The organism is Vibrio neptunius, assembly GCA_019339365.1.
Taxonomy (GTDB): Bacteria; Pseudomonadota; Gammaproteobacteria; order Enterobacterales; family Vibrionaceae; genus Vibrio; species Vibrio neptunius.
In genome coordinates this window covers 1,960,833-2,018,503 of the sequence record CP079859.1, presented here as the reverse complement: position 1 = coordinate 2,018,503, position 57,671 = coordinate 1,960,833, and the positions used below count along the sequence as shown (strand labels likewise).

The 57,671-nt window shown below is 44.0% G+C and carries 44 protein-coding genes and 7 pseudogenes; 14 read left to right on the top strand and 37 right to left on the bottom strand.

What is annotated here, in order from left to right; translation table 11 throughout:
- Nucleotides 1-44: 44 nt before the first annotated feature.
- The 7 genes and pseudogenes from KW548_09620 to KW548_09590 form a co-directional block, all read right to left on the bottom strand.
- Entirely contained in the window at nt 45-821 is a 777-nt protein-coding gene (locus KW548_09620) for a MipA/OmpV family protein (protein QXX05503.1), read from the bottom strand.
- Nucleotides 822-903: 82 nt separating this feature from the next.
- Nucleotides 904-2,211: a HAMP domain-containing protein gene (locus tag KW548_09615; protein QXX05502.1), complete on the bottom strand. Its 1,308-nt coding sequence runs from the start codon at nt 2,209-2,211 to the stop codon at nt 904-906.
- Nucleotides 2,212-2,230: 19 nt separating this feature from the next.
- Nucleotides 2,231-2,947, bottom strand: coding sequence for a response regulator (locus tag KW548_09610; GenBank protein ID QXX05501.1), 717 nt, complete (start codon nt 2,945-2,947; stop codon nt 2,231-2,233).
- A 124-nt stretch (nt 2,948-3,071) separates the two neighbouring features.
- Nucleotides 3,072-4,317: pseudogene (locus KW548_09605) on the bottom strand (aromatic amino acid transporter).
- Between the two features lie 631 nt (nt 4,318-4,948).
- Nucleotides 4,949-5,569 (bottom strand): ParB N-terminal domain-containing protein, encoded by a 621-nt coding sequence (locus tag KW548_09600; GenBank protein QXX05500.1) that lies wholly within the window; start codon nt 5,567-5,569, stop codon nt 4,949-4,951.
- Between the two features lie 14 nt (nt 5,570-5,583).
- Nucleotides 5,584-6,813, bottom strand: coding sequence for a DUF3440 domain-containing protein (locus tag KW548_09595; GenBank protein QXX05499.1), 1,230 nt, complete (start codon nt 6,811-6,813; stop codon nt 5,584-5,586).
- A gap of 334 nt (nt 6,814-7,147) precedes the next feature.
- Nucleotides 7,148-7,897: a DUF1566 domain-containing protein gene (locus KW548_09590; protein ID QXX05498.1), complete on the bottom strand. Its 750-nt coding sequence runs from the start codon at nt 7,895-7,897 to the stop codon at nt 7,148-7,150.
- A gap of 1,128 nt (nt 7,898-9,025) precedes the next feature.
- On the opposite strand from KW548_09590, the gene KW548_09585 reads away from it, so the two are divergent.
- Both KW548_09585 and KW548_09580 read left to right on the top strand, forming a co-directional pair.
- On the top strand, nt 9,026-9,940 hold the full coding sequence (locus tag KW548_09585) for an omptin family outer membrane protease (GenBank protein ID QXX05497.1): 915 nt from the start codon (nt 9,026-9,028) through the stop codon (nt 9,938-9,940).
- A gap of 82 nt (nt 9,941-10,022) precedes the next feature.
- Nucleotides 10,023-10,828, top strand: a pseudogene (locus tag KW548_09580) (phytochelatin synthase family protein).
- Nucleotides 10,829-10,884: 56 nt separating this feature from the next.
- Here the strand turns inward: KW548_09580 and msrQ are convergent.
- Nucleotides 10,885-11,484, bottom strand: a complete 600-nt coding sequence (msrQ, locus tag KW548_09575) for a protein-methionine-sulfoxide reductase heme-binding subunit MsrQ (protein ID QXX05496.1) — start codon at nt 11,482-11,484, stop codon at nt 10,885-10,887.
- Nucleotides 11,484-12,490: pseudogene (gene msrP, locus KW548_09570) on the bottom strand (protein-methionine-sulfoxide reductase catalytic subunit MsrP). Before msrP ends, msrQ begins: the two are co-directional and overlap by 1 nt.
- 177 nt (nt 12,491-12,667) lie before the next feature.
- Here msrP and KW548_09565 point away from each other — a divergent pair.
- A complete protein-coding gene (locus tag KW548_09565) occupies nt 12,668-12,865 on the top strand; it encodes a DUF2986 domain-containing protein (protein ID QXX08026.1) in 198 nt (65 codons plus the stop codon).
- Here the strand turns inward: KW548_09565 and KW548_09560 are convergent.
- Nucleotides 12,845-13,327 (bottom strand): NYN domain-containing protein, encoded by a 483-nt coding sequence (locus tag KW548_09560; GenBank protein QXX05495.1) that lies wholly within the window; start codon nt 13,325-13,327, stop codon nt 12,845-12,847. The two genes, KW548_09565 and KW548_09560, sit on opposite strands and share 21 nt — an antisense overlap.
- Before the next feature lie 671 nt (nt 13,328-13,998).
- Between KW548_09560 and KW548_09555 the strand changes: the two genes are divergently transcribed.
- Nucleotides 13,999-15,042 (top strand): GGDEF domain-containing protein, encoded by a 1,044-nt coding sequence (locus KW548_09555; protein QXX05494.1) that lies wholly within the window; start codon nt 13,999-14,001, stop codon nt 15,040-15,042.
- Nucleotides 15,043-15,062: 20 nt separating this feature from the next.
- Here KW548_09555 and KW548_09550 read toward each other — a convergent pair.
- From KW548_09550 to KW548_09480, 15 genes and pseudogenes are all read right to left on the bottom strand, one after another.
- Nucleotides 15,063-15,730, bottom strand: a pseudogene (locus KW548_09550) (DUF2726 domain-containing protein).
- Between the two features lie 101 nt (nt 15,731-15,831).
- Nucleotides 15,832-16,635: a hypothetical protein gene (locus tag KW548_09545; GenBank protein ID QXX08025.1), complete on the bottom strand. Its 804-nt coding sequence runs from the start codon at nt 16,633-16,635 to the stop codon at nt 15,832-15,834.
- 36 nt (nt 16,636-16,671) lie between these two features.
- Nucleotides 16,672-17,433: an ABC transporter substrate-binding protein gene (locus tag KW548_09540; GenBank protein ID QXX05493.1), complete on the bottom strand. Its 762-nt coding sequence runs from the start codon at nt 17,431-17,433 to the stop codon at nt 16,672-16,674.
- A 106-nt stretch (nt 17,434-17,539) separates the two neighbouring features.
- On the bottom strand, nt 17,540-18,220 hold the full coding sequence (locus KW548_09535; protein QXX05492.1) for a response regulator: 681 nt from the start codon (nt 18,218-18,220) through the stop codon (nt 17,540-17,542).
- The gene (locus KW548_09530) at nt 18,217-19,836 is read right to left on the bottom strand and encodes a sensor histidine kinase (GenBank protein QXX05491.1); all 1,620 of its coding nucleotides are present in this window, start codon (nt 19,834-19,836) and stop codon (nt 18,217-18,219) included. Before KW548_09530 ends, KW548_09535 begins: the two co-directional genes overlap by 4 nt.
- A 603-nt stretch (nt 19,837-20,439) precedes the next feature.
- Nucleotides 20,440-21,609 carry a hypothetical protein gene (locus KW548_09525; GenBank protein ID QXX05490.1) on the bottom strand — a complete coding sequence of 390 codons (1,170 nt, stop codon included), beginning with the start codon at nt 21,607-21,609 and terminating at the stop codon, nt 20,440-20,442.
- The gene (locus KW548_09520) at nt 21,606-22,223 is read right to left on the bottom strand and encodes an energy transducer TonB (protein QXX05489.1); all 618 of its coding nucleotides are present in this window, start codon (nt 22,221-22,223) and stop codon (nt 21,606-21,608) included. The genes KW548_09525 and KW548_09520 overlap by 4 nt, the downstream gene beginning before the upstream one ends.
- Entirely contained in the window at nt 22,223-22,627 is a 405-nt protein-coding gene (locus KW548_09515; GenBank protein ID QXX05488.1) for a biopolymer transporter ExbD, read from the bottom strand. Before KW548_09515 ends, KW548_09520 begins: the two co-directional genes overlap by 1 nt.
- Entirely contained in the window at nt 22,624-23,181 is a 558-nt protein-coding gene (locus KW548_09510) for a MotA/TolQ/ExbB proton channel family protein (GenBank protein QXX05487.1), read from the bottom strand. Before KW548_09510 ends, KW548_09515 begins: the two co-directional genes overlap by 4 nt.
- A complete protein-coding gene (locus KW548_09505; GenBank protein ID QXX05486.1) occupies nt 23,181-24,539 on the bottom strand; it encodes a MotA/TolQ/ExbB proton channel family protein in 1,359 nt (452 codons plus the stop codon). Before KW548_09505 ends, KW548_09510 begins: the two co-directional genes overlap by 1 nt.
- A gap of 1 nt (nt 24,540) precedes the next feature.
- Entirely contained in the window at nt 24,541-25,305 is a 765-nt protein-coding gene (locus KW548_09500; GenBank protein QXX05485.1) for a DUF3450 domain-containing protein, read from the bottom strand.
- 664 nt (nt 25,306-25,969) lie between these two features.
- Nucleotides 25,970-27,359, bottom strand: a pseudogene (locus tag KW548_09495) (histidine kinase sensor domain-containing protein).
- Nucleotides 27,360-27,361: 2 nt separating this feature from the next.
- Nucleotides 27,362-28,027, bottom strand: coding sequence for a response regulator transcription factor (locus KW548_09490; protein QXX05484.1), 666 nt, complete (start codon nt 28,025-28,027; stop codon nt 27,362-27,364).
- A gap of 116 nt (nt 28,028-28,143) precedes the next feature.
- Entirely contained in the window at nt 28,144-28,920 is a 777-nt protein-coding gene (locus KW548_09485) for an MBL fold metallo-hydrolase (protein QXX05483.1), read from the bottom strand.
- A gap of 114 nt (nt 28,921-29,034) precedes the next feature.
- The gene (locus KW548_09480; protein QXX05482.1) at nt 29,035-29,907 is read right to left on the bottom strand and encodes a DMT family transporter; all 873 of its coding nucleotides are present in this window, start codon (nt 29,905-29,907) and stop codon (nt 29,035-29,037) included.
- 460 nt (nt 29,908-30,367) lie between these two features.
- Here KW548_09480 and KW548_09475 point away from each other — a divergent pair, with 460 nt between their 5' ends.
- The gene (locus tag KW548_09475; GenBank protein QXX05481.1) at nt 30,368-30,763 is read left to right on the top strand and encodes a hypothetical protein; all 396 of its coding nucleotides are present in this window, start codon (nt 30,368-30,370) and stop codon (nt 30,761-30,763) included.
- Between the two features lie 191 nt (nt 30,764-30,954).
- The gene (locus tag KW548_09470) at nt 30,955-32,058 is read left to right on the top strand and encodes a phosphoribosylaminoimidazolesuccinocarboxamide synthase (GenBank protein QXX05480.1); all 1,104 of its coding nucleotides are present in this window, start codon (nt 30,955-30,957) and stop codon (nt 32,056-32,058) included.
- A 44-nt stretch (nt 32,059-32,102) separates the two neighbouring features.
- Here the strand turns inward: KW548_09470 and KW548_09465 are convergent, their stop codons facing one another.
- Nucleotides 32,103-32,444, bottom strand: coding sequence for a hypothetical protein (locus tag KW548_09465; GenBank protein ID QXX05479.1), 342 nt, complete (start codon nt 32,442-32,444; stop codon nt 32,103-32,105).
- A gap of 138 nt (nt 32,445-32,582) precedes the next feature.
- Between KW548_09465 and KW548_09460 the strand changes: the two are divergent.
- A pseudogene (locus tag KW548_09460) lies at nt 32,583-33,315 on the top strand (helix-turn-helix transcriptional regulator).
- Here the strand turns inward: KW548_09460 and KW548_09455 are convergent.
- Nucleotides 33,307-33,876, bottom strand: a complete 570-nt coding sequence (locus KW548_09455) for a nucleotidyltransferase family protein (protein QXX05478.1) — start codon at nt 33,874-33,876, stop codon at nt 33,307-33,309. The pseudogene KW548_09460 and the gene KW548_09455 sit on opposite strands and share 9 nt — an antisense overlap.
- Nucleotides 33,877-34,040: 164 nt before the next feature.
- Here KW548_09455 and KW548_09450 point away from each other — a divergent pair, with 164 nt between their 5' ends.
- Nucleotides 34,041-34,952, top strand: coding sequence for a LysR family transcriptional regulator (locus tag KW548_09450; protein QXX05477.1), 912 nt, complete (start codon nt 34,041-34,043; stop codon nt 34,950-34,952).
- On the opposite strand, the gene KW548_09445 is transcribed toward KW548_09450, so the two are convergent.
- The 4 genes and pseudogenes from KW548_09445 to gyrA form a co-directional block, all read right to left on the bottom strand.
- Nucleotides 34,949-35,818 carry a YjjW family glycine radical enzyme activase gene (locus KW548_09445; protein ID QXX05476.1) on the bottom strand — a complete coding sequence of 290 codons (870 nt, stop codon included), beginning with the start codon at nt 35,816-35,818 and terminating at the stop codon, nt 34,949-34,951. The two genes, KW548_09450 and KW548_09445, sit on opposite strands and share 4 nt — an antisense overlap.
- Before the next feature lie 9 nt (nt 35,819-35,827).
- Nucleotides 35,828-37,368, bottom strand: a pseudogene (locus tag KW548_09440) (YjjI family glycine radical enzyme).
- Nucleotides 37,369-37,519: 151 nt separating this feature from the next.
- Nucleotides 37,520-39,403, bottom strand: a complete 1,884-nt coding sequence (locus KW548_09435; GenBank protein ID QXX05475.1) for a methyl-accepting chemotaxis protein — start codon at nt 39,401-39,403, stop codon at nt 37,520-37,522.
- Between the two features lie 403 nt (nt 39,404-39,806).
- On the bottom strand, nt 39,807-42,443 hold the full coding sequence (gene gyrA, locus KW548_09430; protein QXX05474.1) for a DNA gyrase subunit A: 2,637 nt from the start codon (nt 42,441-42,443) through the stop codon (nt 39,807-39,809).
- A 287-nt stretch (nt 42,444-42,730) separates the two neighbouring features.
- On the opposite strand from gyrA, the gene ubiG reads away from it, so the two are divergent.
- The 4 genes from ubiG to KW548_09410 all read left to right on the top strand — a co-directional run bounded on the left by ubiG (nt 42,731) and on the right by KW548_09410 (nt 47,679).
- The gene (gene ubiG, locus KW548_09425; protein ID QXX05473.1) at nt 42,731-43,438 is read left to right on the top strand and encodes a bifunctional 2-polyprenyl-6-hydroxyphenol methylase/3-demethylubiquinol 3-O-methyltransferase UbiG; all 708 of its coding nucleotides are present in this window, start codon (nt 42,731-42,733) and stop codon (nt 43,436-43,438) included.
- Nucleotides 43,439-43,903: 465 nt separating this feature from the next.
- Nucleotides 43,904-46,186, top strand: coding sequence for a ribonucleoside-diphosphate reductase subunit alpha (gene nrdA, locus KW548_09420; GenBank protein QXX05472.1), 2,283 nt, complete (start codon nt 43,904-43,906; stop codon nt 46,184-46,186).
- Nucleotides 46,187-46,267: 81 nt separating this feature from the next.
- Nucleotides 46,268-47,401, top strand: coding sequence for a ribonucleotide-diphosphate reductase subunit beta (gene nrdB / locus KW548_09415; protein ID QXX05471.1), 1,134 nt, complete (start codon nt 46,268-46,270; stop codon nt 47,399-47,401).
- Nucleotides 47,401-47,679 (top strand): 2Fe-2S iron-sulfur cluster binding domain-containing protein, encoded by a 279-nt coding sequence (locus KW548_09410; GenBank protein QXX05470.1) that lies wholly within the window; start codon nt 47,401-47,403, stop codon nt 47,677-47,679. Before nrdB ends, KW548_09410 begins: the two co-directional genes overlap by 1 nt.
- Nucleotides 47,680-47,731: 52 nt before the next feature.
- Here KW548_09410 and KW548_09405 read toward each other — a convergent pair whose 3' ends face one another.
- Complete coding sequence (locus KW548_09405) at nt 47,732-47,983, bottom strand: hypothetical protein (protein QXX05469.1); 252 nt, start codon at nt 47,981-47,983, stop codon at nt 47,732-47,734.
- Nucleotides 47,984-48,215: 232 nt separating this feature from the next.
- On the bottom strand, nt 48,216-49,457 hold the full coding sequence (locus tag KW548_09400; GenBank protein QXX05468.1) for a CinA family nicotinamide mononucleotide deamidase-related protein: 1,242 nt from the start codon (nt 49,455-49,457) through the stop codon (nt 48,216-48,218).
- 192 nt (nt 49,458-49,649) lie between these two features.
- Between KW548_09400 and KW548_09395 the strand changes: the two genes are divergently transcribed.
- Nucleotides 49,650-50,546 (top strand): DUF3943 domain-containing protein, encoded by an 897-nt coding sequence (locus tag KW548_09395; protein QXX05467.1) that lies wholly within the window; start codon nt 49,650-49,652, stop codon nt 50,544-50,546.
- 183 nt (nt 50,547-50,729) lie between these two features.
- Nucleotides 50,730-51,242 carry a transcriptional regulator gene (locus tag KW548_09390; protein QXX05466.1) on the top strand — a complete coding sequence of 171 codons (513 nt, stop codon included), beginning with the start codon at nt 50,730-50,732 and terminating at the stop codon, nt 51,240-51,242.
- A gap of 37 nt (nt 51,243-51,279) precedes the next feature.
- Here the strand turns inward: KW548_09390 and nspC are convergent, their stop codons facing one another.
- From nspC to KW548_09370, 4 genes are all read right to left on the bottom strand, one after another.
- Nucleotides 51,280-52,413 carry a carboxynorspermidine decarboxylase gene (gene nspC / locus KW548_09385; GenBank protein QXX05465.1) on the bottom strand — a complete coding sequence of 378 codons (1,134 nt, stop codon included), beginning with the start codon at nt 52,411-52,413 and terminating at the stop codon, nt 51,280-51,282.
- Nucleotides 52,414-52,600: 187 nt separating this feature from the next.
- Complete coding sequence (locus KW548_09380; GenBank protein ID QXX05464.1) at nt 52,601-53,851, bottom strand: saccharopine dehydrogenase family protein; 1,251 nt, start codon at nt 53,849-53,851, stop codon at nt 52,601-52,603.
- 18 nt (nt 53,852-53,869) lie between these two features.
- Nucleotides 53,870-56,767 (bottom strand): pyridoxal phosphate-dependent class III aminotransferase, encoded by a 2,898-nt coding sequence (locus KW548_09375; GenBank protein QXX05463.1) that lies wholly within the window; start codon nt 56,765-56,767, stop codon nt 53,870-53,872.
- Between the two features lie 475 nt (nt 56,768-57,242).
- A complete protein-coding gene (locus tag KW548_09370) occupies nt 57,243-57,575 on the bottom strand; it encodes a hypothetical protein (GenBank protein QXX05462.1) in 333 nt (110 codons plus the stop codon).
- Nucleotides 57,576-57,671 lie beyond the last annotated feature (96 nt).

Sequence of the window (57,671 nt, the reverse complement as noted above, 5' to 3'; positions counted from 1 at the left end):
GTCAGCCTGACATTCCGTCAGGCCTTTATAGATACTCACTAAGATCAGAAACGATATGCCACAGTAGCACCGACAGCCCACTGGTTGGCGCTATCTACAATTGGAGAATCCGCAATGTTGTCGCCAAGGCGAGTGTAAGCCGTGGTTTGTGTCAGCTCCCAACTGTCATTAATCGGTAGGATAAGCTTGTAACCTAAGTTGTAAGAAACATCACCGCTTCCTTCATATGCCTTGCGAGATTGGGTCGCTTCTTTGTTTTTCACACCAAAGTAGTAGTCGACATAATCTTTGCTTTGATAAGTCAAACCAGCAAATGGGACTAAGTCCATACTACCGACAGTCATTGGCAAAAAGTAAGTCACACCAGCTAAGTAGCCATCATAAGTATTAGTAACATCATGCTGAGCATAAGTAGAAATTGTGCCTTGAGATAAGTGGAAGTCAGCGTTGATACCAAGGTCAAGACTCGCTTTTCGCTTATCCATACCTTTCAGGAAGTCTGAAGTGTCATGATCATACATCAACCCAGAGGTGCCCAAATAGCCGCTCATGTTGAACATATCACCAGTATTGCCAAGGAATCGGTAGTTGAGTCCTTGCAGGCTAGCATTGAAATCTTCACCTTGGTAACCAAAGTTTCCAAGAATTGTCGCATTATGCTTCTGATCCTTGTACAGATCGCTCACTCCAGCGCCGCCAAGTTCAGCAATCCAGCTATTTTCTTTGGTATAGATGTTGCCGTTTCGAATATATGTATCACCAGCAGCTTGGGCTGCCGTTGCCGCGACTATAGTTGAGACTAGAATCGTTAGCTTTTTCATTGTTTTGTCCTTGTGTTAACTTGTTATGAACACTGTACAAAACGATTCTCGCTGACAATATCTTTACTTTGTCACTCCTTTGTCACGGTTTGTCAGGCCCCTCTGACAAACGTGGAATTTGTAGAGTAAATTTAGCGCCACCGAGTAAACTAGCCCCAACTTTTGCGCGCCCGCCGTGTCGTTCAACGATCAGTTTGACGATCGCTAGCCCTAATCCATAGCCAGTATTAGCTTTACTTCTTGATGGATCTGCGCTGTAGAAGGGGTCAAAAATATAGTTCCAGTGGTCCGTTGGAATTCCTGGGCCATCATCTTCAACGGTAAGTAGGATGGTTTCATTCTCCAGCTTCGCAGAGAGCTGGACTTTCTGATCCGCATAACGTAACGCATTCGAAAGTAGGTTATTAACCGCCCGCTTTAGCAGAGAGGCGTCTGCCTCTAGAAACAAGTTGTCTTCAATCTCTAACGACACCACATTTACTTTGGCATCAGGCACTTTATTAGTCAGGCCGAGCATAAACGGACGGAGTTCAATAGCTTCAATATGCAGCACTGAATCTGGACGCTCTACCTTAGCAAAGTAGAGAAGTTCATCGACCATTTGTTCCATCTCTTCCGTATCTTCGATAATACTGGCTATTTTATCATGCTGCTGTTGAGTTAGACTCTCATCTTGGAGCATTTCAGCCTGCCACTGAATGCGGAAAACAGGCGTTCGTAAGTCATGGGCGATAGAGTTTGTTAACGAGCGGTTGCTGGTTATAAGGTCGGATATCTTATCTGCCATGTAATTGAAACTGTCATTGAGGGAACCGACACGATGCCTGCTACCCGTCGGCGCTCTTGAGTTAAAATCACCTTTCGCGAATTTCATGGTAACTTCTTCAAGAATACGGACCCGCCTGCTTAAGAACCAAATAAGTCCTGAGCTGTAAATAAAGAACCCACCGAGAATAAAACCCCAGAGAATATCATCATCAAACTCTATGGCTTTACGCAGCGCCGATTTCACATCAGGTTGGACGCGATAAATAATATCGGGAGATGACAACATGAACCAGAAATCGCGCTCATCGTCATAAAATGTGAATGGATGAACACGGTCATTAGTGAAATAGTTCTTTACTTCCTGTGGTACGTCAGAGCTTGGAAAAGCCGTCAACGTTTTCGCCGTATTGGCAATAAACTCGTTCAAAACTATCAAAGCACTCTCTTTGCCCTGATGGTCAGAGATTGTCATTAAGACATCCCTAAATGCAGCACCTTCTAAGTCTTCTAGAACATAGTCATAGTCTGTATTAAGTTGATAAATAATGATTTCATACGCTACCAGACTCAGCGTGAACAACACCAACAAACCAAAAAATGCCTCAATGTAGATTCGGCGCATACATCATCCTCAAAGATTTTCACCAACTATCTGGTACAAACAAATACCCTTTCCCTCTAACAGTGATGATGCGTTTGGGTGTCGCTGAGTTGTCACCCAGTTTTTTTCTGAGACTGACCACTTTGTTGTCTATGGTACGGTCCAAACCATCGTATTCGATACCTCTCAACGTCTGGGTTAGAAAGTCACGAGACAACACTTCATCTGGGGCACTAGCCAGTATCCAAAGCAAATCAAAGTCGCTGTCAGACATGCTGACCTGAGTTCCGTCAAGAACACAGATTTTACGTGCCTGATTGAGACTGAGCTGACCGTATGTCAGTGTACTCAATGGTTTTGAATCAATTTCAGTAGATGTTTCACTAAGAGAGTTTCGTCTTAACAGCATTCTCATACGTGCGAGTAATACACGTGGTTTTATCGGTTTGCTGACGAAATCGTCGGCACCAATTTCAAGTGCCGCAACATGGTCAAAATCATCATCACTTGCCGTCAGCATTAGGACTTTACCGGAATACTTGGCTCGAATCTGTCTACAAATTGTCAGGCCATCCATTCCGGGCAACATCAGATCAAGTAACAACAGATCAGGCTGATGTTGGACAACTGCCTCAACGGCGCTACTACCGTCTTCGAACGTTGTCACTTCAAAATCTTGTTTAACGAAGTATTCTTCTAGCATTGAGCGAAGCTTTATGTCGTCTTCAACAATAAATAAGGATTGCAAAGAGCTCATCGACTAGTTAACCCGAGTTATGAGTTTAAGATGGAGTAATTTTAGCCTATAGCTATATAGATTACCCCAACAAAAGTGAGCTCAACGAATTTATTTTGAACATAGTTCAATTGTGAGACGGGTGCTACCTGCCATAAGTTGGCAACCAGCCAAAAAAGGAAATGATTTGAATAGAAATGATCAGCACGCCAAACAGGAAAACACAAATCAACACCCAGTCCCCCCGGAAACTCGGTATGTATTCGGTTTTTCACTCAACATCGAGGTTCTTAATCTCACTTTTTTGACGAGTATCGCTGGAATAATACACGCCCAAACAGCGGCGGCGGCCGCGGCATACCCGATTGCGACTAAGAAACCAAATGGAAAAACTAACGAGAAAATCAGTGGAGGAAGAAATGTGACTGCCCAAGTTTTGGTTCGCCCCTTGTTGCTATCTTCAAACTGAAAAACGTCTGCCAAAAAATCAAAGACACCTAGCCCGACGCCGATAAAGCTCGATAAAATAGCAGCCGCTGAGAATGCACTAATAACCTGATGCAGAGCTTCAGTAGACAGTGACGTCTTTAAGTGTTGAAGTAAAACGTTGATGTCCCCGCCTTGAGCAATAATCTCAGGAAAATTGGCTCTGGAGAGATTGCCGTAAACGCTAATAAGCCAAATCAAGTAAATACAAAGCGCGATAAAGGTTCCACCCACAATCGCTTTCTGAGCTTTATGCTCTTCCATATAGTAATCTCGCATGCTCGATACCGTATGATGGTATCCAAATGAAGCCAACGCGATAGGTAATAAAGCAAAAACATATTGACCTTGAGCGAATTGTGCCTGGCTAACTAAAGTATGACCATCAATATTTTTGACGAGACCAGTAATAGAAAACACGAAACTGCACACCATAAACAACATAAGTATGACAGAAACTCGGTCAACCATTTTCGTCGAGTGCCAAACAAGGACAGAGAACAAGGCGACAAACAATATGGAAGCCAAGTTTGGTTCGATTCCCGTATAATCATGTATAATCAAACCAGATGAAGTAATATACGCGTAAAGCAGAATGCCTCCAACAAAGTAAATCATCACATTATTGAAAACACTAATGCGCTTACCTAATAAATCTTTGGTTACCGAAGAAAAAGACGCTCTGTAAGGATAATCTTTGAGTACTTCCAAAAGTAAACAGCCACTTGCAGACATAATCAGCATCGTTAGGCTCAGCACAATAAAAGACCACACAGTCCATGCACCAGCACCCGCAGCTGGTAAGCCTAACATCCCAGCTCCTACACAAACACACGCAATGATACAGGCTCCCCGAATACCGATGGCTTCTTTTTACTTTGAGTATTACTTTCAACACAATCCATAATTTTACCTTCCTGTATTTGTCCAGATGTCCTAAGTTTTATTCTGGTCGTCTTGAAAAATAAAAACGCCAGAGGTGTAACTCTAGCGTCAGGACCTGTGTTAAAAAAAATAATTACTTGTTAATTAATTATTAAATTAATAATTGATCGGTTCGGTAGTTTGACCCAAAATTCAAGCTATCCTGAAAGAGGCTGATGCCATTCGTTTTCAATCAAAAGAATGTTGGCAGCTCATTTAAACAATTAAGCTATTGTTAATTAAATAAAACATTCCTCCAGCTTGGGTTGAAAAGTACGTTACTTGAAATACCTCATGTGATTAATAACTCATTTGAGAGTGATATAGGCGTATGATTAAAAAGGACAAACTTTTTATCAACAGGGAAATAAAATTTGTCAACCTCCTACCATGGCTAGACAGTATCGTAGCGCCTACCTTGATAACAAAATGTTCCGCAGCCGTCCTGCCTGATCTTAGATGCGAAATAGACTCTCGAGCTAGCAGCATACACACTTAATTGTACGCAGACAGACACAACGATTTACAAAAGATATTTCTTGATTTCTTTAGCAGAATATTCAGTGCAACAATAGATTGAAAAATGTAGAAACTTGAGACATTTCGTCGATGTCATTCCCATGATTTTGAAAATTTCTGATCTTTGAATTCAGCCGCTAAGCCACTGACTTGCTGCATTCTCAGGACTTCATCATTATCCATTCCAAGCTCTTTACAAATTCGTTCGTTACTCCATTCAAGTTGGCGTAGCGTAATCACCAAACTAGAGGTAAGCTCAACCTGATGGACCCCTCTAGCAATGTTGTGCCTTACTGACGTCGACATACTGTTTTCTATGGATTTATGAAAAACAACACACGGTATATAACCTGGGATAGGTTGAAGTTCAGGATGAGATTTCAGTAGTTCAAAACGGTGAAAACCATCGATCAAAATATAGCTCTCAGCTTGCCCTAACTGGTTAACGATGATTGGCATCGTTAACCCATCTATTACAATCGATTGTTTTAGAAGTTTGCCTTCTGGTCGGGCCATTTTATTGGGGTTATAACTATTGGACTCGATAAGATTGACAGGCAATAGTCGAACATTACAAACAGGAGGAAGCGCTGGAATGGTTTTAAACAGACAAGATGTCATACTATTGTATAACTCAACCCAGGTTTCGATATTATCGAGTTGTTGATTTAAACGGCTAACCTGCTTGAACAAGGAGTTAGTTTCAGGGGTCATGTTAGTCTGCCTCCCTAAATTGTATCGCGTGCATTCATATTGCGATGTGTCGTATCAATAGTTCGATTGTAACCAAAAGACAACCCTCGGCACCAATAGTCATTTTTTATCAACACTTTACATATCCTCCTCCAACTCGGAACTTGTTTTTTTGATTCAAGTTTACTGTCTGCTAAATCAGGAATACATCGAATCCCTTTTTTCGGACCGTGTTTTCGCCACCACCACAAAAACTTGAATATTCTCTCACGATAGTGCTTCTCCAAGTGGGGAGGCATTGTTTTCAGTAGGTACTTACTGTAAGTACGGTAGGTAAACCCCTCTGGTAGCTCAAAACGATAGTAGCCGAGAATCCTACCCTGTTCTTTGGTATAACGAGCTCCAAAGTTACAGCCTTCAACTCTTGAAAGTAACTTGAGCCAAGTTTCTGGCTCAAGCTTTTGATATAACCACAGGCCCTTTCTTTGTTCATCGCCAAAAGGCTGGCATAGTCGCTGTTGAGAAAGTGGAACGCCGGCTTTTTGCATTGAATCGTAAATATGGTTGTAGTCCCAGCCAAAACGCCCGTTGGCCACCCAAACATCCGACACTTTCCAATCGTAAATAGGGTAAGCCATGAAGACATCTTGCTGCATTTTTGTTGTCCATAAATGATTTTGGTAATTCCCTTTTTTGCGATTCTTTACGGTACTATAGCGATTGAGTGACTCATCGGCTCTGAGGCCTATCAGTACTGCGATTTGCTCTGACTTACATCGCTGATACCAGTGGGCAAACTCAAATACAAAATCTTCAAACTCCATACCAGAATAGAAAAATGACCACGCTTGCCCGTCACTCACGACGCCCTCTGAATCGGGAAGTTCTCTTATCCAACGTTGTTTGCTTTCAGGATCCCAACATAACCATTTAGGTTGAAACTGAGAAACCGAATTACGCAAACTGATCGGCAAACAAACCCAATATGGATGAATTTTCTTAGTGTCAATTAGGCGTTTGATATACCGTTCCGTTTCCATATACTGAGCTTCAAAATCAACTATTAAAACGTCAATGGGCAGACGCCCTCTTCGCTCCCCTTCTTCGATAACTAAGTTAAGCAATACACCAGAGTCTTTTCCTCCAGAAAAAGAAACATAGAAATGATTAAAGTTATCAAAAATATAAGAAACTCTTTTTTTCGCGGATTCAAATACATTCTCATCAAGCCATTTTTTTTTGCTTCCTGCACTGCAATTAGTCATATCTTCTATTCCAGTAATAATAAATAAGAGTGGCATTAATCGCTTAGCAAAAAGAGTAGAGAAAAAACCCTTTGCCATTTTATAAACCTAACAAGAACAATAATCATAAATTACGAATTAATCATTATTTAATCGATCAAATATTATTTGTAAGAATAAATAATAGTTAATAAGTTATCTATGGCTGTATGCGAATGTAACTTACTTTGATGGGGTGACGGCAATAGCTCACTTTTCGTCGTTTGTCGTCGCTTCCTTTCCAGACTTTGGCTAGTTTGGAGAATTAGATGTGATTAGCTGTATGCTTTTGGGGTGACTCTTTGCACCCCATTTTTTATGGTTCTGAAACACAGGTTGCGTAAACACGCTGCTCGGGTAGCAAGATGAACTTCTGTCCTGTCTGAGCATCGACACTAATGAAATGAAGCCCACCCTTAGATTTCGGCTGAATATATGCCATATCAGACGAATAAAAATTGTACACTGGCCAACCATACGTTGAACCGATAGACATGGAGATCAATTCGGTCAGTTCTTCAACTTTGGGCTTTCGCCAGTTGCTTCTTCCATTAAAGTTTATCTCTGCTAAATCCGCACAATAGCGAGCATGCTGCCCAGATTCATCCAGCTTGATAGCGTGGCCAGAGTCCTTTGCATTCTGGTCACCTCCGTCATTTCTCATCAGGGCAAATTGATTGGAACCTAAATCTCTTACGCCATCGATCGTAAAACCCACGTGCGTATAGCCTGAGTTATAATACATTGTGTTATCAGACGAATACCACATGTAGCGCATCACGCTCATCCTAGGTGGTTTGGTAAACCATTTTCCATATGCTTGCCCAGAACTGCCCATGACAATGCGTAAGCATTCTTGTGTATCATTGATCTTATCGGTATTACCTACTGCTCCACACATTTCCAACTTTCTTGGCATATCAAACAAAATCACTGGACTGAACAATCCATCGTACTCAGCTTGAGCACTAAATTTGTCCTTGGCCCCAGCAATCAACCGACCTTCAGAGTTGATCGTATAGCAAGGCTCTCCATTGCAGTCTTGTGAGACGACATTACATAACACTCTATGGTGACATCTTGCAGCTTAAGATCTCCATCCTGAAGGTATACCTCTATTTGAAAAGGCCTCCCTGACAACTCTTGATTAAACCTTTGAAGATGAGGAGCAGAGTTGAGTGGTAATGATGTTCGAGTAAATTGATAATAAAGTGTTGGTGCATTCACACCGTCGGGGATGCGACCCACAGGGCCACTATCAACGATGTTTATAGTATCGACACCCTTATAGTCAGATCTTCGATCATCAACTTCGTTTTTTGCTAGTTCCCAGGTATCACCACAGCCTGATAGGCCAACCACGATGCTTAGTAAAAACACTAACAGTATCAACTGATGCACTTGAAAAAAATTATTTATAATATTATTAAAAATCATATTTAATTATCATCTACGATCCTAGTAACAGAATATTTTTCCAATAAAATGGGATAAGTAGGGATTAAGGACAATCATCACTATAAGAAGTTTAAAAATAGACCTAATTTATTTAAACTTCACATTAATAAAAAACAATCAAAAATTTATAATTTATTTTAAAATACTTTAAATTATTAGAACTTTTAGTGTTAACAGTTAATTAAATACAATGATAATAGTTTTTCGTTGCAAAATGGTCATCGAAATTCAGAAGAGAACCATGCTTAAACAAAGCACAATCAATTGCAGAGTTGTCTGTTGCATAATCAATCAACCTCACTTTGCGATCATGTAAACATAACATTATTTTTTAACAGCAGCTTGGACCCAAGACCTTTAGGAATACCTCCATTCGATTTACAAAGTCACTATTGCCTTCACGCATAAAACTGACTTTCAAGAACAGGCGACTTTATTACACAGATAGGCAAATAAAACTAATAATTTCATTAGTTTAGGATTCCTCACTCTTTAATCTTTATCATTGCTATTCAAAGCCAATCAACTCTGAGACAAAGAAAGTTGATGCAACACAAATCAGAGCTTCGCTTTTCACTGCCTCAATATCAGGTAAACACCTGATATTTTTTTTGCGTCCTATTTCTATACTTCCGTCGAAATTCCCTATTGATTAGTAACAATAATAATCTGGCGAAATTCATCAACCTTAAATTATTTGGCAAATTTATTGCCATATCAGAGTACGGAAAAATTCATGAAACAGTTAACTTTGATGCTTATTCCACTCGCTTTTGCCCCAAGTGTTATGGCAGCCGACGATGCGAATAATGTCACGCTAGAAGGATCTTTTGGCGTCTTAAATGGCTCATCAACGGAACTGGTTTACAGCAGCAGTACAGGTAGAAAGCTAAGTCAGCTTGACTGGGAGATTCATAATGTCCCGATCATCAAGTTAGGGGCCGCTTGGGACGTCAATGACAAGTGGACGCTAACAGGTAGCTTCTGGTCTGTATTGACCGACGATGGCGATGCTCATATGGAAGATCGCGATTGGCTCAATGCTAATCAGTCGTCACCAACAGACATTTCTATAAGTCCAGATACTAAGCTACGAGATGCTCATGAGATAGACATCAATGCAATCTACTGGTTACTTAGCCAAAACAACTATAAGGTCGGTGCTCTAGCAGGCTACCAATATAATCTTTTTCAATGGGATGGTATCGGTGGCACGTATTCCTACAACAATGGGGCGAATGTTGGTTCGTTCCCTAACGTAGTGGGCATAGACTACAAACAAGAATTCAGCGTGCTATATCTAGGATTAACGGGAGAATATACGCTAGATAAATCAGACTTCGGAGTACAACTCAAATGGAGTCCATGGGTAGATGCGAGAGATGTCGATCACCACAATATGCGTAATCTGACCTTCTACGAGCAAAGTGATTTTAATTCAGACTTTCTATCGTTATCACTCAATTACGGCTACAAGTTTACGCCAAGCATGAAGCTATATGCCGAATATGTTTATACCAAATATTCTGAAGCGAAGGCGGATACCACCATTGTTAACAATAGTACTGGCGTATCTAGTTTCGTAGCCAACGGGGCCGGTCTGGATAACCAAAACTCAACCATTTCGGTTGGTCTAAAATACACATTTTAATCATAAAGAGACGACGAACGGTGCACGAGATCGCACCGTTCTTATTTATTTTTCCCAATAACCCTCATCGGAATACTACCCTATGAAACACGCTATAAAATTGTCTCTGGCAACATTGATTATTGGCTGGAGTATCAAGGCTTTGGCGGCAACTATTGTCTATTGGGACAATCCAGACTCTTTTGCACGTTTGATGTCGTCAGAGAACAAAACAGACTTTACTCGCCTTTCGGTTTACTACCAACCGCAAGAAAACAAAATGTTTTGCGGTGTCGCATCGGCCGCGATGGTACTTAATGCACTGCGTGTTGATAGGACACCAGAGCAAATTCCATTTGACTCAAGTCAGTTCTCAACGTTGGAATCCGGCTACCTGCCAAATGGCGGTGGCAATGTCGAACATTCAGATAAATCCTATGTCAGCTGGTCTCCCCTATTTCACCGTTATACTCAAAACACCGTGTTAATCCACTCACCGAAATCCAGAATTGAAATTCTAGGCAAGCCCGCGAAAGGCAGCCAGTTTAACGACTATGGGTTGCAGCTTTCTCAATTTGTCGATCTGGTTAAATCCAATGGAGCTAAAGTTGTCAGCTACGAGCTACAAAACATTGACGATATCGACACAATTAAGACCAATATGGTCACGGCACTGAATCAGCCAGAACATTATCTGGTGGTAAACTACGCTCGAAAAGGCGTCGAGCAAAAAGGAGGGGGCATTACGCGCCAGTGGCTGCTTATGATGGAGGTTCGGATTCATTTCTCATTTTAGATCCTAACAACGCAGACTATCTATGGCATTGGGTTGATGCCACCAGCATGATCAAAGCGATGAATACAATTGATGTCGACAGATACCGCGGCTACGCCATTATCTCGGACTAGTAAAAAGGCCAGCAAACCGTTTGGTTTGCTAGCTTTTCAACACTTCCCTGACACGATTAGCGAAGTATTCGTTGTTTAAGAGTTTTCCAACGAATACCAAGTAACACAAGGGCTATCAGAATATAGATTGTTGGTTCAGTGACCTCAGACTTTACCGACCAGTAGAAATGTATCGGTGCAAGCAGCAAGGCTAAATAAACCCAATTATGTAGCTTTTGCCATTTTGCTCCCAGTCTACGCTGCATCGCTTTGGTCGATGTTACAGACAGCGACAACAATATCAGCCACACAGCTCCACCTACGGTGAGGTAAGGACGCTTTGTGAGCTCCGAAGCCAGCAAACTCCAGTCCAAACCCAGATCCAGCGTCGCATAGGCGACTAAATGTAATACCGCCCAGAAAAAGCTATATAGCCCAACCAATCGTCTGACTCTGACTAACGCCCCTTGCTTGGTCCATTTCGCTAATGGCGAGACCAATAAAGAAGCAATCAACGTATTGAGCGCACTGATACCCGTGTAGTGGATGATTCCCTGTACCGGGTCTCCACCTAAATCACCCCCGAGAGCCTTGATCACCAACAGCAGCAAGAAACTCAAAGACACACTATGGATAACTACCTTCAGCCATGTAATCACCTTCGGAGACAACCGCATCAATAGAACTTCCTTAAGTCCATATTCTTGTAGAGATGTGCGACTTCTTCTTCATAGCCATTGAACATCAATGTAGGCTGTCTGCGGCTGCTAAATAAGTTACCTTCGCCAATAAAACGTTCGCTAGCCTGACTCCATCGCGGATGATCGACCTGTGGGTTCACGTTGGCATAAAAACCGTATTCATGGGGTGCGAGTCTATTCCAAGTGGTTGGTGGCTCTTGATCGGTCAAACGAATACGCACAATAGATTTAATACTCTTGAAGCCATATTTCCATGGCACAACTAAGCGCAAAGGTGCGCCATTTTGGGAGCTAAGGTTTTGCCATACAAACCTACTGAGATAAGCGTTAACGGGTTCATCGCTTCATCTAGTCTCAGGCCTTCAACATAGGGGTAATCGATACTACCGCCCCAAGAGTTTTGTCCGGGGAACTGCTCAGGGTCGTAAAGGGTTTCAAAAGCAACGTATTTCGCTTCACTCTTCGGATTGGCCATTTTGATGATGTCAGACAACGGAAAGCCAATCCAAGGTATATTCATTGACCATGCTTCTACGCACCTTAGGCGATAGATGCGCTCTTCGAGTGTGAACTTGTTGAAGATGTCTTCATAGTTCAACGTTATCGGATTACCGACTAACCCATCCACTTTGACACTCCAAGGGTCGGAAACAAAGCTACCTGATTTCTCCGCAGGATCAGACTTCCCTGTTCCAAACTCATAAAAGTTATTGTACTTCAGTACTTTGTCTTGAGGTGTTAATGAAAGATCAGTTTGGTATTTATCGGGCTTTGAGGCAGATAAATCAATACGGCGGTCTTGAACAGGCTCCTCTTTTGATGAGAACAGATCCAAAACACCCGCCTGAGAGTTCGCCGCCAACGGCACACCGACGACAGCAATACCTAGTTTTTTTAAAATGTCTCGTCGCTCTTTATACACCGACTCTGGTGTTGCCTCGTTTTCAGATACCGCCCAGCGATGTTTTTTCTTTATCCACATAGTCTTCCCCTGATACGACTTACTCACTGAGCAAGAAACAAATCGATTGTTCAATGATTTAACCAGACCGTACTAACGTCAGATCTCTTTCATCAAACGGCAGATAATCTTGTTAAGGTGAAGTGTGGTACAAAGTCTGTTACTATGCGCGCCCCCTTTGAATACTGGGCGACAACGATGAACCGTAAGAAGAAAATTAACCAGATCCTAAAAGCGAAGCAGAAAAAGCAAAACGCTAAGCTACATAAAAGCAACAAGCCTCGCTACATTTCTAAGGCGGAAAGAGCAAAGCTTGAAGCTGAAGAAAAAGAACAGCAAACCGCTGCACAAGCAGAAAATGAAGAAAGCGCAAACTCAGGTTCGTCTGAGCAATAACTCCTCTTCAATCGGAATGAACTTATCGCACACGTCGATTAGCGACTGTGCGCTAAGGCCCGGTACACCATACACATCCACTTTGGTTCCAAACCTTTCTTGGACACGTTTGACTAGTACGTCAAAGTCGCCATCTCCAGATAACAGAATGACTCGGTCAACCTTGCTGGCAGCTTCATACACATCCAAAGCAATACCCACATCCCAATCCCCTTTGGCACTGCCATCTTGCCGTTGAATAAATGGCTTCAGTTTAACGTTAAAGCCAATACCACGAAGGATATGATGAAACTGTCTTTGTTTGGGATCATGTGAAGCAATCGCATACGCGTGAGCTTCAGTGACGTCTCGACCTTCCGTCGCAACGTACCAAAACTCATTGTAGTCGAAGTTTGCGCGGTACTTTTCTCGTGTTGTGTAGTAGATGTTCTGGACATCAACGAAAATGGCGACTTTTTCCATCAGGAATCCTGTTTAATCAATGACGCAAGCATAGTAACAGTTATTTTCATGCAGCAGTTGGGTTTCTCATGATTCAGACACGAAAATAACAGATAAGATAGAGATGAAACGGATGCTCGGTGCTTTAAAGAAGACACAAGCTTACGTGGCGAAACCTCCTCCTTGTCAATAAAGTGTTTTACGCCATGTTGTCAACAGCAGAGAAGCTCTGGAGCGTTACGTGAAATAGTTCAACAGTTGCGAGCCTTCGACTTCTTATCTTCCATCCAGTAACTACAAAGAAGTCATTAAAATCAGGTCAAATCTGCCCAATAGTCTTATCAATGATACAAACTTAAGCCATCTTAAGTCTCAAAGTAGTATTTATCGATATTTTGTCGCATTTTTGTTTTTCAAAATACGAAATGAAAGCCATCCAAAACAGTGACCCCGGTTCACTATTTGATAATTTTACGATTAATTCGAGACTAGTTAAAATATGATATAAATTGACTAATTTATATACATTACATTAACTTGCGCACATAACACTTGTACATTTTTAATACGCCGTATCATTTATAGTCTTTAAAGTGTGATCTTTATTCAGTCTTACGCTTGATTCCCGATACGAAAAGCATACTATTGTCTGATATTCGTACTTAGGCATATTCCTACAAAGGCTACTCAAGATGGAGCTTGACATATTTAACCCTTCCAGACAATTACGTCGAGCAGTCTTGTTCTGGCTAAGTATGCTTCTTGCCCTAATGTCGTTGATTATTGCCACACTTAATGTGTTTTTTGGCGTTTATCATCTCTTAGCAATCACTCAGAGCCTTTTTTGTAGCTTTTCTCTCTATATCGCTTTGAACAGCTACCGAAGCTCTGCTTCTCTTTTGCTTTCAAACTGCTACGTCTATAGCATCATCAGTTTGGTTTGTTTTACCACACGTGTGTATCCGATAGAGAATGGAGTGTTCCTCTGGAGCTTCCTTTATCCCGTTCTTTTTTACCTTATTCTTGGTAAACGCTACGGATTTATCGCAACACTAATAGGCTTCATTAGCCAGCTACTGATCGTGGTTGACAAATCGCTCAATGATGGCTTTTTGGGCTATTTTGATCTCATCATTAATTTTACCTTCGCCTACCTGAGTGTATGGTTAGCCAGCCACATTCTCGAAGTTAAGCGGAAAACATCAGAAGCTTCACTGGGTCAACTTGCGTCACGTGATGCGCTCACTAGTGTTTATAATCGCCATGCCCTTATTCATAATTTTGAACGCTACCGACAGGAAAGCGAAACCTTACCCTTGTCACTTCTGGTTTTGGACTTGGATTACTTTAAACAGGTCAATGATGAATTCGGTCACGATGTTGGCGATAAGGTGCTGAGGCAGACAGCCGCCTTAATTGATGGGTTGAGTGATGAGCACTTAGTGTATCGTATTGGTGGTGAAGAGTTTTGCATAGCCTTACACAACACCAATATCCAACATGCTATGATTAAGGCTGAACAAATCCGTATGGCAATTGAACGCTATCAATTCAACAGCAAAGAACAACCTATCTATCTCACGGCAAGTATTGGGATTTATCAATGTGATCTTTACAACAACCTAGATAGCGTACTAAAAGAAGCAGACAAAGAGCTGTATAAAGCGAAGAAGAATGGACGCAATCAAGTCATGGTTTGCAATGAAAAAGAACAAACCATCATTACCTGCTCTTGATGGCTATTGCTTACCAGTGGTCACTCGTCCACGCCATCTTCATCGAACACAACATTGTAATTTTCTGTATAAGTACACTGAGGTTGACGGCTGCAGGTAAAAAAGCGCCGACCTTTGAATTCTCCTTGAGAAGCCGTCTTTATCACCATTGGGCTTCCGCACCGTTTGCAGAAACGAATCTCTTTTTTCAGGCTCTATGAGATCAATATGAGAAGCTAGAAGACGCCTTAGTTTACCCACCTGATAGCTGTGTTTCACTGAGGTACCAATCAGAGGAATACCTGACGACTTACACACGTGCATCAATAGTTTCTGCCGCTCTATCTTACCTTTATCTAACGCTCTTCCGTTATCGAGTTCGATGGCGACACGCACTTGTAATGTTCGTGGATCGCAGACCACATAGTCAAAATAACTTTTAGCAATCCGATTGTTAGCAATAAACCATTGTTTTTTGTCGGTGGCGAGCGGTGCAACGATATTCGTCATGTTCACTTTTGACATCACCACTCCGTGTTGACCAACAGCAGTTATCAAAGCGTTATAAAACGCCGATTCCTGCATATTCATTAACGGGCCTTTTTTTTTTATAACTACTGTCTTTGAGCTCATCTTGTTTTAGATAACGCTTTTGTACAAACACAAAAAACAAAACCAACAAAACAACGATGATAAAAACACTTTCCATTTCGCTTTAACTACTCCCACCACAGAAGAACCGCATGAAACTCTTAGAGAATTTATACGCTAACTTGGTCAATCTGTCAGTTTTTATATGGAAACAGGCTGCTATTTGTGAGATCCACCCTCAGGTAAACGTAGATTTATCACTACTCGCTGGTCTGGCTGAATTTGTTCATATGTCGCCTGCCAGTATTTTTTCAGCAATCGGTCCATCAATCCACTCTGTTTGGCCTGCAGTAACGCTTTCTCAATAATGGGCTGATAGTGTGCCGCTTGTTCAGATAGATAGAAATAAAAGTCCTTTTCGTAAGTTAGAAGTAAACGCTGTTCTATCGCTAAATGAGGATTTTGAGAGGACTCACCGAGTATTTCGGTCATGCCTCTGGGGAAGTAATTGACCTTACCTTTGGGTGAAAGTTTTGAGTATAAAGAACGCCATTCTCCATCTTGCAAGAACACGGGGAGCTGATTGGCGTTCCATACATCAACGTCAAACCACTGGATCCCCAAACCTGCGACCAACCTCGACCTTTGCAAATCATTGAGGTTATTAATTTTATTGAACTCACTTTGTAGCTGTGGAGGTATAAGCAATACCCTTTTACCAATCATGCCATCAGTTAGTGGTACTTTGACGGGTACATATTCATTGTTCCTATCTTCAGTAGCCAACAGCCAAGTTAGGGACAACTGATTACTCGCCACCATTTTTATCGATCGTTTTTGGGGAATATGTTCTTGTGGCACTCTAATTGTGACACCGTAACCAGAATCAGACAAGGAGCGATAAAGAAGTTCATGATAGTACGTATGTCCACCATCCATCTGCGATGGTAATATTAACACCACTTCCTGCTTAGCAAATACGCTCTGACATAGCATAAACAGAATAAAACCGATTAAACGCATCTCTACCCTTCCTGAAAGTACGATCGCCATTGACAATCAACGATAATTATCGACGATCTCTTGATACTTTGAGACGCCAGCTTCGTTAAGCGAGTTTTTCATTTCATGAATACCACGCTGCAGCTTCTCAACCAGTTGATCATCCACTGCCAAATTAAAAGCATAGTAGAGTTCCCCTTCTCGGAGTACAAATATGACCTCAAAATCGCCGGTGTCGTAGCCAATTTGCTTTATCCACCAATTGGCAACATTTTCTTCGTATGCCCATAGGTCAATGCGATCTTTGGCCAACTGCTTAGCCAAGGTTTCAGCCATTGAGGTTTCCTGCATCGCGCCTCTTGGCACCCCCAGTTCTAACATTAACTGCTCACCCACATCGTCACGAATAACACCAATTCGGTATTGAGCAAAATCCTTACTGTTTTTAATATTAATCTTACGCGACTTTTTGGCCAGCACGACAATCCGTGTTGAACTCAAAGGCCCAACCCATTTGAACAGATGTTCACGAAGCTTCGTTCTAGTAGTAGAGAAAAGTACTGTATCAGGCTCAATCAATGCGGTTCGATAGGCTCGTGCCCAAGGACTGACCTCAATATCTTGTTTGTTGATTTCTATCCCTTGAGATCGTGCAGCAGCGGCCAGCAAGTCTACAGAAATGCCTTTTTTTTTCACCATCTTGAGTAAAGTTATACGGGGGTACTCTTCGGTCAAAAACTGAAGGTCATTGAGCTCTATCGCTCCGATCGGAAATGACAAAAACAAGAGCGATAAAGACAGGCTGATTAACGATTTCATAGCCGCCTCTAACAGTAAAAATATTATATCTATCAATAAAACTGTAGAGGTGGATACAAAATACGTCTAGGTAATTGGGGGAGAATTATTTGAACCCAAGTGGTCGTTACGATCGTTTGTAACAGCGCTCGGGTCTACCGACCGTACCGTAGTTTAGATCTGCTTGCAATTCGCCAGAGCTGATAAGGTATTCTAGATAACGTCTAGCGGTTGTGCGGCTCGCACCGATACGCTCTCCAGCTTCATCCGCTGTTATACTTTCAGCACCAGAAAACAACGCACGTATTTTGTCTAACGTGACACTGTCGATACCTTTAGGCAACCTTTGAACCCTAGATTCTTCAGTAGATGGACTCTGTAACATCTTGTCCACCAAGTTTTGATCAAGATCCGAGGCACTCGTGAACTGATGCTTTTGTATTACGTATTTCTTCAATGCAGCTTCCAGACGCGGAAATACAACGGGTTTCAGTAAATAATCGACAACACCACCACGCATCGCCTGCTGCAATGTATCTACATCACGAGCAGCGGTAATCAGAATAACGTCGCAGCTTTGGTTCCGAGAACGCAATGCCTGTAAAAGCTCCAAACCGGTTCCATCAGGAAGATACACATCAAGCAATAGGAGATCGGGATTCAATACATCAAGCTGTATCTCGGCTTCGACTTTCGTAGTCGCAATCCCGATCACCTCATAGCCTTCCATCTGTTCCAGATAACGCTGATGCAATTGAGCAATGCTGAGATCATCTTCAATAATCATTACTCGTGTTACGGATGTCATACCTGTTCTTCCTTTGGTAAATACACTGTCGTTCTAGCTCCATGCTGTTCGTTATTCGTGATGTCCAATAGGCCGTGGTAGCGCAGTGCTAATTCATTGACCAAGTAAAGTCCCACTCCTCGATTTGCCTGCCCTTTTGTCGACACACCTCGTTCAACTAGGTGCTCAACAGAGAACTCGCCCGGTAAACCACAACCTTGATCCATGACTTCAAGAATGATTTCATTCCCATAATCACCTATGGAAACTTCAATATTCCTTCGCGCTGGGGCAAACATCGTATCCAAGGTCATAGCACTGCGCGTAGCATCAAAAGCGTTATCAATTAAATTGCCCAAAATAGTCACAAGATCTTCTGCATTAATACGCTCTGGCAAAGGTTCAAGCCGGGAACCTTGTTCTACTATAAGCTCAAGTCCCAGTTCGCGTGCACGTTCGGTTTTACCCAGCAGCATACCGGCGATCAATGGTTCTTTGACGGTTTCACGTAGGAACTCAATCAAAGATTGATAATGTGCGGTTTCTTGACCAATAAGATGCTGAACTGCATCCAACTCTCCCATTTGAACCATACCGCTAATGGTATTCAGCTTATTTCGATGTTCATGAGTCTGAGAGCGAAGCATTTCAGCATATTCTTTGGTTTTCGCTAACTGCTCAGAGAGCTCATTCAATTCATCTCGCAGTCGAAAACTGGATACCGCGCCAACAACCTTACCGTCTACAACAATTGGTCTTCGGTTAGCAATTAACTTCTGCTTGTTGAGGTAAAGGTATATGTCATGATCAATGTGGGCTGTAGTGAGAACAGTATCAAGGTCGCTCTCAGGCAATACCTCTTTTAGCGGCTTATTCAAGCAATGCGATTTTTCCAATCCTAAGATAAGGCACGCACTCTTGTTGATAGAGCGAAGCTTGCCCGATTGATCGATCGTCAAGATTCCTTCTTTAAGCGTTTCCATTGTCACGTCTAACTCAACATACAACCGACCTATTTCTTCAGGTTCAAAGCCAAGAATCGCTTTTTGAAAGCGACGCGACGCATAGCTTGATACAATAGCATTCGCGGCAACCACTAGTAATGCCATCAAAAGCAGAAAGACCAAAAAAGGCTCTACTCTATCCTGAAGACGGTCAATGAGATAACCGACTGATACAACGCCTATGATATTGCCATCTGAATCAAAAACAGCCGATTTTCCCCGAACGGAGTAGCCCAACGAACCTTGGGCAAAAGAAATATAGTTTTCACCTTCAATCAGAGCACGATCGTTATCGCCACCTTTCATTGGTTTACCAATGCGATCGTCGACAGGGTGGACAATACGAATACCGTCTTTATCACCAATCACAATAAAGGCAGCACCTATTAACTCGGTAAGACTTCGATAACGAAGCTGATACTCCGAACCACCACCTTCTTGGATCATTTGGGCAACAAAAGGAGAATTTGCTAGAAATGAGGCGACACCAAGGGCCTGCTTGCCCATTTTTTCTTCTTGCTCTTGCTTAACATAGAAGAAACCAGCGGCAACAAGCAATAGCAACTCCATCAAGCCAGAAAGCGTCATGATAATCAACATTCGCTTACGAAAGCTGATACTACTCCATTGCATAAACTCTCCCATTTTGCTTAGCGAGACTAACATCCAATTAACATTTATACGAGTTAATGGGCGATATTTTGTGAGACCAACAATCCAAATCATCGCTAACCGCTGTGAACTAACTCCCGACAATTCACTCAGTTTGCCAGTTTGCAACATACTTGACATAAAACCGGTAAAATAGTTGATTTTGATCACTAAATTATTAGAACGTTTTTTGTACTACCCACTCATTTAGGTTGTATAATTATTGAGCACTAGAATTGTAGAAACGGTTAAAGCGGGCAGCAAGCACTAATAAAAATGCCATAAACAGCTGTCTATGCTCCAATGTCAGAGGGAAAGACGATGAAACGGGATATGTTTGGCATCTGCCTGTCACAATCTATGCTGTCACATAATCTGTCCAGCACCTTTACTCATGTAAGGGCTTATGAGAAATCCGATTTAGATAATGACGTCAAGGTAATGCATGCCTTTCCGCAATTGTCAGGGCAAGAGTTGCTAACGACGATTAGATCTTCCAAGCGACTGCTTTGGAGAGCGGAATATGTCTGCTTAAATCAGAAGTAAGCAACAACAAGGGAAGCGCATTGCTTCCCTTTTTAACAATTACCCTGTCTTCTGTTGAGCGGCAGTTCTAAGTTGAGACAAGTATTTAATCCAACTCTTTGCTTGGCTTGAAGGTTCGATGTTGTTCGCTCTCTTCGCTTGCACCAGCGCTTTCTCAAGCAGATTCAATTTGTACAAAGCCCGTGTTTTGGCCAGCGCCACATCTGCGTCACGGCCTTTGACTTTATCTAACACCGCCAAAGAATCTTTATAGTAGCCTTGCTGAACCATGAGCTGAGCGACACTCCAATTATACTTAGCGTCTTTTTTAGCCGCTAACTTCCAGATAGACAAAGATTTGTCCCACTCTTTTGCCAACTGCCAATACGTTGCCTGTTCTGACAGCAACTGAACATCCGTTTGCGCGTCATCCAGTTCACTTATTTCAATCGCCGCCCTTTCTGGGATACCACGCTTGGCATACATCTGGGCCAGCATACGTCTGTCACTCTGGCTCAACGGTAACCCATTAACCTTTGCAAGCGCCAAGGTATCAAGCGCCTCTTTGTCCTTGCCGACTTTCATTTGCAAACCAACCAGTTGGCGCCACCAGCTCAGTTTCTCCGGCTGGATACTGATAAGTAACTCAAGGGTCGGAATCGCTGCGCTCCAGCGTTTCAGCTCAAGCTGTGCTCCCAGCTTGAGTGATAGCGGTTGAAGAATCTCTTTTTTCTCGACCTTTAGGTACTTATCGACCGCAGGTACTACTTTATCCCATTGCTCTAGTTGATAGTGCGACTGTGCAATTCGCAGCCACAGATCCTGAGCTTTTTGGGTTTCAGGAACCGACTTAACTAACGGGTAATAGTGCTTAATCGCCTTAGCAAACTGCTGGTCATTAAGGTACAGGTCAGCCAGCATACGTTGGCTGATCCACGCCTGTTCATCACGCAACAGACCACTTTCAACCGCATATTCCATTTTAGAAATGGCTTGCTTGGTATTGCCGTCTTGCCAATAGAATACCGCCAACATACGAGCGATGAACGCCTTGTCGTAGGCGCGCGAAGTGTCGATTTCTTTAAGTAAGGTAATTGCCTCTTTCAGCTGTTCTCCCTGAGCCAGTTCGTTGGCTTTCTGAACACGAACCGCCGTGTATTGAGTCAGCTCCTGAGCCAAGGCGCTTGGCGAAGCCAGAAGCAAAGCAATAAGGACTAATCGTTTCATCATTTGGCTAACTTAAACTCCAGTCTTACAGTTTGGTTTTCCTGAGGTACAGCAACTCCATCCACTACTCTAGGCTGATACTTCCACTTCTGCAGCGCCTGTATCGCATTCCGTTCAAACATGCGTTTCGGATTGGCTTCGACAATATTGATATCTCTCGGCTTACCCGTTGGATCGATAGTGAATTTCAGGATCACATAACCTTCGGCTTTACGCTTTAGGGCTTTGGCTGGATAACGAGGCTCGACCCGATATAAAGGCATGACTTGTTGATTGACACCAAAGTCACCAAATGTTGGAGCGCTGATCGCCAAACCTTCGATGCTGGTATTCAGGCCAAGCGACGGCTGTGAAATCGGTGAAATCTGCGACAATTCGGTATTGGCTTGAGAAGTTGGCATCTGCTCTGGCACTTCTAGAGCTTTCGGCTGCTCTGGCACCGTTCGCTGGCGACGTTGAACATCTTGTTCATTTTCCACCATCACCATATTAAAGCTCAGCGATTCACTTGGCTCAGGGGCTCTGCGATGACCGCTGTCCACCATCCAGGCCATAAAGCTGAAAATGGCTAACGCACATGCGGCAGCCAGTGGCGTTGCCATTAACAAACGTCCCACTACTTCTTCTCCGCTGCCAACGCTATGTTCTTAACACCAGCACCTTTTGCCGCATCCATTACTTTCACTACAGTACCGCTGTAGGCATGTTCATCTGCCTGAATGACCAAAGAAGCGTCAGGTTTATCCAGCAACAAATGCTCTAGTGTCGCTTGTACACGTTCAATATCAACGTTGCGCTTATCAATATAAATGTCGTTTGCGGAAGTCACTGCGACAAAAATGCCTGCATCTTTCTTACTCACCACATTAGACGCCTGAGGGCGATTCACTTCAACACCAGATTCACGAACGAACGAGCTGGTAACGATGAAAAAGATCAACATGATAAAAACGATATCGAGCATGGACGTCAGGTCAATCTGAGCTTCATCTTGTTTATGGTGACGTCGACCGAGTCTCATCGCTGACTCCTTAAAGATTTTTCTAGTTTAATTTCTCTTAACTGGCAGGCTTTCATTAATCGCGCATGGAAAAACATGCCTGTTAACGCGGCGACCATACCAGCCATTGTTGGTAATGTGGCTAGCGAGATACCAGAAGCCATCAATTTAGGGTTGCTGCTGCCTTGGTTAGCCATGACATCAAAAACGGAGATCATTCCCGTCACTGTGCCCAGTAACCCCAACATTGGGCAAATAGCAACCAGAACCTTAATGATATTCAGGTTTTGATACAGCTGGCTGTGTGCTTGTGACAACCATCCTTCGCGGATAGAGCGAGCATACCAAGACGTTTGATCGCCCCGTTCACGCCAAGCATCGACCCAATTTGCTCTGTGCTTTGGAAATTCGACCAACAGATAGATGATGCGCTCTAGAATCAATAGCCAACAAAACGCCACCACGCCAGACAGCAACCACAGCACCTGACCACCCTGCTGCATAAAGTTTTGCAACGAAAGTAGCCAGTCACTGCCAGCTATTGCTTCAGGTAACAATGCGAAGATTGCATCCATTAGGCAACATTCCCTAGCGCTTCCTGAGATGGCTTGAGATCTTTCTCAGCTTGTTCAGCGACTAGAGAGATTCCCTGCTTCTCAAGGATGTTGCGAATCGTTTCGGCTTGCGAGCTCAGAATGTTGTGAGCCAGCAGAAGAGGCATCGCCGCGACAAGACCAAGTACGGTGGTCACAAGTGCCATCGAAATACCACCTGCCATGACTTTAGGATCACCATTGCCAAACTGAGTAATGACCTGGAAAGTCTCGATCATACCCGTAACTGTGCCCAAAAGACCAAGCATTGGTGCCAGAGCAGCCAGCAGCTTGAGCATGGACAAACCTTTTTCCAACGTTGCTTGCTCATCAACTACAGCTTCAAGCAAACGTAATTCAAGCGCTTCAACACTGAGGTTTTTCTCTTTGCCATAAACGGATAACACACGGCCAAGTGGGTTGTCACCCGGATTTTGAGGTGACTTCAGTTGAGCACGAATCTTCTGGCGTGCGATAGACAAACTTACGCCACGTACTACGGCGATGATCAGACCAATCGCAAGCAGGCCAACAATGATCTTACCTACCACACCACCTGCTTGTAGCCTGTCCATCAGGCTTGGGCTGTGCGCTAGTTGTTCAAGCATCACGCCACGAGAAGGATCAAGAACAATATTTTCAACCTGGCCACCTACCAAAGGAGAAAGGGATGAAATGGTTGGTGCTTGCTCTGGTTGCTTAATGTAAGCCTGAGCTTCGCCTTTTGTGGCATTCCAGTTTAAGTAGCCTTGCGCGCCAACTAAGCCAATCGAACCAAGCCGAAGGGCTGATTCGCTTTGAGCCACCCCTTCACCGTTAACAAAACGGACTTCGGTTGATGCCACTTCACCACTGGCTTTGATCTGCTCTTCCAACGCTTTCCAAAGGCCTTTAAGTTGATACATAGAAGGCAGTTTTGTCGCTGCGACAATCTCTTTAACCACACCAGCATGAGTTTGTGCATCAGCTGAGGTCACTGAATACTGCAGTTCAGACTCCAATTCTTTGGCGTTTTGACGCACAACGCCAAACACTTCACCTAGACTTCCTGTCTCTAAGCGGAGTTTTTCTTCTAGCCGAGCTAAGGTATTTTCGTTGTCACTGAACTTTGCCGCGAGTTTGTCATTCTTCATTTGCAGATCGTCACGCTGCTTGATCAGCTGCGCTTTGAGCGCTTTAAGTTCTTTTTCAGTCTGTTTAAAACCGGACTCGCGAGCCATGTTATGTTGCGCTTGCTGTTGGTTTTCAGCCTGAGCTTTGTTGACCAGTTCAGAAGAGGCTTGAACGTTGAATGACAGGCCAGCAAGAGCGATAAGGGAAGCAATTAACGTACGTTTCATATTATTTTGCCTCCGCGACGTTGAGAGAAACTGGGAGAGTAATCAAACTTGGCGCCGCTTGCTTCGCTGCGATGTTAAACGCTTTGTCTAACTCTGATTTCATCGAGCTATCCGCACTCTGCCACTGCTTATCAGACTGGTTCCATGACCAAAATTTCGTGCCGTTCAAGCTGCGAGCCACCAGTGAAACGCGACCAAGATGCAGGATGTCGACTTCACGCGAGCCTTCATCTACCGCAATCTGATCTTGATACAGACCAAGTTTGGTGCCGTAATCAAGCTCTATCTGATACGCCTCTAGAATACGGCGATACTTTTCCGCATCGCTCACATCAGCGCGAGTCATCATTTTTTCCAATTTTGCGACACGCTCCTGGCGCTGCTCTTTTTTGATCGGCATATCATCAGCAATCGACGTTTTGAGACCCGCGATCATCTGATACATCAGTGGAACGACACCCTGACGAGTGTTTTTTACCTCATCAATCTGATTTTCGAGATTGCGCGCTTCCTGCTCTTGGCTTTTGACTAATGCCGTCAGGTGAGAACGATAAACCTCAAGGTTTTTGACCTCTTCCTGAAGTTGTTCAATTTCAGCTTGCAGGCTAAGTGTATTTTCAGCACTGACATCAATACGTTTCTGACTCGCCGCGGATGAGGAATTGGTTTTACTTTGAATGGATAGAGCGCTATCAAGGCTCGAGGCCGTTGCACTGAAGCCTGCTGTCGCAACCATCAACGCCAAACTGGTTTTAAATAAATTCATAACGTGTAATTTTCAATGATGTCAATCTGATTATTGAGAAGCAATCTCATTTTCACTCGCAAGACATAGTAACGCGATTACATAAAATTTCAATCAACCATATGCTCAATATGCATTTAAGGGAAAAAGCATGTCTTTCCCCTGAGGTAGCAAAGTTGATTAACCGTATTGTGTTTTAGTATTTAATTTGTAGAGTCGCCATATGGCTTCGGCCTTCAACAACCATGCGCTCGTCAGTCTGAGTGGTTTGTGCGCTGACTGAAGGTGCAGCTAATACAGCACCCATGACAGTACTAACTGACTCTTAGTAAACATATTCATCTCCAAATTAAATGACGACCCAAAAAGCCGTTCAACCAATTATTTCGCCGAGAATATAAGTGTTAACAAATCTCATTTGCATTGAATTTACATTCTTTGCATTGGTAAATTTATCGATACAAAAATATTAAGTTCACTGGTGATTGTATGCCTCTAGCGGTGTGGGGATAGGTTGACCTGCAAGTCTAAAAGGTGAGCGAATGTTATGGGCGTGATTAATTTTATTTTGAGAACAGTAACGCCTGTCACCACGACGGCAGCACTCTCATACTTAGTTAGGCCATGTCGTGTATATGTGGGTATCAATACGGAAAACACATATTCCCATAATAAAACACAACCATTAACGCCCTATTTTTATTGGGAAATAGAGCTGAATGCTCAGGCCATAGGGCGAACGATTCTGCGCCCTGACCTCGCCTTTCATTAACGTCATGGCTTCTTTGACAATTGCCAACCCTAAACCATAGCCCCCCGACTGCTTGTCGCGTGCCGACTCTATTCGAGTAAATGGGCTGAAGATATCCTCTAGCGCCGTTTCCGGAATACCTGGCCCATCATCCGCGACGTCAAACACTAAATACTGATTGCCGTGTTCGGACGTTAATCCAATCGACACCTCGATGAGGGCATCCAACCCTGCATATTTCATTGAGTTTGATATCAGGTTACTAAGACAGCGCAAAATTAAACGCTCGTCAGCATGTAACATAGGAAGAGATGGCGCTACATTGAGAACCAGTGTTTGATCCTCTCCTAACTGAAGTCGGCTTTGGTTTACTTGCGTATTGGCAATACTTTCTGGGCATACTGGCTGAACGTCTGTGACGTAACGAGAATTCTCTAATCGACTGAACTCTAAGATCTCACCCACCAGCTTGTCCATTTCATCCACTTCTTTTTCAAGTCGATCAACCAAAGCTTGCTCTTCTTCACCGGCTTTTTTGCGCAATAAATGTAACGCTAAGTTTTGTCTGGCGAGCGGGGTCCTCAGCTCATGAGACACATCTCGAATCAGCCTTCGCTGCTTCTCAGCCAGTGAGTGAATCTCCTGAGTCATACCATCAAAATCATGGGCGAGCTGGTTAAACTCTGTAATATTGGAGTTCAACTCACTGACAACATTGACGCGAAAATTGCCCTGAGAAAGCTTATTACTTGCTTCACGTAACCGGTCTAGAGGCCGCTGTAACTTGCGTGCCAATATCTGAGAAAAAAAGAATCAACATGATAATGGCGATGATAATTTTGCTCACTGTCAGATAAACAATAAAACGGTGGGCCGGATGGACTTCACTAGGTAGCTGAATTGCCAAGGTATTTCTTTCTATTAGCGGGATGCCTATCAGGGGTTTGCTGACTTGTTCATTGAGTGGCCCGTCAAGCTCACGCAAGAAACGCAGCTTGAACTCAAAATGTGGATGCATCTGACGATGAGAAAGCGGCTTATGCTCTTCATTCAAAACGAACAGATAAAAAGGCTGCGCATTTGCCCAGTCAGCTAAGTCGTCCATGTCCCCTTCTTCGATCAATACATTAGCCTCTTCAGCTAACGTTAACATCTGCGCTTTCAGTGCTGGCGGCACTTTTAGTACCGCTTTCATTAACGCTTGCTCCGCGACAGCTTGAAGAAGCAATATTGAAATGATAACAGCAGACATGTAACTGAATAACTGAAAGACCAGCGCATCCTTACGCGTTGCTATCGCTTCTGGGCATCGAACAGGAAACACGGCTAGCCTCTGACAGAGTCGACAAAGCTGTAACCTTTGCCACGCACTGTTTTGATGTGTTGTTTCGATAAGCCCGCTTCAACCAACTTGCGCCGAACATTGCTGATATGCATATCCAGATTTCGGTCAAAGGGACTAAGTTCTTTTTTCAGTACTTCAATCTGAAGCTCTGCTTTGGAAACCACCACGCCATCATTACGCATAAGGTAGTTGAGTAAATCGGATTCTGTGCCTGTCAGTGGCACGCCGGACAGGTGTTCAGCAAAGCCTACACTGCTCTGACAGCCTGATTGGCGCTGCTTTTCCAATCCAACTCGGCGGAAAATCGCTTTAATACGAGTCAACAACTCTGGCACTTTAAAAGGTTTCGCAATGTACTGGTCTGCACCCGCCTGATAACCGTCAAGCATCGACGCTTCATCATTCAGTGCCGTTAACATCAATATCGGCGTAGCAAATCGTTGGCAGATACGCTTCGCGACCTGCATACCATTGAGTTTAGGTAACATCACGTCAAGAAGGACAAGATCAACGGGCTTTTTCTCAATGTATTGCAGCGCACTCTCGCCACAATGAACGCTCTCAACTTGATAACCTTCTGCAGAGAGTACGTCCACTAGCAGTGCACACAGTTCAATATCATCATCAACGACTAGAATTCGGGACATCTTGTTAAATTGCAAATGAAAAGATTTCGCATTCTAATCTGCATTATTATCAGTGACAATACCGTTCTGTATCCACTCCCATTGTTGTGCTATTTCTTGTTCAAATAGACTGTCATTCAGCGTTTATCCTTCACTCCAAATGCCCACAAGGCGCCAAGTAAACCTCGTAACTTTACTTTGGTTGCTCGCCAATGGGTAGCTGGAGTACGCGGCGCGACTCTGAGTAAGTGGTCATAAGCACTTTGGTCAAACTGGACCTCACCTCCATGAGCCAGTAACAAAGTTTTAGGCGCCATTTCGTGAACACGATGGAGGGAGTGGCGGTACTTATTCGGATGAAAAATAGGAAAAGGGGCGATCAGTCGTTTCTTCACTTCCACCATTAAGTCGGCAACATAAAGGATATCTTGCTGCTCATGATGAAGAGATAAATCTCGATCAGTATGACCTGGGGTCTCTAACACTTTCCAATCTTCAAAGCAGGGAATGGCTTGCCCATCCGTGAGCTTAATATCAGGGTGCAGATTTCGTGAATACCATAATTTTCGCTTAGGACGCTTCATTCTCCCCGCGACCCAGCGAGCCAAGGCCAGATCCGTCAAGTGCATTAAGATACCATCCCAACCACCGTACCATTGCTTGTCTTTCTCAGCTGATACAATTTTGCAGCCCGTCAGCTCTCTCAGCTTATGAGCAGCTCCAGCGTGATCTGGGTGCATGTGGGTCACCACCACCACCTTGAGGGAGTGAAAAGGCTTACCAAGTGTTTCAGTGATGTAGCGCTCTAAATATGGAACATCTGCCCTACTCGCCCCGTCCAGTAGCATAAGCTTATCCGGATACTCGGCTAAGTACATTTTCTGAATATAACCATCAATGGTATGAAGCTTCATTCGAACTGCCAATTTAACAATGTATTTACATTTTTCAATTTAGCAATACGCCAATAAATGAACAGCGCAAACATTTCACGATGTGACATCGGACCAGTAGCTGAGATATAAGAATTAGCGTTTGAGTCTCAAGAGACGCCCATCTGTGCGGTAGAAAATCAGAGCGAGCAAAATCAAACTACACCCTAGCAGTTTGTTGGCCGAGAGCTGTTCGCCATACCAAAGAATACTGAGTATAACGGTCCATATCGGTTCTAGTAGCATGATAAGGGCAGCATTTCCTGGATTGCTGTGTTTCTGGCCAAGAGTCTGCATCACGTATCGCAAGCTGGTTGCAAGAACAGCACTGGCAGCAAACCATCCCCAAATGCTGGCATCCACACTAATCGGCACGGTCTCAAACACAGCAGAAGCTGTTAAACCAATCCCGCCAGTAACAAACAGTTGAATACAAGTCAGTGTCAGTACCGGTAAGTTTTGTGCTAGGCGGCTATTCACATTGAAATGCAAAGCAAGTAAACAGGCATTGGCTAAGAACCAGAGTTGCCCAGCTGAACTGTTCCACTCTCCCTGCAAAGAAAGAAATGCAAGGCCAGATACCGCAATTGGCATTGCAATCCAGAAAGCACGCTTTGGTCGCTCCTTGTACAGAGCCCACGCAACAATAGGAACAATAATCATGGATAAGCTAACAATAAACGCTCCTTCACCAAGGGTCTCACTGACTGCGATAGCGTGTACCCAAGCAAGAAGCGCAAGCGCCAGTATACAACCGCCACCCATTGCTTGAGCAAGCTGTTTTAGGCTGAGTTGTTTAAGTGATTTGAAACAGAAAGGAAGCAAACATATTGAAGCAACCACAAAGCGTAAACCGACAAAGCCAAATGGTGGTAAACCTTGAATCGTTTGTTTGGAAAAAATCCACCCTAAACCGGCCAATGCGGTAGTGGCTACGAGGATCCAAGCGGCTTTGTTTTCTGAGTTCAATACAAATTCTCTTTAATTATTATTCTGTTAATTGTCGAATGTCCGATAGTCGCAGATTTGTTCAAGAATTACCAAGAAAAGTCTGATCCTATTTTCGTACCCAATGTTACATATGCAGAGAATATGGTGGCCCTCGATGAAAAGAACCCGACACCAAAATCATAGGCTACTCAACATGTGCATTTCTTTACTTGCCACGTTACTAGACGTTATTCAGGTGCCTCGAAAACCACTGTATAACACTGTATGAGAAAAGTGTTTTAGATCACATTTTCTCATGCTTTTATCTCATCACATCACTAGGCTCGAGACAATATTTTAGCTTTAAAAACAGATACTTATAAAACGCACTCAGATACCCCACAAAATAAACGTACAAAAATACAACAAATATTGCTTGATCAACTGACATAATAAAACTACTGTATAGACATACAGCATGTATGTAAGGACAGTAATTATGTTTCAGGTACACACTCCAAATCGCTCAGTTTCTAAATTCAATGTATTGGCTCAACCAACTCGACCAATGAACATTGCAGACTCGACGCTCAGCCGTTTAGCCGGGTTGTCTAACCAGAAGCAATGGATATTGTTCACCGCGGAATGTCCTCGTCCAGATTACGAGCAGTTCTCTTCATACAATGTCAGCTGTAAAAAGATCATCCAGATGAAATCCTCGCAAACACAGACCGAGTTTGAAATCGTAGTGAAAGCAATTAAATCCGGTAATGCCAGCGCTGTTGTCGCATCAGATAATATTGAACTCGTAGAACAATCATTACTTCGTGATCTCGCGTGCCAATACCATTGCGAAGTCTTTTTTGTTGAAAACCAATTCAAGCAACTCCACTAGTTTCATTTGCACTGTTTTACGCCTCTCAGGTTGAGAGGCTTTTTTTTGCTCATTTCTATCCCCTCACTACCACTCTAGAGCAAACGTTTGCTTTTTCTCTGGAAGGTTAATTTAGTTCTGGTATGATTCTCTGCAAATCGATTGCCTCTCACGGGCAACCTTCCATTTTTGACAAAGATAGGAATGTCTAAATGAGTCTCGCTGATCAAGTTCTTGCTGTTAATGATGATCTTCCCATTCGCACCAACAAACCCGTTCATAGTGGCAAAGTACGCTCTGTATATTGGCTAACAGAGGAAGACAGCCAACGCCTGATTAAGGAAAAAGGCTATGATGTTGCAGAAGATGCACCGCTTGCCATTATGGTCATCAGTGACCGCATCTCTGCATTCGACTGTATCTGGCACGGACAAGGTGGATTAAAGGGCGTTCCCGGTAAAGGTGCTGCACTCAATGCAATTTCCAATCATTGGTTTAAACTCTTCAAACAGCATGGCTTGGCGGACAGTCACATATTGGATATTCCTCATCCTTTGGTGTGGATCGTGCAGAAAGCGAAACCAATAATGATTGAAGCGATTTGCCGTCAGTACATTACAGGTTCCATGTGGCGCTCATATGAGAAAGGCGAACGAGAGTTCTGCGGTATCGAGTTACCGGAGGGACTAGAAAAAGATAAAGCACTTCCAGAACTGCTAATGACACCTTCAACAAAAGGCATTTTAAAAGGTATTCCGGGCGTACCTGAGGCGGATGACGTCAACATTACTCGCCAAAACATTGTTGATAATTTCGCAGCATTCAACTTCTCCAAAGCAGAAGATATCAGTCAATATGAAAAGCTACTGCGCGAAGGTTTTGTAGTCATTAGCAACGCATTGGCAGAAATCGAGCAAATCTTTGTCGATACTAAATTCGAATTTGGCTACGTAAAAGATGCTGCGGGCAAAGAAAAACTTATCTATATGGATGAAGTCGGTACACCTGACTCATCGCGAATTTGGGACGAAATCGAATACGATGCGGGCAACATCGTAGAAAACTCGAAAGAAGGATTCCGCCAGTTCTTACTTAACCACTTCCCTGACCCTGATATTCTGCTCAACAAAGAGCGCATGCCTGAGCGTGAAGCTTTAGCTCGCAATAATGAGCTTCCGCTCGAATCATTGATGGACATATCACAAACTTATACAAGTATCGCAGAGAAGATCACCGGACGACCAATCAAACTGAGTGCCAATCCGAAACAAGAAATTATCAATGTGCTAAGCCAAGAATACGGTTTGGTTGACTAGAAAATAACGCCCAAGTCATCACTTGGGCGTCTTTCTCTAACTTACTATCCCTTAAAACCTTCTACGGTCACCTTTTCAATGTAAACCTGAGCCAAACGCCCTACAAAGCAACGGCCCGGATTATCCCCTAGGATCCATTCTTCTGGCGTAAACAATTCAAACAACCCAAAGCTTGCCAATGCTGGAATGGCTAACTTTAAATCTTGCTCTACTTCGCCACGCTCCCCTTGGTTGTATATGACTATATTGTGCAGCATCGCCCCAACGGTTCCAGTTGGAATCTTAGTGCCATTTTTCAATGTTACTATCGGCAGTACCTGACCTTCAGCAACTATTTTGTGGTTAACCGCCGAAAGCTGCAGTGCTAGAGATGTATTGTTATCCATTTCTCAATCCTCTGTTGATTACTGTTACCTAAGGTTTCCAAGTCATCACGCTTGCAACCTCAAACACAGGGATAGAATAACGACTAACGAACAGGCATAATTTATTCAAATAGACATAATATTTACTTATTACGCCATATGAATTGCATTGAGTTATTGAAAATTCATCACCCAGCGGCATCTGAAACCGAATGGCACCAGCATGAATATGCGCAGCTTTACTGGGTGAGTAAGGGTATATTTACGATTGAAACAAGTGATCAGCAATGGACGATAACTCCCGCATGCCTTGGCTGGATTCCTCCCCATTTACAACACAGATCTGATGTTGTATCTGACATAGAAGCGGTCATGATCTACGTACCTTTAACTTGGCTCAATGCCTTTCCGCAACAAGCGAAAGTCATTAAATCCAACCCCCTTATTCAAGCTCTCATTGAGCGAATGACCCATTTCGATTTCTCAGCAATGACAGAGCCTCAACAGCGACAATTTCAAGTTCTGCTGGATGAGGTTCACCTTGCTCCTGCAAGTAATCTCTATTTACCTCTCCCCAAGGAAGCAAAAATGCGCCAAATCGCCGATAGTCTATTAGAAACACCAGATGACGCTCGCTCGCAAACCGAATTGGCGCATGATTTTGGTACCAGCACACGAACTTTGAGTCGACTGTTCAAGAAAGAAACCGGGATAGCTTTTTGGCTTCTGGCGGCAACAAGCCAGACTCATCAGCTCATTGCCTTTGTTGGAGAAAGGCTTAAGCATCACTTGCGTCGCACTGTCCTGCGGCTATAGTAATACCAGCACTTTTATCACTGTTTTTAAAGCGCGGTTTGGCGTCACTCCAAGTGTGTATTTCGGTTCACGGTAATGGCGTTTCAGTATCTGCCACAACTCGTAATAGAGGCCAGTTCTCCACCCAGCGCTTACTTTTCACCCTTTGATGAAACAATACTTCTGAGCGCTTAGGATTATGCGTCACTTTCAAGGCAAACAAACTATCAAAACCAAATGATGAAAGGCACTGGTACTTACCGCCGGCAAGCAGTCTAATTGCCACCGCGGTTTCTTTTTCCGGCCAGAAGCTCATCGCATCAATCAAATCCGTATACGCTCGATCACCATTGCGCTCATGCATCATGGCTTGGTTTCTAACCTGCCAGTTCGCGTGCGGCATCAACTCTTGAAGCTTCCATTCGTAATCCTTGTATCGTTCTGGATCGGATTCATCCAAATCAAAATAGATGACATCAAGATCATTGAGTGGTGTTGGGCTTTCTTTGTGGTGTAGCTCATCCCACACTAGGTTTCTGACAAATCCTGCAGCTAAGAAAGCATGGGGGATCTCAGATTCAGCAACACACGCTAAAGCGCGCATCCGAAAACTGTCTTTTTCAAGCCATTGGATTATCTTGTCGCTGTAGTTTTCCATTTTATCCTTCGGAATTTTTCATTGTGCCTAATCCTAACATGACGTGATTAAACGGTTCCTAGATAAATCGACAACTTACGACTGATAGAATGTTTGATCAGGCTCGTATCTAATTTGAGCCATCAAAGGTATAACAGGCCCATCTTTCTTTTGTGGCCTTTTCAATGGATTACGTTGCCCTTTCCCGAATCAGCTTAAAGCACCTGACGGTATTACATGTACTGTTAAGTACACACAGTGTCAGTGGCAGCGCTCACGTTTTATGTGTTACCCCATCAAGTGTCAGTAAAACACTCAGCCAGCTTAGAGAACAACTTAAGGATGAACTCTTCTATCGGGAAGGAACGTCACTGGTACCCACACCTTTTGCGTTATCTGTTGCCAAAGACGTACACAAGATCCTTGCTTGTATGAACGGAATACTCCACCAAGGGGAGTTTGAGCCTAAGAATTTTTCCGGAACGGTATCACTTTCGATGCGCGAGAGCACCTTCGAGCTTTTTTCTGGGAGAATCACCAAGATTGGTCGTCAACTAACATCAGCCAACATCCAGATTTTCGCTAAGGAACAACTCAGCTTTAATGCTCTGCTACGTGGACAAGTTGATTTTATGATTTTGCCTCACGATATCAGTCAACCGCCGACACGCAGTCGTGACCTAGTCTGGGAGCAGATTCAGGAGGATGAAATGGTCTGCTTGATGAGGCCAACGCACCCTCTGGCTAACCAATCGATTAACACTGAGCAGTACCTTGCTTACCAGCACATCGGTATTTTAGATAAGGACCTGTCCGCCCCCTACTTTGAGCAGAAACTCACACAACAGTATACATCGAGAAACATCGCCATCTCCGTCGCTGATTTTGGCTCGGCGGCGGTTATCTGTCACCAAACTGATTTGTTACTGACTTGCTCAAAAATGTGGGCAGAGAGATCGCTGCAGGCAGAAGCTTTGATCCAAAAGCCTCTGCCGTTTTCCTATGGAAAAGTGGCTTACAGCTTGGTCTGGAACCAAGCGAGTTTGAATGACCCAGCTCTGAAATGGTTGCACTCCCAGCTGATTAAACCAGTTTAAACATAAACACTGGGTAGCTGAATATACTGGTGAATCAGTGGACGTAGAGCATCACGAAACTGCAACATTTGCGATTCTGTACATTTCGGCCACTCTAGCGCTTCCCCCATTACTCCATGATGCTGAAATGCATTAAGCCGCACAATAACGTTGTCAGGCAGCGTATTAATAAGACGTGCGACTTCTGTGACTTCTTTGTCCAGATCACTTCTGTTCGGGATATGCAGTAAACGAAGCTCATGCAATTTTTGCTTGTCTGCCAAATAACGTATTGACTGAACTACCTTGTGATTATCACGTCCCACCAACCATTGATGTGTCTCTTCCTGCCAAGATTTAAGGTCGATCATTACACCGTCGAGATAAGGCAGCACCCTATCCCAACCTGACTCACCTAGGTAACCATTACTGTCAATGAAACAGGTAAGATGGCAAAGCGCCTTGTTTTCTTTGATGTATTTGAATAACTCAACAATAAAAGGCAACTGCATTGTCGCTTCACCACCAGATATCGTGACACCGCTGAGAAACCACTTTTGCTCATTTATCATCTCGATGATTTCTGATACCGAGTAGTGACGCACTTTAGGGCTGGACCGATAGGTGCACACATCGATGCACTGGTCGCAATGCGTACATTGGTTCTCGTCCCACACGACTTTCTTGTTGGTGTCGAACGACAGAGCATTTTCCGGGCACCCTGCAACACAATCCCCACAGTGATTACAATAATTAATCGTATGGGGGTTATGGCAGTTGATGCAGTTAAAATTGCATCCCTGTAGGAAGAGGACCAGTCTATTACCTGGCCCATCCACACACGAGAACTTGAGAATACGGCTAACGATGGCATGCCTTTCGCTCATATGCTTACCCTATTTGTAAACAGGCTGACTTTCCATACTCACAACTCGCGGAGCTCTATCCAAAATCCCTGTATTATTGGCTGCTTCAGCGCCAAGGAAAGTCGTATTTTTGCGCGAACCTTGCTCCGAGAACTTATCGATATCTGACAGCTTGATCATATAGCCCGTTACTCGCACCAAGTCATTGGAAGCCACATTAGCCGTGAACTCTCTAAATCCCGAATTCAGTGCCCCTTTACACAGATCGAACATCGCTTCTGGGTTTGACTTCACCGTTTCATCTATTGTCAAAATATCACTAATACCAGAGGTGTAATACTGGTGGTGCTTGGCAGTCGCTTGTACATAAGCCACGGGGTCAGGCTCTGTGCCATAGGGAATGCGAACTCCCGGAGTTACGCCTTGATCAAGGCTGATCCCCCTTGAGCATGTAGAAGCGCTTTACCTTCAAGGCCGTATTTCACCTCTGAGCCTTGCACGATTTCAGCCAGTCTTTCAGAAATTAGATGGCCTAGCTCGTTCGCTTCTAGGTCATGTCCATAGCAACCCTTTTCTCCGGATTTCTCCATAAGAAGATTAACCGCTTCAGCCATACCGTAAATACCAAACATTGGCGCAAAGCGTTCTTCGTCAATCAAACCTTCTTTGGTCAAGAAACCTTTAAAGAAATTCGACTTCTCATGCAAATGAGAACTTCGTGAGTTCATCAACTCGACCAATAATTCACTGTAATAAGGCAACAGTTGATTGAGGAAGTCTTCCGTGTCTGATGCTAGGTTCGCCAACAGCTTGAGATTCAATCTGACTAGGGTGTTCGACCCGCCAGCCAAAGGCAGGGAGTTGTAGCAACTCACAATACCAAAGCGCTTTTCACCGTAGCTACTCGCGTGCATTGGATAATTAGCAATATGAGGTTTACTGCACTCACAAATGTTACTTGTTGCCTGACGTAACAAATCATCCGGTGTCACGTTAGGGTCATACATAAAGGTAAGATTTGGTGCGATTTGCTTGAGCTCAGCATCTATTTTTAGGATCGTTCGACAAATGATGTTATCTGAGGGGCCAATATTAACGTGCATAAAAGCATCAGGCAGTGTTCGGTCTAACATGATCCAGAATCGCTTGAGCTTGTCATAAATCGCCTGTTCACTGAATTCACCTACATAAGGAAGCAATACATCATCAAGCTGCCCAAGATAAACCGGTATATTCGTCACTGACGGTACATGATGATATATGATTGTCAGCAGGTTAATCGCTTCATCAAAATCACTCGCTGGCTCTAGCTCGAGATACTCAGACCCTTGTTGAAGAAACTTAGCATAGTCAGGCAAGACATAGCGTGGTTTAAATGGAGCATGGCCTTCAAACATATCGCATAAAATACCCTCTTCCATTGCAAGACGAACAGGCTCTGAAACTGGCATATAAGGGAGACTAGCTTCTGCTTCCAAGGCTAAAAACTGATTCTTCTGTTTAGGATTTAATTTGGCATCAGTGACAATTTGTTGTACACGATGTTGGAAAGAGTTGAGAGCGTCAGACATTGTATATTCCTTATTGTTTTTAAGGATTTTAGATGCACATTCTCTTTGTCGACAATTGAAATATATTTAAACCCTCTTTTCCAATTTGGAAAATCATGGCAAATAAAAAGGCTCGGTAGTAAACCGAGCCTTTTCTATTTTAATCGGATACTTACAACTTGAATCGACCAATTTCCTGTTCAAGTTTATGAGACAAATCTGAAAGCTGAGCGGCTTGAGCTGCAGCGTCATGAGCTTCGTCAGCAAGTTCGTTTGATACATCACGAATGCCGACCGTGTTACGAGTGATCTCCGAAGTCACTGATGCTTGCTCTTCTGCAGCAGAAGCAATTTGTGTCGCCATATCACTAATTTGTTCAACCGCCGATTGAATCTGAGTTAAGCTCACTGCAGCTGAATCTGCGTCTGTTACACTAGTATCTGTAAGTTGACGACTGTCATCCATAATACCAACTGCTTTGCCAGTGGTACTTTGCAGCGTTTCGATCATTTGCTGAATTTCTTGAGTTGAAGCGTGCGTACGTTGGCTTAAAACTCGAACTTCATCGGCAACAACCGCAAAACCACGGCCTTGCTCTCCAGCACGTGCAGCTTCGATTGCTGCGTTCAGTGCTAGTAGGTTCGTTTGCTCAGCGATCCCCTGAATAGTAGATAGAATGGTGCTGATGCTATTACCATGAGCTTCAAGTTCCAGAATAACATCAGTGGCAACTTGTACTTCCTGCGCTAGGTTCTGAATAGAAGACTGAGTCTGTACGACTTGCTTACTACCGTGGACACACGCCGTCACAGCTTCGGTTGAATTTTGTGCAGTATTGTCTGCATTACCTGCAATCTCTTGTGTTGCCGCTGCCATTTCATTGATAGCTGTCGCCACCATGTTAATTTCATCTTGTTGGAGACGAATTCTGGCGCTTCGCTCTTCCGCATGCTCTGCCGTCAGCTTAGCTTGCTCAGACAGTGATGCCGATACATGACTCAACTTGGAGACCATGGCGTGCATATTACCTACAAAGGTGTTGAAGTTAGTTGCCAGTTGGCCAACTTCGTCGTCACTACGAGGCTCAAGGCGTTGGGTAAGGTCACCTTCCCCGGAAGCGATCTCTTCAAGAGCACGAGATACGCGTCCAAGATCGCGGAACAGGAAGCTTACTAACCAAGAAACCACAGCAATAACCATTATTGTGATTATCGTTGCCGTTAGCAGCAGGTTCTTAAGCAAAGCGGTATGGGCCGCTTCTTCGGTTTGGCGATCCATCTCAATCGCGAAAATCCACTGTGTACCCGGAACCTTCTTAAAGAAATAGAATTTCTCCTGACCATTACGCTCTATCACTTCCATTGTCCCAGAGTTCGCCGCTTGCTCAATGGCGCTCATGGTTAACTTTTTAGACAGTGTAGTCACGGGGTCAAGAGATAGATCTTTGTTCGGATGCGCGAGGAATGTACCGTTTTGAGTATCAATCAACATTGCATAGGCATTTTCACCTGCATCCAAATTGATAACGTCATCGATAAGTTGGTCGATCAATACATCTGCACCTACTACGCCTACCAATTGGCCATTACGGCGAACAGGTTCTGCAATAGTAACTAACAGTGCGTTGGTGATAGCATCTTTGTACGCTGTGGTAATGATCTGACGACCTGCCGCATTGGCATCTTTATACCAAGGACGAACACGTGGATCGTAATCCGCTCGGTTACGCTCAGGATGAGAGCGGTACATCCCTCCTTCTGGAGTACCTAGAAAAATATCATCAAAGCCACCCGCTTTGCGGGCCTGCTGAAGAAAAGGAACAACGTCTTGTTCTTGGCTGTAATCGTTAAATGCTTTCGCAATATCTTCACGGATAGTAATCCAGTCCGATATACCCTCTGATGCTGTGGTAGCTAGACTTTCTGCTCTGGCATTTACGCCATTGCGAGTTTGTTGGAAGAGTTGGTCGGCAGAAAGCCAAGTCAGCGCACTCGCCATGAGTACAACGGCTAATAAACTAGAGCCGATGAGTTTTTGTTTTAGTGACAATTTCATGATCATTAATATTGGTTGTGGAACAGACAGAAGCTGCGAATTTTATAGGCAAATCTGCGTTCGTGCACGTAATATTATTGAAAATTTATTTAACCGTAACTATTTGTAATAACGCTATTTTTTTTGGCGTCATAGCCTTGTCAGAAACAATTCTATCATTAGTGAGTGAAGTGAAATTATAGATCAATAACTTATCGGCTGATGACGATGCGTTGACTGGCTAAACCACAAAAACAAGCGGAAAAATGCCAGTTGAGAATGCCTTTTTTATGTCCCTAAATCGGCAGCACTGCCTCCTTTTTCTGTCCTTTATTGGCCATTACCTTAAGAGACTAGACAACGTAGGCCAATTAGGGATACAAAAAAGCCGGGTTAAAACCCGGCTTTTGAATGGCGTCGAAGACTATTCTTGTTCGCCTGCGTCAGTATCAGAGTCTGGCGTAGATTCTGGAGAGACTTCAGAAGCTTCACCTTCCTGAGCTTCTACTTCTTCGCCTTCAGGCAAATCAGTTTCTTCCACTTCATCAATACGCTGCAAGCCTACAACGTTTTCGTCTTCAGCTGTGCGGATAAGAGTAACGCCTTGCGTGTTACGACCAACTTGGCTAACTTCAGCGACGCGTGTACGGACCAGAGTGCCAGCGTCAGTGATCATCATCATCTCATCGCCTTCTTCTACCTGAACCGCGCCAACAACGCTACCGTTACGCTCAGACACCTTAATAGACACAACGCCCTGAGTTGCACGACCTTTGGTTGGATACTCGGCCAACTCTGTGCGCTTACCGTAACCATTTTGCGTTACTGTCAGAATGTCACCATCGTTAGAAGGCACAATCAGTGAAACAACCTGATCATCGTCAGCCAGCTTCATACCACGTACGCCTGCCGCAGTACGTCCCATCGCACGAACTTTATCTTCGCTAAAGCGAACCACTTTACCAGCTTGAGAGAACAACATGATGTCGCTACCACCATCGGTGATATCAACGCCAATCAATGAGTCATCTTCACGTAGGTTAACCGCAATCAGACCATTAGAACGTACGTTGGCAAACTGATCGAGAGAAGTCTTCTTAACCGTTCCATCCCCCGTTGCCATAAAGATGAACTTCTCTGGGCTGAATTCAGAAACAGGTAGAATTGCCGTAATACGCTCGTTCTCTTCTAACGGAAGAATGTTGACAATTGGCTTACCACGTGCGGTGCGGCTAGCTTGCGGTAGTTGGTATACCTTCAAGCGATATGTTTTACCACGGGTAGAGAAACATAGGATGTTATCATGAGTATTAGCAACAAGCAGACGCTCGATGTAATCCTCTTCTTTCATCTTGGTTGCACTCTTACCTTTACCACCACGTCGCTGTGCTTCGTAGTCGCTGAGTAACTGGTACTTAACGTAACCTTCGTGCGAAAGCGTCACAACAACGTCTTCACGAGCAATAAGCTCTTCCATGTCGATATCATGGATTGCTGCGGTGATTTCTGTGCGACGTGCATCGCCGAAACCATCACGAACCGCTTCAAGCTCTTCGCGGATCACTTCCATCAAGCGCTCAGTACTTGCAAGGATGTGCATTAACTCGGCGATTTCTTCGAGAAGCTGCTTGTACTCGTCAAGAATCTTCTCGTGCTCTAGGCCCGTTAGTTTCTGTAGACGAAGATCTAGGATCGCTTGTGCTTGCTGCTCAGTCAGGAAGTACTGACCATCACGGATGCCAAACTGAGGCTCGAGCCACTCTGGGCGAGCTGCGTCTGTACCTGCACGCTCAAGCATTGCGGCAACATTCCCCAGCTCCCAACCACGAGCCATTAGCCCTTCTTTGGCTTCAGCTGGCGTTGGAGCGCGGCGGATCAGTTCAATGATTTCATCAATATTTGCAAGTGCAAGTGCCAGACCTTCAAGGATATGCGCACGGTCACGAGCTTTGCGCAATTCGTAGATAGTACGACGAGTCACCACTTCACGGCGGTGGTCAACGAAGCACTTCAGCATATCTTTCAGGTTAAACAGTTGTGGCTGACCATTGTTCAGCGCAACCATGTTGATACCGAAAGTTGTTTGCAGCTGAGTTTGAGCGTAAAGGTTATTGAGAACCACTTCGCCTACTGCATCACGCTTACATTCAATAACAATGCGCATACCGTCTTTATCTGACTCGTCGCGCAGTGCACTGATGCCTTCTACTTTCTTATCTTTAACTAACTCGGCAATTTTCTCGATTAAGCGAGCTTTGTTCACCTGATACGGGATTTCAGTGACAATGATGGTCTCTTTACCATTCTTGTCCGCTTCGATCTCCGCTTTTGAGCGCATGTAGATCTTACCGCGACCTGTTTTGTACGCGTCTACAATGCCTTTACGACCGCTGATAAGCGCCGCCGTCGGGAAATCAGGACCAGGAATATAATCCATTAGCTCATCAATAGTGATCGCTTCATTATTGATATAAGCCAGACAGCCATCAATTACCTCAGTCAAGTTGTGCGGAGGAATGTTGGTTGCCATACCTACTGCGATACCAGAAGCACCGTTCACCAGTAAGTTAGGAATTTTTGTCGGGAGAACGGCCGGGATTTGCTCCGTACCATCATAGTTAGGTACGTAATCAACCGTTTCTTTGTCTAGGTCAGCCAGAAGTTCATGGGCGATTTTCGCCATGCGAACTTCGGTATAACGCATTGCCGCCGCTGAGTCACCATCGATGGAACCAAAGTTACCTTGGCCATCAACAAGCATGTAACGGAGTGAGAACGGCTGAGCCATACGTACGATCGTGTCGTACACAGCGCTATCACCGTGAGGGTGATATTTACCGATTACGTCGCCAACTACACGGGCAGATTTTTTGTATGGTTTATTCCAGTCATTACCTAGTACATTCATCGCGAACAAAACGCGGCGGTGTACAGGCTTTAGGCCATCACGCACATCTGGAAGAGCACGACCAACGATAACGGACATCGCATAGTCAAGGTATGAACCTCGAAGCTCATCTTCAATGTTTACGGGCGTGATCTCTTTAGCTAGATCGCTCATAGAGCCAATATCCCTCTATTTATAGATCGTATGTACAATACGTTTAAGGTGCAAAAATATAACACACAAATCGACAGTTCGGCATTACTTTCCCTCTCCTTTTATCAGGTTGTGAGCTTGGTTGTGAATCAAATGCTGAGAAATTGCACACTCTGAATTTATCCCGCTGATTTGTGGCTATATTTTCACCACGCCTTGAGAAAAGTGATCCCTCCTATGGAGAGTTGGGAGTTAAGGGTTATAATGCTCACCTGTTTCAAGGAAGTCGTTAAGCAAATAGAGTAGTTATGACCCAGTCACAAAATGTCGATCCAAACGAAATCAAAAAATTTGAAGAAATGGCCTCACGCTGGTGGGATTTGGAGGGTGAATTCAAGCCTCTGCATCAAATTAACCCACTACGGCTCAATTACGTATTGGATAACGCGAATGGCTTGTTTGGTAAAACCGTCCTCGACGTTGGTTGTGGTGGTGGTATTCTTGCTGAAAGTATGGCGAAAGAAGGCGCAACAGTGACTGGCCTTGACATGGGTAAGGAACCGCTCGAGGTCGCTCGATTACACGCACTAGAAACCGGCACACAGCTGACTTATATTCAGAGTACAATTGAAGACCATGCTCGTGACAATGCAGAAATGTATGATGTTGTAACCTGTATGGAAATGCTCGAACACGTTCCCGACCCTCAATCTGTCATTAGTGCTTGCGCTGCATTGGTCAAGCCCGGTGGTCATGTGTTTTTCTCCACACTAAACCGTAACTTTAAATCTTATCTGTTTGCCATTGTAGGTGCGGAAAAGTTGCTGCGTATTGTTCCAGAAGGCACACATGATCATGAAAAGTTTATTCGCCCAGCAGAACTCATTAAGATGATTGACCATACCGAACTGACAGAAATGGGGATCACAGGTTTGCGTTACAACCCATTAACAGATAGCTATAAGCTCGGCAATCAAGTGGATATTAACTATATTGTTCATACGCAAAAGCATTAATAAAAACTTACAGCATACGAAAATAAACCCTTAAAAAAGCGGTGGCTTATTGCCCCGCTTTTTTCGTTGTTTTTCCTCTGTTTTCGTTGCTCTGATTCCAAAATATACAACCAACAAATCACGCTCAGAATTGTTGAAAGATCAAGGAATTTTTTTTTGTTTGTGGTTACTTCTAAACCGATCCTAAAACGGTAATTTTATACAATCAATTAGGCCCTAACACCATCGGTTAGTATTCACTTACTGAAGTTTTTAATTTTGTTAGTTATCCACAAGTCATCCAAGATCTCCAACTTGAAAAGCCCCCAGATAGCACTATCTTGTAAGTCGCACAGCAATGCACCCCTATATGTTGTGTTTAGACTACAATATATAGATAGACTTTGATCACAAAGCCGGTACATTTTTTACAAGAATTACACGAAAACACGGCTTTTATCAGTTTTGTTAGGGAAATTAAGCAGAATGAACCAACAACTAACCGTTACTAAACGTGACGGCCGCAAAGAAAGTATTGATCTGGAGAAGATCCATAGAGTGATTACCTGGGCTGCAGAAGGCCTAGATAATGTTTCTGTTTCTCAGGTAGAACTGCGCGCTCACATTCAGTTCTATGATGGAATCACGACTACTGATATCCATGAAACTATTATCAAGTCAGCGGCCGATTTGATCTCAGAAGAAACACCAGATTACCAATACCTAGCTGCTCGACTAGCCGTATTCCACCTGCGCAAAAAAGCGTATGGACAATACGAGCCACCAACGCTGTATGACCATGTTTCACGCCTTATTGATATGGGCAAATATGATCAGCACATTTTGGAAGACTATACAAAAGCTGAACTAGATGAGCTGGATGCTTACCTAGATCACAAGCGTGACCTAGACTTCTCCTATGCAGCCGTTAAGCAGTTGGAAGGTAAGTATTTCGTTCAGAACCGTGTATCTGGTGAAATCTACGAAAGTGCTCAATTCCTGTATATCCTTGTAGCGGCGTGTCTGTTTGCTAAGTATCCAAAAGAAACACGTCTTGACTATATCAAGCGTTTCTACGATGCGACTTCGACATTCAAGATTTCGCTACCAACCCCGATAATGTCCGGTGTCCGTACGCCAACGCGCCAGTTCAGTTCATGCGTTCTGATTGAGTGTGGGGATAGCCTAGATTCCATCAACGCCACAGCAAGTTCTATCGTTCGCTACGTTTCTCAACGAGCTGGTATTGGTATTAACGCGGGCCGTATCCGTGCACTGGGTTCAGAAATACGCAATGGTGAAGCATTCCACACTGGCTGTATTCCTTTCTACAAGTACTTCCAAACTGCTGTAAAATGCTGTTCGCAAGGTGGTGTTCGTGGTGGCGCTGCAACCGTATTTTATCCTCTATGGCATGGTGAATCTCAAGCATTGATGGTGCTTAAAAACAACCGCGGTGTCGAAGAAAACCGTGTTCGCCATATGGACTATGGCGTTCAGCTAAACCGCCTGATGTATCAACGTTTGGTTGAAGGCGGCAACATTACGCTGTTCTCTCCATCAGACGTACCGGGCCTATACGACGCGTTCTTTGAAAACCAAGATGAGTTCGAACGTCTGTATGTTAAGTACGAAAACGATCCATCAATCAAGAAAGAATCCGTCAAAGCTATCGAGATGTTCTCTATCTTGATGCAGGAGCGTGCTTCTACAGGTCGTATCTATATTCAGAACGTTGACCACTGTAATACTCACAGCCCATTTGACTCTGAAGTCGCACCTGTTCGTCAGTCTAACTTATGTTTGGAGGTTGCTCTTCCAACGAAACCTCTGACAAACGTAGAAGACGACTCAGGTGAGATCGCACTATGTACGCTTTCAGCATTCAACTTAGGTGCTATCAAGTCTCTTGATGACTTTGAAGAGCTCTCTGATCTGGTCGTTCGCGCGCTTGATGCTCTGCTGGATTACCAAGATTACCCTCTACCCGCAGCTTACAAGTCAACGATGAACCGTCGTACCTTGGGTGTGGGCGTCATTAACTACGCATACTACCTAGCTAAGAATGGTGTAAAATACTCAGACGGCAGCGCTAACGGCCTCACACACCGTACTTTCGAAGCCATTCAGTACCACCTACTGAAAGCCTCTGTCGCGCTTGCAAAAGAGCAAGGTAAATGTCCTTTATTCAATGAGACTAACTATGCGAAAGGCCTTCTTCCAATCGATACGTACAAGAAAGACGTTGACTTGGTTTGTGATGAACCCCTTCATTACGACTGGGACGGTCTTCGTGAAGAGATCATGACTCACGGCCTGCGTAACTCAACGCTAACGGCGCTAATGCCTTCAGAAACATCTTCACAGATCTCAAATGCGACAAACGGTATCGAGCCTCCACGTGGCTATGTATCAGTAAAAGCTTCAAAAGACGGCATCTTGAAGCAGGTTGTTCCTGAGTTTACTGAATACAAAGATAACTACGAGCTGCTATGGAACATCGGTTCTAATGACGGTTACCTGCATCTGGTTGGTATCATGCAGAAGTTTGTCGATCAGGCAATTTCAGCCAACACTAACTATGACCCAAGCCGTTTCGACAGTGGCAAGGTGCCAATGAAGAAACTGCTCCAAGATCTGCTAACAGCGTACAAATATGGTGTAAAGACACTTTACTATCATAACACTCGTGATGGTGCGAGCGATGACCAGAAAGACGCTGTACAACCACAAGACGATGATTGCGCAGGCGGTGGTTGTAAGATCTAATCACTAGTTCACTATTGAACTAGCAAGGCTTAACAGATTATTTGCCCCTCGATTGAGGGGCTTAAAAGGAATTGAGGCATTATGGCTTACAGTACTTTTAACCGAAACAAAAATGACCAACTGAAAGAACCAATGTTCTTAGGTCAGTCAGTCAACGTCGCTCGTTACGACCAGCAAAAATTCGAGATCTTTGAAAAACTGATCGAGAAACAACTGTCTTTCTTCTGGCGTCCAGAAGAAGTTGACGTATCAAGTGATCGCATCGACTTCAACAAACTACCAGAACATGAAAAACATATTTTCATTTCTAACTTGAAGTACCAAACATTGCTAGACTCCATCCAGGGTCGTAGCCCAAACGTTGCTCTACTTCCTTTGGTATCGCTACCAGAGGTAGAGACGTGGATTGAAACGTGGTCGTTTTCCGAAACAATTCACTCGCGTTCGTACACCCATATCATCCGTAACATCGTGAATGACCCTGGTTTGGTGTTTGATGACATCGTAGAAAACGAGCACATTTTGAAACGTGCTGAAGACATTTCACACTACTACGATGATCTGATTCAAATGACGAATGACTATCATCGCTACGGTGAAGGGACACAGACAATCAATGGTAAAGAAGTGAAGGTGTCACTTCACGACCTCAAGAAAAAGCTTTACGTGTGTCTGATGTCTGTAAACGCCCTAGAAGCGATTCGTTTCTATGTCAGTTTCGCGTGTTCATTTGCCTTTGCAGAGCGTGAACTTATGGAAGGCAACGCGAAAATCATTAAGCTCATAGCTCGTGATGAAGCGCTGCATCTAACAGGTACACAGCACATGATTAATCTGCTGCGTAATGGTCAGGACGATTTTTCCTTCATGCAAATTGCTGAAGAGTGCAAACAGGAATGTTTTGATTTATTCAAAGCCGCAGCTGAACAAGAGAAAGAATGGGCAGAATACCTGTTCAAAGATGGCTCTATGATCGGTCTCAACAAAGACATTCTTTGTCAGTATGTTGAATACATCACTAACATCCGTATGCAGGCAGTCGGCCTTGATGCAGCGTATCCAGAAGCAACGTCTAACCCTATTCCATGGATCAACGCTTGGTTATCTTCAGATAACGTACAAGTTGCACCACAAGAAGCGGAAATATCATCTTACCTAGTCGGTCAGATCGATAGTGACGTACGTGCAGATGACTTTAAGGATTTCGAACTGTAATGCCCAACATAAAAATCAATGGAACCACTGCGATTCAGTCTAACCCTTCCAATACCATTCTGGAAACAATGGAAAAAGCAGGGATTGAGCCTGAATACAATTGCCGAGATGGGCACTGCGGCGCTTGTCGTTGCAAGCTGGTCAAAGGTGAGGTGGAATACGTTGGTTTTGCGATGGCGTATACTCAGAGTGGCGAAATTTTACCCTGTATCAGTAAAGCTAAGTCAGACATCGAAATCGAAGACGTCCATTACACTCTAAAAGAAAAAAGCGCATAACTATGCACTCAACATAAAGCCCGGCTCGCTATGCCGGGTTTTATTTTACTATTTAGGCACGAATCTGAATACCGGATAAGAACTCATCGGCAGTCAACATTGACACTGCTTTGTCGGCAATCTCTCGTCCGTCGTCATCAAACAAAGACAAGCGATAGCCTAATGAATTTTCTTGATTTTTTTCTTCCGGAGCATGGAGCCACATAGAAATAACGTCTTGGTTATCATCGCTAAGTGCTTCTCCTAAAACCACTTTCTGACTCGCCACTTGATACCAAACCATTATTTTTGAATGATGGAACATGCTAACCTCCCTGAGCAAAATCTGCGACGAACTATCATTTTAAGCACAATTAAAACAAATGCACGTGGCAAATCAGAGGCAAAGTTGGCATCTATTTAAAATCATCCATTTAAGCTATAGATGATTTTCTTCTAAGAAATATTTATGGAAGCATGCATATAATAAGAAGCATATTCATTCACTTATTACTGCATGCTGCTCGGTACAGATTTGACAGTTATTCAAGGCTATTCTAGTCCTGAATAACACTTTGAGGGACGTACATCTCTTTATCGCGAGTCAACGAACTGTAATTCGGAAACATGGTTTTTCCTGATAAATAGCGTCTCAGCATATCCGCAGCAACTGTGGTAACAATGGTCGTTTGGTCTGCTCTAGAAAAACTGCGATTAAATGTTAACGTTTGACCCCACTCCCCCTCTCTTGCTGAAATCGCTACAGAGAAGGTTCTTTCCGTGACTTTACCAGTAGCGATCGCTATATCTGTTGCGCATTTGTCTTTCGTCGCTGCTGCAAGAGCGAAGGCAGCAGCAAGATCATCATTATCGCTCTTACCCACGTCTACTTTATTGCCCAATACCCAGCCATGCCCACAATAGTCTGCAGCGGCTTCATTGGAGTGGAGCCACAATGACAGGTTACCATGTGTGGATTGCTCTGCTGTAGAAATTGACAGCTTCTTATCTAGAATCAGATGACCAACATTGTCTTGCATCGTTTCGTCAACACTAACAACATTCGCTTCGATCAGGTTGTAGACCAATTGGAGCAACTTGATACGATTATCCAAATCATCTCTAGGGCCGAACAATTTGACCTCAATAAAAGGCAGGTAAGAGCGATAACCTAAGAAATAGCCTTCGGGAAGATGAACTTTATCTAACTTGTCTGACAGTGCAGACTCGGATGTGCCAAAAGTATGGAGTTTACTGCATTCGTAACCCACAACGTCGCTATGACGCTGTTGCAAATGTGGCAAAATCTGTGACTCTACCATCAGCTTGAATTCACTTGGGACACCTGGGGTGAAGTAAAAGTCACAGTCGTTAAAAGTCAACAGAAAACCACACGCGGTACCGATAGGGTTATCCAAAACCAACGACCCATGGGGCAACATAGCTTGCTTTCGATTGCTCTCTGGCATCGCAATACCGCGAGCACTGAAGAACTGCTCCAGTTTTTCCAGCCATTCCGGATATAACTCTAGTTCCGTATCTGACGCTTGTGCGGCAGCTTCAGCACTCAGATCATCAGAAGTTGGCCCCAAGCCACCGTTGACAATCACGACGTCACAGTTAAAGCTCAACATCATCAACTCTTCTACTAAAGCGGACTGACTATCACCTACGGTCGAGCGCTTAGAGAGAGAAAAACCTTGCTTAAAGAACTTCTCTGACAACCAAGCCGCGTTGGTATCAACGATATCGCCGTGAAGCACTTCCTCACCGGTACTTAACATCGCTATCTTCAACATAATTATTTTCCTTTTTAGGAAGCCTCTGGTCCTGAATCACAAACAAAGCCCTTAAAACTGACCATTTCATTGTTTGAGTGTTATTTAGAAGTCACGTCTCTTAATTAGGACATTTTCCGGTTTCCATTCCTCTGGCTTTGGTGGATAATTGTGAGCCTGATCATTATAAGATATAGACTGTGGAGTTTATCAGTGTACATAAAACACATCACCGCTTTGATGTTGTCGGCTTCTGCTTGCGCCAATGCCAATACCTACGACGCTCCCAACTATATTGACTCTTCACTCAATCTAGATAACAGCGAAAACTACAGCCTTTTCAGTCACTCTTATTCATATAAGACTAGCAATAGTTATGCCTTAGGTTTAACTGAAAACGATTTAAAATTGGAAGAGCCTGAACTCCCTAAATATCTCACCGTGCAAAGTAAGAAAGACTGGGATTACCTTAAGGGTCAAACTTACACGATTTTAGGTCTTAGTGTTGCGACGGTGGGCTTAATGACACTGCTGCCAGAATCGATTACAAAGTGGGATGAAGAAGATCGTGATTTGAGCGGTTTAGGAACGAAGTGGAAAGATAATGTCACATCCGGCCCAGTATGGGACCGAGACGACCATTTTCTAAACTATGTTATGCACCCGTACTTCGGTGGCGTTTATTATACCGCAGCCCGTCATTCTGGATTCAACGAGTTTGAGTCTTTTCTTTATTCTGCCACACTATCTACCTTCTTCTGGGAATATGGTGTAGAAGCTTTTGCAGAAGTGCCTTCGTGGCAGGACCTCTTCATTACCCCCTTCTTTGGTGCAATAGTGGGTGAAATGATGTTTGAAGCAGAACAAGACATTGTCTCTACAGGTGGCGAAGTGTGGGGTTCTCAAACTATGGGCGATGTTACGTTGTTTTTACTCAACCCTGTTGGTCATATTCACGGTTGGGTTAGCGATGCTTGGGGTGGTAGTGCTGAGTTCCAGTACAACAGCAAACCTTGGTTTGGCAATCAAGATGCCGCTCAATTTGCCATGGATGCGGGCGCCAGCTACGATAGCGTATTTTATGGCGTCGAGATGAAAATCAGTTTTTAATCTGACACTTGAACAAAGAAAGCGGCAGCGAATTGCCGCTTTTTTTGTGTCTGCCCTACCATAATGGTCAAGACAATCCGCCATCAAGTCAAAAACTTGACCTGAATCAAGCCTAACTTCCGCCCTGCTCCTAAACTAAATTTAGTCCTATATAAAGAATTGCTTGCATTCAGGAGGCCCGTTATGAATAGTACTTTTATCGTCAATTTCGTCGGTAAAGCAACACCTGCCACAATCAAGCAGCTGGCGGCTATCACTCACGAAAATGGAGGAAAGTGGCTGATCAGTAAAGTAAACTTTATCGAAGACCAAGTCGCGGCAGTCATCAAAGTTGAATTGCCAGAGGAAAAAGCGGAGTGCGTTAAAAAAGCGTTTAGCAGCCATGACGATCTACTGGTCCAGTTTATCGATTCAGATAGCCACACACACAATGCAGATGCTATTTATCAACTTCGGTTAGACTCCAATGACCGCGCAGGCATTGTTAATGAGATCACCCATGTTCTAGACAATCAAGGCATCAATATTTTGGACATGGACTGCCAACGTGTGTTTGTTGCTGGTGGTGGTGGCGTAAGTTCCAGCTTATTTACAGCAAACATCGCTTTGAAACTGCCAACTCAGGTCCAGATAGATGACGTCGCAAAAGAGCTGGAAGCTTTAAGCGAAGACACTCGGGTCATGGTCGAAGCATAAAACAAGAGCAGCTTCATTGGCTGCTCTACTCGGTAGGTTACTGAACACTCCACTGTGAAAGCGAGCGTTTGAAGTCAGCATAATCAAACTCATTGAGCTTTTGAATTTCACCACTCGAACGTTCACAGTATACGGAAGGCATCCTTAATCCATTAAACCAGTTAAGCTTCACCATGGTATAGCCCGCACTATCTAAGATATGGAGGCGCTGACCAATTTCCAGTGGTTTATCAAAGCGAGTCTCACAGAACTGATCACCAGCCAAACATGAACAAGAGCCAATCACATACTCATGTTCACCTTTATCCGTCGCCTCTAGAATGGAAGCGGGTTCATTGTAAATTAGCGTATCCAAACGATGCGCTTCCGTTGCAGAATCTACAATCGCTGTTTTTTTAACATTCTCAACGATATCCACCACAGTCACGACCAAGTCTGTCGTCTGGGTAATGATCGCTTCACCCGGCTCAAGGTACATTTGAACACCGTGCTTCTCAGAGAAAGATTTAAGCGCTAAGCCAAGTTTTTCGATGTCGTATCCCGGCCAGGTGAAGAACACACCTCCGCCCATACTGACCCAGTCAAGCTTATCCAAGTAGTGGCCAAACTGCTCAGAAATAGAGCCCAGCAGACCGATAAACGCGTCGACGTCTTTGTTCTCACAATTCATGTGGAACATCACACCGTCAATATCCTCAAAGACTTCTGGATCAATATGGTCCGCTTGCACACCAAGGCGAGAAAACTGACGTGCTGGATTGGCTAAATCTTGCCCAGCATAGCTCACACCAGGGTTAAGGCGTAAACCAAGCGAAGCCTTTCCTTCTACAATGTGTCGATACGCAGCCAATTGATTTTGTGAGTTAAAAATCATTTTGTCGCAAATATCAGCCACATCACGTACATCATCCTCACTGTATCCGACACTGTATGCGTGAGTTTCACCACCGAAAGTTTCATGCCCCAACTTAACCTCGAATGGGCCAGAACTCGTTGTGCCATCTAAGTAAGGCTTGATGATGTCGAAAACACCCCATGTAGAAAAACACTTCAACGCCAATACCAGCTTCACACCCGAGATTTCCTTGAGTTGCTTGGCTTTTTCTAGATTTTCGACCAACTTATCTTCATTGATCATAAAATATGGTGTTTTCAGTTCGTTTTTTTGCATTTTGTATTCTTACCTAATTAATACCGTAAAAATCGAACAAAGCCGACACTGGTGCATCGGCTTAGATGTAGTAATGATAGCCAGTGTCATTCCTGATAGCGACGAAGGAGTGTAGTCAGGAATCTCTAAAACCAACAAGAGATTCCGTATCACGCTCGTTCCTCACTGTACGGAATGACAAATATATTTACTTCAGCTCGTGAATGACTGGCAGACCTTGACCCGCTTCAAGCTCTTGAACATGCCAATCAAGACCAATGCTTGGCATAGTTTCAAGGAATGGGTCTGGGTTGAGCTGTTCCATATTAAACACACCTTTATCCGCCCATTCACCACGGAAGAACTGAAGTGCAGCGGTGATCGCTGGTACACCTGTGGTGTAAGAAATTGCTTGGTGCTCTACATCTTCGTACGCGACTTCGTGATCGGCGTTGTTGTAGATAAATACACTACGCTGCTTGCCGTCTTTCGTTCCCTGAACCCAAGTACCGATACAAGTTTTACCTGTATAGCCCGGTGCAAGAGAAGTTGGGTCTGGAAGCAGTGCCTTCAGGACGTGTAGAGGTTGAACAACCGTACCATCATGCAGTGTGAGTGGATCAGGGCTAAGCAGACCGATGTCACGCATGCAGTTGAAGTAGTTTAGGTATTTGTCACCAAAACCCATCCAGAACTCGATACGTTTAGCGGGAATGAATTCTTGCATAGAACGAACTTCATCGTGCGCCATAGAGTACACTTTGTGCTTACCCACTAACGGGAATTCAAACTCAAGCATACGCGAGTGACACGGGACTTGTTTCCACTCTTCATTTTCCCAGTAGAAAGAATCACCTTGGATTTCTAGCATGTTGGTTTCTGGGTCGAAGTTGGTCGCGAACTTCTTACCATGATCGCCAGCATTCACATCCATTACGTCAATCGTGTCGATTTCATCAAACAGGTGCTTCACTGCGTAGGCTGCAAATACCGACACCACGCCAGGATCGAAACCAGCACCCAAAATGCCCGTGATGCCCGCTTCGGCGAACTTCTCACGGTAGCCCCACTGCCAATCGTAAGCTTGAGGAACTTGCTGGCCTTCAGAGCACAGGTCAACAGCAACAGACGTATCTAAGTAGTTCACTTTGGCTTGGTAACAGGCTTCCATGATCGTCATGTTAACCCAAGGAGGACCAGCGTTAATGACAAGGTCAGGCTGAACTTCTTTAATAAGAGCGACTAATGCATCAACGTCATCCGCATCAACAGGCCGCGCTTCCAGTTTCTTCGATGGATCTTTCAGGTTGTTTTTCTTCTGAATAGATTCAATGATTTTTTCACATTTACTCACGGTACGTGATGCAATCGTAATGTCACCCAGAACGTCGTTGTTTTGCGCAGCTTTATGTGCAACTACCCAGCCAACACCGCCTGCACCAATCTGTAGAATTGCCATAGTTTTCCGTTACCTTAATTACGCCAGCTCAGCGGCTAGCTTATTGATTTTAATTAGTAAAGATTCAAAATCAGCCATCGTCAGGCAAGGATTAAGAATCGTAAATTTCAAAGCGGTTTTACCATCAACAATGGTTTCACCTAATACCGCAACGCCACGAGTTAACGCTTCCAGTCTTACAACTTTATTCAGCTCATCCAGATCCGCGACTTGAGCATGTGCAACACGGAATAGCACAGTCGACAACGATGGCTCAGCCAACAATTCTAGGTTGTCGTCGCTACGAACGAGATCCGCGACTTGCTGAGTTTGTTCGAGAAGATGGTCATACATGGCGCCCAATGTATCTGGGCCAACATTCTGCATCGTCATAAAAACTTTCAATGCATCGAATCGCTTCGTCGTCGCAATCGATTTATCCACTAGGTTGGGCAACTCATCATGCTCACGGTTGAGGTAATCCGCATGATGCAGCAGATACTTAAAGTTGTGTTTGTCTTTGAGTAACAAAGCTCCACAACTGATGGTTTGATAGAACAACTTATGGAAGTCGACACTGACTGAATCTGCGCGTTCGATACCCGCTAGACGCTCTTTGTGGCGGCTTAAAATCAGTGCTCCACCGTAAGCACCATCAACATGCATCCACATCTGGTGTTTTTGCGCCGCGTCGGCAATCACATTCAAATCATCAATAGCGCCATGATCAGTGGTGCCTGCCGTTCCAACGATGGCAAATGGAATCAATCCTTGAGATTTCGCCGTACTAATCACTTCATCAAGCTGAGCAACATCCATCGTGCCGTTACTATGAGCGTCAACAGTTATCACCGCTTTCTCGCCCAGTCCCATCCAGGAGGCTGATTTCTGCACCGTGAAATGAGACTTTTTCGAGCAGATGATACGCAGTTTTTCGGCGTAATCCGGCAATCCAAATTTCTGAATAGAGTGCCCTGACAGCTTGTCTGCAATCCAGTCGCGAGCCAACATTAAGCCCATTTGATTACTTTGAGTGCCACCACTGGTAAATATGCCGTCAGCGTGTGTGCCAAGCTCGTATTTCTCACACAGCCAATCCACCACTTTCTGCTCAACATAAGTCGCAGAAGAGGCTTGGTCCCAGGAGTCCATTGACTGGTTTAAAGAAGCAATCATCGCTTCTGCTGCCACTGCCGACATTAATGGCGGAGTATGAAGATGCGCGATACAGTCAGGATGCTGAGTGAAAATAGCGTTCTTTGCCACTAAATCAGCGGTATCAGTGATCACATCCGTCAGGCTGGCATTTTTGTTGTTTAGATCAACCGCGTTAATAGCTTGTTCTAACTGCTTTGGTTCAAGACCTGAATAAGGCGCATCCACTTGTTCAAAGACGTGTTTCATTGCCGCAGTTGTATGGTTCATAACTTTGCTGAACTCATCACTGCCAGATTCACCGGTATGAATAAAATGCTGCTTCCATTGCTGATTAGCGTCTTGTGGCTCAACATGATTTCCACCCGCAACCAGAATCGCTTCTTCCAATACACGAAGCGCAAAATCGATCTGCTCAAAGGTGATGATCAGTGGTGGTAGGAATCGAATCACCGAACCATCACGTCCACCTTTCTCGACCATCAAGCCACGTTCAAGTGCCGCTCTCTGAATTGCTAAGGTCAATTCACCATCAGCGACTGGCTCGCCAAACTTATTACGCTCTGTTCCGGGTTTACGGATTTCCACGCCAAGCATTAAGCCCTTACCACGGACTTCAGCAATACAGTTGACACGTTTCTGAATCGATTCAAGCCCTAAACGCAAGTACTGGCCGGCAACATTCGCGTGCTCGACAAGATTATCTCGCTCGATGATTTCCAGAGCTTTTGCTCCAGAGACCATCGCCAGTTGATTACCACGGAAAGTGCCCGTGTGTTCACCCGGTAACCAAGTATCATGTTTCTTATTGATGACGAGGAGCGACATTGGCATACCGCCACCAATCGCTTTGGATAGGCAAAGAATGTCTGGCACAATACCTGCTTCTTCAAACGCAAAGTTGTAACCTGATTTACCCACACCACACTGAATCTCATCAAAAATCAGCAAGATACCGTGCTCATCGCAGATACGACGTAGCTCTTTCAACCAAAACGCAGGAGCAGGTACAGCACCGCCCTCGCCCTGAATAGGTTCAACAACCATAGCGGCTGGTTTCATGATGCCAGCTTCATCGTCATTGAGTAGACGTTCAATATAGCGAATACCCGCTCTTGCACCTTCATCTCCACCCAAACCAAACGGGCAGCGTAGGTTGTATGGGAAAGGCATAAAATGTACGTCCGACATTAGGCCTGTGCGACGTGCTTTCGTCCCTAGATTGCCCATCATGCCCATCGTGCCATTTGTCATGCCATGATAAGCACCACGGAAAGCAAACATGGTATTACGACCTGTGGTTTGCTTCGCCAGTTTGATTGCGGCTTCCACAGCATCCGCACCTGAAGGGCCACAGAACTGGAGTACACAGTTATCACTCAGTTCTTGAGGAAGAAAGTTCTTCACCGAGCGAATGAAATTGGTTTTTGCTTCTGTTGCGATATCCAGTGTCTGATAAGGCAGCCCTGAGTCAAGCTGGTCTTTGAGTGCTTGATTGATTTCAGGATGGTTATAGCCCAGAGCCAAGGTGCCAGCACCAGCAAGACAATCTAAAAATATTTGACCGCGAGTGTCTTCAACCAGTGCGCCATAAGCTTGTTTGATCGCAATCGGAAGACGACGAGGATAAGAACGTACGGCAGATTCATGCTCGGCCTGATCTTGTAACACCAGATCAGGTGTCAGATCATAAACGCCCTCTAAAACAGGAATCTGAGTGGAAAATGGTGTTGCGATAGCAGTGTTATTCACAGAGTTATCGACTTCAAAGGCTATGCTCATGATTTAATCCCTTTGAAATGTAAGTCTCCTGCCAAATCTGCAATGCAAACAGCAGGTACAGTTATCCCTTTCGTGTTAGCAACTTAAGAAGCAGGTGCACGAAATCGTTCCATCATTTCGATGGACTACATGTTCAATTGATAAATCAAGGTTCAGTAATGCTGCTGTTTTGTAAAACAGGGCATTTAGGAAGAACTAAGCTGATTAGTGGTTGTTTGTTATGTGAGTTCAATGTTGGGTTTCCCATAAACATGTCGCTACCGCGACAACAGTATCCCGTCTATCGACAAAAGGACTTGCCGATACCTACCCTACGCAGTGTTCACTCAGCCTGAATGCTCACAACGCGTATCCCCCAGAATGTCTTTTTGCGACTCACCTCCGAGATTGCGCGCGAAGTTATCACAAAATGAAAACGGTTCGCAACATTTTTTGAATCTGAGCACGTCAAATCCCAACGTGAGTATAATTCCTCCTAATTATCATCGTTATCATTAATACGGGCGGCAGGTTTTTCATACCCTGCAGCTGGAGATAGTATCTCGATTTTGGATGGGTCCAAACCCTGTTCAATCGCATTAATAAGAGGTTTAAGTTGATCATTAATTGCGATAGGAACCGTTGTACCATCATCTTCAACTTGCAATGCTTCGACATCCGTGTAAACCGTAGACCCACTTCCCATAATAACGATAACTTCTCCGGGGTTAGGTATCTCTCCAGGTAATAGTTCACGGACCTGTCCATTAATATCAATAACCACAGTGGTGTTTGCCAAAGCGATTAAAGCGAGTGCACTTAATCCCATAGCTCAGCTTCTCACACAATTTAATTATTGTTTAAAATATTAGTACCATTACGTAGTGATGACCATATGATAGCAATCACCCATCCTCCTTCAGCC

Excerpts from the sequence above, each read along its gene's own strand:
- KW548_09620 (QXX05503.1), bottom strand. The coding sequence starts at position 821 with ATGAAAAAGCTAACGATTCTAGTCTCAACTATAGTCGCGGCAACGGCA.
- KW548_09615 (QXX05502.1), bottom strand. The coding sequence starts at position 2,211 with ATGCGCCGAATCTACATTGAGGCATTTTTTGGTTTGTTGGTGTTGTTC.
- KW548_09610 (QXX05501.1), bottom strand. The coding sequence starts at position 2,947 with ATGAGCTCTTTGCAATCCTTATTTATTGTTGAAGACGACATAAAGCTT.
- KW548_09600 (QXX05500.1), bottom strand. The coding sequence starts at position 5,569 with ATGACCCCTGAAACTAACTCCTTGTTCAAGCAGGTTAGCCGTTTAAAT.
- KW548_09595 (QXX05499.1), bottom strand. The coding sequence starts at position 6,813 with ATGACTAATTGCAGTGCAGGAAGCAAAAAAAAATGGCTTGATGAGAAT.
- KW548_09585 (QXX05497.1), top strand. The coding sequence starts at position 9,026 with ATGAAACAGTTAACTTTGATGCTTATTCCACTCGCTTTTGCCCCAAGT.
- msrQ (QXX05496.1), bottom strand. The coding sequence starts at position 11,484 with ATGCGGTTGTCTCCGAAGGTGATTACATGGCTGAAGGTAGTTATCCAT.
- KW548_09565 (QXX08026.1), top strand. The coding sequence starts at position 12,668 with ATGAACCGTAAGAAGAAAATTAACCAGATCCTAAAAGCGAAGCAGAAA.
- KW548_09560 (QXX05495.1), bottom strand. The coding sequence starts at position 13,327 with ATGGAAAAAGTCGCCATTTTCGTTGATGTCCAGAACATCTACTACACA.
- KW548_09555 (QXX05494.1), top strand. The coding sequence starts at position 13,999 with ATGGAGCTTGACATATTTAACCCTTCCAGACAATTACGTCGAGCAGTC.
- KW548_09545 (QXX08025.1), bottom strand. The coding sequence starts at position 16,635 with ATGCGTTTAATCGGTTTTATTCTGTTTATGCTATGTCAGAGCGTATTT.
- KW548_09540 (QXX05493.1), bottom strand. The coding sequence starts at position 17,433 with ATGAAATCGTTAATCAGCCTGTCTTTATCGCTCTTGTTTTTGTCATTT.
- KW548_09535 (QXX05492.1), bottom strand. The coding sequence starts at position 18,220 with ATGACATCCGTAACACGAGTAATGATTATTGAAGATGATCTCAGCATT.
- KW548_09530 (QXX05491.1), bottom strand. The coding sequence starts at position 19,836 with ATGCAATGGAGTAGTATCAGCTTTCGTAAGCGAATGTTGATTATCATG.
- KW548_09525 (QXX05490.1), bottom strand. The coding sequence starts at position 21,609 with ATGATGAAACGATTAGTCCTTATTGCTTTGCTTCTGGCTTCGCCAAGC.
- KW548_09515 (QXX05488.1), bottom strand. The coding sequence starts at position 22,627 with ATGAGACTCGGTCGACGTCACCATAAACAAGATGAAGCTCAGATTGAC.
- KW548_09510 (QXX05487.1), bottom strand. The coding sequence starts at position 23,181 with ATGGATGCAATCTTCGCATTGTTACCTGAAGCAATAGCTGGCAGTGAC.
- KW548_09505 (QXX05486.1), bottom strand. The coding sequence starts at position 24,539 with ATGAAACGTACGTTAATTGCTTCCCTTATCGCTCTTGCTGGCCTGTCA.
- KW548_09500 (QXX05485.1), bottom strand. The coding sequence starts at position 25,305 with ATGAATTTATTTAAAACCAGTTTGGCGTTGATGGTTGCGACAGCAGGC.
- KW548_09490 (QXX05484.1), bottom strand. The coding sequence starts at position 28,027 with ATGTCCCGAATTCTAGTCGTTGATGATGATATTGAACTGTGTGCACTG.
- KW548_09485 (QXX05483.1), bottom strand. The coding sequence starts at position 28,920 with ATGAAGCTTCATACCATTGATGGTTATATTCAGAAAATGTACTTAGCC.
- KW548_09475 (QXX05481.1), top strand. The coding sequence starts at position 30,368 with ATGTTTCAGGTACACACTCCAAATCGCTCAGTTTCTAAATTCAATGTA.
- KW548_09470 (QXX05480.1), top strand. The coding sequence starts at position 30,955 with ATGAGTCTCGCTGATCAAGTTCTTGCTGTTAATGATGATCTTCCCATT.
- KW548_09465 (QXX05479.1), bottom strand. The coding sequence starts at position 32,444 with ATGGATAACAATACATCTCTAGCACTGCAGCTTTCGGCGGTTAACCAC.
- KW548_09455 (QXX05478.1), bottom strand. The coding sequence starts at position 33,876 with ATGGAAAACTACAGCGACAAGATAATCCAATGGCTTGAAAAAGACAGT.
- KW548_09450 (QXX05477.1), top strand. The coding sequence starts at position 34,041 with ATGGATTACGTTGCCCTTTCCCGAATCAGCTTAAAGCACCTGACGGTA.
- KW548_09445 (QXX05476.1), bottom strand. The coding sequence starts at position 35,818 with ATGAGCGAAAGGCATGCCATCGTTAGCCGTATTCTCAAGTTCTCGTGT.
- KW548_09435 (QXX05475.1), bottom strand. The coding sequence starts at position 39,403 with ATGAAATTGTCACTAAAACAAAAACTCATCGGCTCTAGTTTATTAGCC.
- gyrA (QXX05474.1), bottom strand. The coding sequence starts at position 42,443 with ATGAGCGATCTAGCTAAAGAGATCACGCCCGTAAACATTGAAGATGAG.
- ubiG (QXX05473.1), top strand. The coding sequence starts at position 42,731 with ATGACCCAGTCACAAAATGTCGATCCAAACGAAATCAAAAAATTTGAA.
- nrdA (QXX05472.1), top strand. The coding sequence starts at position 43,904 with ATGAACCAACAACTAACCGTTACTAAACGTGACGGCCGCAAAGAAAGT.
- nrdB (QXX05471.1), top strand. The coding sequence starts at position 46,268 with ATGGCTTACAGTACTTTTAACCGAAACAAAAATGACCAACTGAAAGAA.
- KW548_09410 (QXX05470.1), top strand. The coding sequence starts at position 47,401 with ATGCCCAACATAAAAATCAATGGAACCACTGCGATTCAGTCTAACCCT.
- KW548_09405 (QXX05469.1), bottom strand. The coding sequence starts at position 47,983 with ATGTTCCATCATTCAAAAATAATGGTTTGGTATCAAGTGGCGAGTCAG.
- KW548_09400 (QXX05468.1), bottom strand. The coding sequence starts at position 49,457 with ATGTTGAAGATAGCGATGTTAAGTACCGGTGAGGAAGTGCTTCACGGC.
- KW548_09390 (QXX05466.1), top strand. The coding sequence starts at position 50,730 with ATGAATAGTACTTTTATCGTCAATTTCGTCGGTAAAGCAACACCTGCC.
- nspC (QXX05465.1), bottom strand. The coding sequence starts at position 52,413 with ATGCAAAAAAACGAACTGAAAACACCATATTTTATGATCAATGAAGAT.
- KW548_09380 (QXX05464.1), bottom strand. The coding sequence starts at position 53,851 with ATGGCAATTCTACAGATTGGTGCAGGCGGTGTTGGCTGGGTAGTTGCA.
- KW548_09375 (QXX05463.1), bottom strand. The coding sequence starts at position 56,767 with ATGAGCATAGCCTTTGAAGTCGATAACTCTGTGAATAACACTGCTATC.
- KW548_09370 (QXX05462.1), bottom strand. The coding sequence starts at position 57,575 with ATGGGATTAAGTGCACTCGCTTTAATCGCTTTGGCAAACACCACTGTG.